44 protein-coding genes and 3 pseudogenes (2 of these 47 running past the window's edge) are annotated in these 57,671 nt (G+C 73.2%); 24 read left to right on the top strand and 23 right to left on the bottom strand.

Translation table 11 applies throughout. The features are described 5' to 3' along the window. Positions 1–465, bottom strand: the 5' portion of a protein-coding gene (locus tag C3V41_RS04880; protein ID WP_106109335.1) for an MFS transporter. The gene continues 855 nt to the left of window position 1, outside the view; 465 of the gene's 1,320 nt are visible here — the first part of the coding sequence; it begins with the start codon at positions 463–465; its stop codon lies beyond the left edge, outside the window. After that, positions 462–1,082 carry a TetR/AcrR family transcriptional regulator gene (locus C3V41_RS04875; RefSeq protein WP_106109334.1) on the bottom strand — a complete coding sequence of 207 codons (621 nt, stop codon included), beginning with the start codon at positions 1,080–1,082 and terminating at the stop codon, positions 462–464. Before C3V41_RS04875 ends, C3V41_RS04880 begins: the two co-directional genes overlap by 4 nt. Positions 1,083–1,351: 269 nt before the next feature. On the opposite strand from C3V41_RS04875, the gene C3V41_RS04870 reads away from it, so the two are divergent. The 5 genes from C3V41_RS04870 (at position 1,352) to dapB (ending at position 8,231) form a co-directional block, all read left to right on the top strand. Beyond that, complete coding sequence (locus C3V41_RS04870; protein ID WP_106109333.1) at positions 1,352–2,374, top strand: bifunctional riboflavin kinase/FAD synthetase; 1,023 nt, start codon at positions 1,352–1,354, stop codon at positions 2,372–2,374. 536 nt (positions 2,375–2,910) lie between these two features. Beyond that, a complete protein-coding gene (rpsO, locus tag C3V41_RS04865; protein WP_106109332.1) occupies positions 2,911–3,180 on the top strand; it encodes a 30S ribosomal protein S15 in 270 nt (89 codons plus the stop codon). A 282-nt stretch (positions 3,181–3,462) separates the two neighbouring features. Continuing rightward, the gene (locus C3V41_RS04860; RefSeq protein WP_106109331.1) at positions 3,463–5,829 is read left to right on the top strand and encodes a polyribonucleotide nucleotidyltransferase; all 2,367 of its coding nucleotides are present in this window, start codon (positions 3,463–3,465) and stop codon (positions 5,827–5,829) included. 123 nt (positions 5,830–5,952) lie between these two features. Further along, the gene (locus C3V41_RS04855; protein WP_106109330.1) at positions 5,953–7,308 is read left to right on the top strand and encodes a M16 family metallopeptidase; all 1,356 of its coding nucleotides are present in this window, start codon (positions 5,953–5,955) and stop codon (positions 7,306–7,308) included. 170 nt (positions 7,309–7,478) lie between these two features. Then, complete coding sequence (dapB, locus tag C3V41_RS04850) at positions 7,479–8,231, top strand: 4-hydroxy-tetrahydrodipicolinate reductase (protein WP_106109329.1); 753 nt, start codon at positions 7,479–7,481, stop codon at positions 8,229–8,231. Positions 8,232–8,625: 394 nt separating this feature from the next. On the opposite strand, the gene C3V41_RS04845 is transcribed toward dapB, so the two are convergent. Further along, complete coding sequence (locus C3V41_RS04845; protein WP_106109328.1) at positions 8,626–9,006, bottom strand: hypothetical protein; 381 nt, start codon at positions 9,004–9,006, stop codon at positions 8,626–8,628. Between the two features lie 68 nt (positions 9,007–9,074). Between C3V41_RS04845 and C3V41_RS13065 the strand changes: the two genes are divergently transcribed. The 3 genes from C3V41_RS13065 to C3V41_RS04835 all read left to right on the top strand — a co-directional run bounded on the left by C3V41_RS13065 (position 9,075) and on the right by C3V41_RS04835 (position 14,106). Beyond that, positions 9,075–9,230: a hypothetical protein gene (locus C3V41_RS13065; protein ID WP_165271579.1), complete on the top strand. Its 156-nt coding sequence runs from the start codon at positions 9,075–9,077 to the stop codon at positions 9,228–9,230. A gap of 1,104 nt (positions 9,231–10,334) precedes the next feature. Further along, the gene (hflX, locus tag C3V41_RS04840; protein ID WP_254423686.1) at positions 10,335–12,101 is read left to right on the top strand and encodes a GTPase HflX; all 1,767 of its coding nucleotides are present in this window, start codon (positions 10,335–10,337) and stop codon (positions 12,099–12,101) included. Between the two features lie 7 nt (positions 12,102–12,108). After that, a complete protein-coding gene (locus C3V41_RS04835; protein WP_254423685.1) occupies positions 12,109–14,106 on the top strand; it encodes an ATP-dependent DNA helicase in 1,998 nt (665 codons plus the stop codon). Between the two features lie 108 nt (positions 14,107–14,214). On the opposite strand, the gene C3V41_RS13365 is transcribed toward C3V41_RS04835, so the two are convergent. After that, on the bottom strand, positions 14,215–16,497 hold the full coding sequence (locus C3V41_RS13365; RefSeq protein ID WP_217350955.1) for a glycoside hydrolase family 3 protein: 2,283 nt from the start codon (positions 16,495–16,497) through the stop codon (positions 14,215–14,217). A 249-nt stretch (positions 16,498–16,746) separates the two neighbouring features. Here C3V41_RS13365 and C3V41_RS04825 point away from each other — a divergent pair, with 249 nt between their 5' ends. After that, complete coding sequence (locus C3V41_RS04825; RefSeq protein ID WP_106109327.1) at positions 16,747–17,745, top strand: L-lactate dehydrogenase; 999 nt, start codon at positions 16,747–16,749, stop codon at positions 17,743–17,745. Between the two features lie 317 nt (positions 17,746–18,062). Here the strand turns inward: C3V41_RS04825 and lexA are convergent, their stop codons facing one another. Then, positions 18,063–18,803, bottom strand: coding sequence for a transcriptional repressor LexA (gene lexA / locus C3V41_RS04820; RefSeq protein ID WP_254423684.1), 741 nt, complete (start codon positions 18,801–18,803; stop codon positions 18,063–18,065). A gap of 205 nt (positions 18,804–19,008) precedes the next feature. Here lexA and C3V41_RS13570 point away from each other — a divergent pair, with 205 nt between their 5' ends. Both C3V41_RS13570 and nrdR read left to right on the top strand, forming a co-directional pair. Further along, complete coding sequence (locus C3V41_RS13570; protein WP_254423683.1) at positions 19,009–19,797, top strand: LysM peptidoglycan-binding domain-containing protein; 789 nt, start codon at positions 19,009–19,011, stop codon at positions 19,795–19,797. Between the two features lie 251 nt (positions 19,798–20,048). Beyond that, on the top strand, positions 20,049–20,552 hold the full coding sequence (nrdR, locus tag C3V41_RS04810) for a transcriptional regulator NrdR (protein ID WP_106109325.1): 504 nt from the start codon (positions 20,049–20,051) through the stop codon (positions 20,550–20,552). Positions 20,553–20,856: 304 nt separating this feature from the next. Here the strand turns inward: nrdR and C3V41_RS04805 are convergent, their stop codons facing one another. Further along, complete coding sequence (locus C3V41_RS04805) at positions 20,857–21,762, bottom strand: GNAT family N-acetyltransferase (RefSeq protein ID WP_106109324.1); 906 nt, start codon at positions 21,760–21,762, stop codon at positions 20,857–20,859. Continuing rightward, a complete protein-coding gene (locus C3V41_RS04800) occupies positions 21,759–22,898 on the bottom strand; it encodes a glycosyltransferase family 4 protein (RefSeq protein WP_106109323.1) in 1,140 nt (379 codons plus the stop codon). Before C3V41_RS04800 ends, C3V41_RS04805 begins: the two co-directional genes overlap by 4 nt. Before the next feature lie 485 nt (positions 22,899–23,383). Here C3V41_RS04800 and C3V41_RS04795 point away from each other — a divergent pair, with 485 nt between their 5' ends. Continuing rightward, entirely contained in the window at positions 23,384–24,292 is a 909-nt protein-coding gene (locus C3V41_RS04795; RefSeq protein ID WP_106109322.1) for a restriction endonuclease, read from the top strand. 214 nt (positions 24,293–24,506) lie between these two features. On the opposite strand, the gene C3V41_RS13060 is transcribed toward C3V41_RS04795, so the two are convergent. From C3V41_RS13060 to C3V41_RS04780, 3 genes are all read right to left on the bottom strand, one after another. After that, positions 24,507–25,097, bottom strand: a complete 591-nt coding sequence (locus C3V41_RS13060) for a zinc transporter (protein ID WP_165271578.1) — start codon at positions 25,095–25,097, stop codon at positions 24,507–24,509. 230 nt (positions 25,098–25,327) lie between these two features. After that, positions 25,328–25,999 (bottom strand): DUF6318 family protein, encoded by a 672-nt coding sequence (locus C3V41_RS04785; RefSeq protein WP_129591481.1) that lies wholly within the window; start codon positions 25,997–25,999, stop codon positions 25,328–25,330. Positions 26,000–27,046: 1,047 nt separating this feature from the next. Beyond that, entirely contained in the window at positions 27,047–27,799 is a 753-nt protein-coding gene (locus C3V41_RS04780; protein WP_106109320.1) for an IclR family transcriptional regulator, read from the bottom strand. Positions 27,800–27,973: 174 nt separating this feature from the next. Between C3V41_RS04780 and leuC the strand changes: the two genes are divergently transcribed. The 3 genes from leuC (at position 27,974) to C3V41_RS04765 (ending at position 30,853) form a co-directional block, all read left to right on the top strand. Continuing rightward, positions 27,974–29,491 carry a 3-isopropylmalate dehydratase large subunit gene (gene leuC / locus C3V41_RS04775; protein WP_254423682.1) on the top strand — a complete coding sequence of 506 codons (1,518 nt, stop codon included), beginning with the start codon at positions 27,974–27,976 and terminating at the stop codon, positions 29,489–29,491. 23 nt (positions 29,492–29,514) lie between these two features. Beyond that, entirely contained in the window at positions 29,515–30,168 is a 654-nt protein-coding gene (leuD, locus tag C3V41_RS04770; RefSeq protein WP_106109319.1) for a 3-isopropylmalate dehydratase small subunit, read from the top strand. A gap of 340 nt (positions 30,169–30,508) precedes the next feature. After that, complete coding sequence (locus C3V41_RS04765; RefSeq protein ID WP_129591480.1) at positions 30,509–30,853, top strand: hypothetical protein; 345 nt, start codon at positions 30,509–30,511, stop codon at positions 30,851–30,853. A 29-nt stretch (positions 30,854–30,882) separates the two neighbouring features. On the opposite strand, the gene C3V41_RS04760 is transcribed toward C3V41_RS04765, so the two are convergent. The 10 genes and pseudogenes from C3V41_RS04760 to C3V41_RS04720 all read right to left on the bottom strand — a co-directional run bounded on the left by C3V41_RS04760 (position 30,883) and on the right by C3V41_RS04720 (position 42,455). Next, entirely contained in the window at positions 30,883–31,551 is a 669-nt protein-coding gene (locus C3V41_RS04760) for a response regulator transcription factor (protein ID WP_106109317.1), read from the bottom strand. Between the two features lie 23 nt (positions 31,552–31,574). Then, positions 31,575–33,008 carry a sensor histidine kinase gene (locus C3V41_RS04755; protein ID WP_106109316.1) on the bottom strand — a complete coding sequence of 478 codons (1,434 nt, stop codon included), beginning with the start codon at positions 33,006–33,008 and terminating at the stop codon, positions 31,575–31,577. A 38-nt stretch (positions 33,009–33,046) separates the two neighbouring features. After that, positions 33,047–34,366 carry a UDP-glucose dehydrogenase family protein gene (locus C3V41_RS04750; RefSeq protein ID WP_106109315.1) on the bottom strand — a complete coding sequence of 440 codons (1,320 nt, stop codon included), beginning with the start codon at positions 34,364–34,366 and terminating at the stop codon, positions 33,047–33,049. A 126-nt stretch (positions 34,367–34,492) separates the two neighbouring features. After that, positions 34,493–35,539 carry a serine kinase gene (locus tag C3V41_RS04745; protein ID WP_106109314.1) on the bottom strand — a complete coding sequence of 349 codons (1,047 nt, stop codon included), beginning with the start codon at positions 35,537–35,539 and terminating at the stop codon, positions 34,493–34,495. After that, positions 35,536–36,840 carry a phosphotransferase gene (locus C3V41_RS04740; RefSeq protein ID WP_106109313.1) on the bottom strand — a complete coding sequence of 435 codons (1,305 nt, stop codon included), beginning with the start codon at positions 36,838–36,840 and terminating at the stop codon, positions 35,536–35,538. Before C3V41_RS04740 ends, C3V41_RS04745 begins: the two co-directional genes overlap by 4 nt. Then, positions 36,837–38,555: an ABC transporter ATP-binding protein gene (locus C3V41_RS04735; protein WP_174714797.1), complete on the bottom strand. Its 1,719-nt coding sequence runs from the start codon at positions 38,553–38,555 to the stop codon at positions 36,837–36,839. The genes C3V41_RS04740 and C3V41_RS04735 overlap by 4 nt, the downstream gene beginning before the upstream one ends. 64 nt (positions 38,556–38,619) lie before the next feature. After that, complete coding sequence (locus tag C3V41_RS14500; protein ID WP_399503400.1) at positions 38,620–39,225, bottom strand: glycosyltransferase; 606 nt, start codon at positions 39,223–39,225, stop codon at positions 38,620–38,622. Further along, positions 39,205–39,681, bottom strand: a pseudogene (locus tag C3V41_RS14495) (glycosyltransferase family 4 protein); the annotation flags it as partial. The pseudogene C3V41_RS14495 and the gene C3V41_RS14500, both read right to left, overlap by 21 nt. Before the next feature lie 219 nt (positions 39,682–39,900). Continuing rightward, positions 39,901–41,133: pseudogene (locus tag C3V41_RS04725) on the bottom strand (glycosyltransferase); the annotation flags it as partial. Then, positions 41,130–42,455, bottom strand: a complete 1,326-nt coding sequence (locus C3V41_RS04720) for a glycosyltransferase family protein (RefSeq protein ID WP_129591479.1) — start codon at positions 42,453–42,455, stop codon at positions 41,130–41,132. The pseudogene C3V41_RS04725 and the gene C3V41_RS04720, both read right to left, overlap by 4 nt. Positions 42,456–42,702: 247 nt before the next feature. On the opposite strand from C3V41_RS04720, the gene murA reads away from it, so the two are divergent. The 3 genes and pseudogenes from murA to C3V41_RS04705 all read left to right on the top strand — a co-directional run bounded on the left by murA (position 42,703) and on the right by C3V41_RS04705 (position 46,182). Next, complete coding sequence (murA, locus tag C3V41_RS04715) at positions 42,703–44,025, top strand: UDP-N-acetylglucosamine 1-carboxyvinyltransferase (protein ID WP_106109311.1); 1,323 nt, start codon at positions 42,703–42,705, stop codon at positions 44,023–44,025. A 73-nt stretch (positions 44,026–44,098) separates the two neighbouring features. After that, positions 44,099–44,836: pseudogene (locus tag C3V41_RS04710) on the top strand (lysophospholipid acyltransferase family protein); the annotation flags it as partial. A gap of 302 nt (positions 44,837–45,138) precedes the next feature. Next, positions 45,139–46,182 carry an NAD(P)H-dependent glycerol-3-phosphate dehydrogenase gene (locus C3V41_RS04705; RefSeq protein WP_106109310.1) on the top strand — a complete coding sequence of 348 codons (1,044 nt, stop codon included), beginning with the start codon at positions 45,139–45,141 and terminating at the stop codon, positions 46,180–46,182. A gap of 119 nt (positions 46,183–46,301) precedes the next feature. Here C3V41_RS04705 and C3V41_RS04700 read toward each other — a convergent pair whose 3' ends face one another. Then, the gene (locus tag C3V41_RS04700; protein WP_106109309.1) at positions 46,302–46,997 is read right to left on the bottom strand and encodes an AMIN-like domain-containing (lipo)protein; all 696 of its coding nucleotides are present in this window, start codon (positions 46,995–46,997) and stop codon (positions 46,302–46,304) included. A gap of 69 nt (positions 46,998–47,066) precedes the next feature. Here C3V41_RS04700 and C3V41_RS04695 point away from each other — a divergent pair, with 69 nt between their 5' ends. The 5 genes from C3V41_RS04695 (at position 47,067) to C3V41_RS04675 (ending at position 53,941) form a co-directional block, all read left to right on the top strand. Continuing rightward, positions 47,067–48,248, top strand: coding sequence for a D-alanine--D-alanine ligase family protein (locus C3V41_RS04695; RefSeq protein ID WP_106109308.1), 1,182 nt, complete (start codon positions 47,067–47,069; stop codon positions 48,246–48,248). Continuing rightward, positions 48,235–49,356, top strand: coding sequence for a thiamine-phosphate kinase (gene thiL, locus C3V41_RS04690; protein WP_106109307.1), 1,122 nt, complete (start codon positions 48,235–48,237; stop codon positions 49,354–49,356). The genes C3V41_RS04695 and thiL overlap by 14 nt, the downstream gene beginning before the upstream one ends. 164 nt (positions 49,357–49,520) lie before the next feature. Next, complete coding sequence (locus C3V41_RS04685; protein WP_106109306.1) at positions 49,521–51,254, top strand: ABC transporter ATP-binding protein; 1,734 nt, start codon at positions 49,521–49,523, stop codon at positions 51,252–51,254. Next, positions 51,251–53,227: an ABC transporter ATP-binding protein gene (locus C3V41_RS04680; RefSeq protein WP_106109305.1), complete on the top strand. Its 1,977-nt coding sequence runs from the start codon at positions 51,251–51,253 to the stop codon at positions 53,225–53,227. Before C3V41_RS04685 ends, C3V41_RS04680 begins: the two co-directional genes overlap by 4 nt. Before the next feature lie 246 nt (positions 53,228–53,473). Then, a complete protein-coding gene (locus tag C3V41_RS04675) occupies positions 53,474–53,941 on the top strand; it encodes a GNAT family N-acetyltransferase (protein WP_106109304.1) in 468 nt (155 codons plus the stop codon). Between the two features lie 247 nt (positions 53,942–54,188). On the opposite strand, the gene C3V41_RS13560 is transcribed toward C3V41_RS04675, so the two are convergent. After that, entirely contained in the window at positions 54,189–54,827 is a 639-nt protein-coding gene (locus tag C3V41_RS13560) for a hypothetical protein (RefSeq protein WP_254423681.1), read from the bottom strand. A gap of 311 nt (positions 54,828–55,138) precedes the next feature. Then, positions 55,139–55,330 (bottom strand): 50S ribosomal protein L28, encoded by a 192-nt coding sequence (rpmB, locus tag C3V41_RS04665; protein WP_003785965.1) that lies wholly within the window; start codon positions 55,328–55,330, stop codon positions 55,139–55,141. Positions 55,331–55,952: 622 nt separating this feature from the next. Here rpmB and C3V41_RS04660 point away from each other — a divergent pair. Further along, positions 55,953–57,671, top strand: partial view of a DAK2 domain-containing protein gene (locus C3V41_RS04660; RefSeq protein WP_106110667.1) — the 5' portion only. The gene runs 192 nt beyond the window's last position; 1,719 of the gene's 1,911 nt are visible here — the first part of the coding sequence; it begins with the start codon at positions 55,953–55,955; its stop codon lies off the right edge, out of view.

Here is a 57,671-nt window from a genome sequence, read left to right as displayed (position 1 = left end):
CAGCAGGAGGCCCGCCAGCAGCGGGGACAGCAGGTAGCGGGCGGAGGAGGCGGCCTGGAGCATCCCGGCGCTGCGCACGTAGTCCTCCTCGCCCACCAGGTCGCTCACCGAGGCGCGCAGGGCGGGCTCGGTCAGGGCCGCGAGGCAGGAGGAGGCCGTCACGCCCGCCAGGACGTAGGCGAGCCGGGGCGTCGGCGAGCCCAGGGCCACCATGACCACGCCCAGGCCGATCACGGAGCAGCCGTCCCCCAGGAGCATCATGAGCCGGCGGTCGAAGCGGTCGGCCAGGGCGCCGGCGAGCGGGGCCAGCAGGACGATCGGGGCGAAGGCGCACAGCTGGACCAGGGCCACCGCCGAGGCCGTGCCGTAGGTGTTGTAGGCGAAGACGCCCAGGCCGAAGGCGGTCAGGCCGCTGCCCACGGAGTTGACCAGCGCGCCTACCAGCAGCAGGGAGAGGTACCTCATGACAGGCCCTCCAGGGCGGGTGCGAGCGTGCCGGGGCGGCAGCCCAGCAGGGTCTCGGCGGCGTAGGCGACCCCGGCGGCGCGGCGGGCCAGCTCGTCCTGCTCGCCGGTGAAGACGCCGTCGTCCAGGAGCATCCCGGCGCTCACGAGGAGGATCTCGACGACCTCGTGCGGGTGGTCGGTGTCAAAGACCCCCTCGGTCACGCCCTGCTCGACGATGCTGGTCAGGGCCGGGGTCAGGGCGCGGACCATCTCCACGATGGACAGGATGTGGAACTCGGCGTTGCCGCTGGCGTGGAGCTCCTGGGCCAGCTCCAGCTCGGGCTCCGCCACACGGCCGGCGGCCAGGACGGCCAGCAGCCTGGGCACGGCTGGCCCCGGCTCCTGGGCGGCGGCCCGGGCCTGCTGGGCGGCCCGGGTGGTGGTGCGGGAGATGAGGGAGCGCAGGATCTCCTCCTTGGAGGAGAAGTGGTAGTACAGGGTCCCCTTGGCGATACCCACCTCCTTGAGGATGTCCTCTACCGACGTCGCCTGGACCCCTTTGGTAATGAAGAGGTTCTGTGCGACGTCGAGGATCTCGTCCCGTCGTTGGGCTGCTGGTTTGGATGTGCGTGTCATGGTCCCTCGCGTGGGTCTCGTCCGGGTGGGGGCCGGTGGAACAATTACCGACCGACCGTCGGTCGAGAAACAGGGTAGGCCCTCCCGGCCCGGTGCGCAAGGGACGGGGTGTGGGGTTCGGCTCGCGCGGTACGGGGGTGCGTATGGTCGCGCCCTCGGTAATGCGGCGCAGCGCCGTTCGGCTCGCGCGGTACGGGGGGTGCGTGGCAGGGTTGACCCGCAGGACCGGCGGGAGCCCGCCGGGTGGATCGAGAACAGGATTGTCCGCGGTGGAGGTCTGGTACGGCGCCGAGCAGGTGCCCGCAAGTCTGGGGGCGGCCGGGGGGCCGGGCAGTGTGGTCACCATTGGTGTCTTCGACGGGGTGCACCGGGGGCACCAGGCGGTCCTGGCCCGGGTGGTGCGGCGTGCCCACCAGGCGGGGGACGGGGGCGTCCGCCCGCTGGCCGTCGCCGTGACCTTCGACCCCCACCCCCGTCAGGTCCACCAGCCCGACCGTGACCTGCCGCTGGTGACCTCCCTGACCGACCGCCTGGTCTCGCTGGGGGACGCCGGGCTGGACGCCGTCCTGGTCATCGCCTACGACCTGGGCTTTGCCGCACAGACCCCGCAGGAGTTCGTCCGCACGTGGCTGGTGGGGCTCCTGGGGGCACGGGCCGTCGTCGTGGGCGACGACGTGCGCTTCGGGCGCGGCAACACCGGGGACGCCGCCGCGCTCCGGCAGATCGGGCGGGCCGAGGGCATTGAGGTCGAGATCCTGCCCAAGGTCCGCTCCGGGCAGGGCCGCCGCTGGTCCTCCACCTGGATCCGCCGGTGCCTGGAGGACGGTGACGTGCGCCAGGCCGCCGAGATCCTGGGGCGGCCCCACCGCCTGCGCGGCACCGTGGTCCACGGCCTGGAGCGGGGGCGCCGCCTGGGCTTCCCCACGGCCAACCTGGAGGCTGCCACCGCCGGGGTGGTCCCGCCCGACGGCGTGTACGCGGGCTGGCTGGTGCGCGACGACGGGACCGGTCACCAGGAGCGCCTGCCGGCCGCCGTGTCCGTCGGCACCAACCCCACCTTCGACGACGTCCCGGTGCGCACGGTGGAGGCGCACGTCCTGGGGCGTGCCGACCTCAACCTCTACGGGGAGGAGATCGGTGTGGACCTGGTGGAGCGGCTGCGCCCCATGCGCGCCTTCGACGGCCTGGAGCCGCTGCTGGCCCAGATACGCGCCGACATTGAGCGTACCGCCGGGATCCTGGGCGTGCCCGTGCCCGAGCCGATCCGCCCCGAGGACGTCACCGCCCACTGAGCCCAGGACCCGCCCCCGCACCTCCCCGCGAGAACGGTACTTATTGCTCGCGAGAACGGTACTTGTTCGTCGTGAGAACGGTACTTGTTTGCCGTGAGAACAGGGGGCCTGGACGCCGTCGGCGGTGGGAGGCCGGGACGGTCGCAGTGTGGTGGGATCCACAAGGTAGGTGGTTTCCTGCTGTTCCGCGGCCGGGCGGGGCCGTGAGTTCACGCAGCGACCGGTGCGGCCGAGGCGCTCGACCCCGCCCGCCCGGGAGGGAGCCTGTACCTGACGCGAGCGGAGCGGCAGCCCCGCCCCGCCTGCTACTGGCCCGCCTCTAGACGCGGCCCTCTGGTTGGAGCTGCTACTTACCCCGCCCCGCCTACCGCCAGCCCGCCTGCTACTGGCCCCGGGCCAGCTGCGCCCGGCAGCCAGCAGGTGCGGCAGGGCGCGGGACGCTGGTAGGGTTGGCGCGCCGTCGATCGGCCGCGGACACGTCATGCCCGGGTGAACCAGCCCCGGCGCTCCGTGCAACGAGAAACGAGGAGCCACCCATGTCGGTTACCCCCGAGCGCAAGCAGCAGATTATCGCCGAGTTCGCCACCCACGAGGGTGACACGGGCTCCCCCGAGGTCCAGATCGCGGTCCTCACCGAGCGCATTGCCAACCTCACCGAGCACTTCAAGAGCCACACCCACGACCACCACTCCCGTCGTGGCCTCTACCTCCTGATCGGTAAGCGCCGTCGTCTCCTGGACTACCTCATGAAGGAGGACATCGAGCGCTACCGCAGCATTATCGCCCGCCTGGGCATCCGCCGCTGAGCGCGGGCCCCGGCCCCGCAAGGAGACGGGCCTCGGGTACGGCGACGGCCGGCGGGCCCGCCCTCGAAAGCAGGCGCGGGGCCGGGAGCCCGGTGCGAGGAGGACGGTCTGAGAACAGACCCGGCCCCGCAAGTGGCCCCCGGGGCGCCGCGACAGGAGGGCGGTCCGGCCCCGGTGGCGGGCGACGTCACGCCGCCGCCGGGGCACGCGGATCCCCTCACGGCGCCGTTCGCGATAGGATCGGGTGCGTCTACAGAGATCACAGAAAGAGACGCATCAACGATGTTCATTGATGACCCCGAGGTCACCGCCGCCGAGGCAGTGATCGACAACGGCTCCTTCGGTAGGCGCGTGGTCCGCTTCGAGACCGGGCGCCTGGCCAAGCAGGCCGCCGGAAGCGCCATGGCCTACCTCGACGGGGAGACGGCCATCCTGTCGGCCACCACGGTGGGCAGGCACCCCAAGGACCAGTTCGACTTCTTCCCGCTGACCGTCGACGTCGAGGAGCGCCAGTACGCCGCCGGGCGCATCCCCGGCTCCTTCTTCCGCCGCGAGGGCCGCGCCGGCACCTCCGCCGTCCTGGCCTGCCGGCTCATTGACCGCCCCCTGCGCCCCTCCTTCGTCAAGGGCCTGCGCAACGAGGTGCAGGTGGTCGAGACTGTCCTGGCCATCCACCCCGACGACGCCTACGACGCCCTGGCCATTAACGCCGCCTCCATGTCCACCCAGATCGCCGGCCTGCCCTTCGCCGGGCCGGTGGCCGGCACCCGCATCGCCCTCATTGACGGGCACTGGGTCGCCTTCCCCCGCTACTCCGAGCTCGAGCGCGCCACCTTCCAGATGGTCGTGGCCGGCCGGGTCCTGGAGAGCGGGGACGTGGCCATTATGATGGTGGAGGCCGGGGCCACCGAGAGGGCCTGGGGTCTTATCGCCGAGGGCGCCGTCGCCCCCACCGAGGCCGTTGTGGCCCAGGGCCTGGAGGCCGCCAAGCCGCACATTAAGGCCCTCGTCCAGGCCCAGACAGAGGTCGCCGCGCACACCTCCCGGCCCACCGCCGAGTTCCCGCTCTTCCTGGACTACTCCGACGAGCAGTACGACGCCGTCGAGCAGGCCGCCACCGCCCACGACCTGGCTGGCGCCATCGCCACCGAGGGCAAGCACGAGCGCGACGAGGCCATTGAGGCCGTGCGCGACGCCGTCCTGGCGGACCTGGCCGAGCGCTTCGGCACCGAGGAGGACGTCAAGGCCCTCAAGGCGGCCTTCAGGTCCGTGACCAAGAAGCTGGTGCGCCACCGCACCCTGACCCAGGGCGTGCGCATGGACGGGCGCGGCCTGAAGGACATCCGCACCCTGGGCGCGGAGGTCGAGGTCCTGCCCCGCGTGCACGGCTCAGCCATCTTCGAGCGCGGCGAGACCCAGATCCTGGGGGTCACCACCCTCAATATGCTGCGCATGGAGCAGCAGATCGACGACCTCTCGCCGATCACCCACAAGCGCTACATGCACCAGTACGTCTTCCCGCCCTTCTCCACCGGCGAGACCGGCCGCGTGGGCGCCCCTAAGCGCCGTGAGATCGGCCACGGGGCCCTGGCCGAGCGGGCCCTGGTGCCGGTGCTGCCCGGCCGCGAGGAGTTCCCCTACGCCATCCGCCAGGTCTCCGAGGCCCTGGGCTCCAACGGCTCGACCTCCATGGGCTCGGTGTGCGCCTCCACGCTGTCCCTGCTCAACGCGGGCGTGCCGCTGCGCGCCCCGGTGGCCGGCATCGCCATGGGCCTCATGCACGAGGAGATCGACGGCCAGACCCGCTGGGCCACCCTGACCGATATCCTGGGCTCCGAGGACGCCTTCGGCGACATGGACTTCAAGGTCGCCGGCACGCGCGACTTCATCACGGCCCTCCAGCTGGACACCAAGCTCGACGGCCTGCCCAGCGACATCCTGGCCGGGGCGCTGGGCCAGGCCCGTGACGCCCGCCTGTTCATCCTGGACGTCATGGCCCAGGCCATTGACACCCCCGACGAGATGGCCCCCACGGCCCCCCGGGTCCTGACGGTGCGCATCCCCGTGGACAAGATCGGCGAGGTCATCGGCCCCAAGGGCAAGATGATCAACCAGATCCAGGAGGACACCGGCGCGGACCTGACGGTGGAGGACGACGGCACCGTCTACATCGGCGCCACCGACGGCCCCAGCGCCGAGGCCGCCCGCGACGCCGTCAACGCCATTGCCAACCCGCAGATGCCCGAGATCGGCGAGCGCTTCGTGGGTACCGTGGTCAAGACCACGACCTTCGGCGCGTTCGTGTCCCTGACCCCCGGCAAGGACGGGCTGCTCCACATCTCCCAGATCCGCCGCCTGGTGGGCGGCAAGCGCGTGGAGAACGTCGAGGACGTCCTGAGCGTGGGGGACAAGGTCGAGGTCGAGCTGGCTGAGATCGACCAGCGCGGCAAGCTGAGCCTGCACGCCGTGCTGAACGAGGAGCAGCTGGCCGCCGAGGCCGAGAACGGGGCCCGGCGGGCCCGGGACGGGCGTGGTGACGAGGAGCGTCGCGAGCGCCGCCCCCGCCGTGATCGCGGTGAGGGTGAGGAGCGTCGTGAGCGCCGCCCCCGCCGCCGTCGCACCCGCACCCTGGAGGAGGAGACCGAGTGAGGCGCTGAGCGCCGCCTCCGCGACCGCTCGCGACCGCCCGCGTCCCCCTGGCCGCGCGGGCGGTCATGAGCGTCACGTCGACGGCGTTTCGCGCCCGGCGGCGTGCCGATCTAGGCTCGCGTGGTGACCATCCACAGCACGGACGAGACGAGCTACACCGAGGTCGAGTTGGCCGCCGGTGCCGCGGGCACCCCGGGTACCGACCTCACCCTGACCGACGACGGCGCGCTGACGCGACGCTGCGTCCTGCCCGGCGGGGTGCGGGTCATTACCGAGGCTGTGCCCGGGCTGCGCTCTGCCGCCCTGGGCGCCTGGTTCGGGGTGGGCAGCCGCGACGAGATCCCCGGCCAGGAGGGCTCCACCCACTTCCTGGAGCACCTGCTGTTCAAGGGCACCGCCACCCGTGACGCCCGGGGCATCGCCGAGGCCTTCGACATGATCGGCGGGGAGTCCAACGCCGCCACCTCCAAGGAGCACACCTCCTACTACGCCCGCGTCCAGGGCAAGGACGCCTCCACCGCCCTGGAGGTCCTGACGGACATGGTCACCTCCTCCCTCCTGGACCCGGCGGAGGTGGAGACCGAGCGCGGGGTCATCGTCTCCGAGCTCGCCGACGCCGCCGACGACCCCGCCGACGTGGCCCACGAGGCCTTCGCACGCGCCGCCTTCGGGGAGGGAACCCCGCTGGGCCGCCCCATCGGGGGCACCCCGGCCACCGTCACCGCCGTGCCCCGCGACGCCGTCTGGGACCACTACCGTCGCACCTACGCCGCGGACACCCTGGTCGTGGCGGCGGCCGGCGCGGTGGACCACGAGGAGATCTGCGAGCAGGTCAGGGCCGGACTGGAGCGGGCCAGCTGGGACACCACCGGCGCCGTCGCGCCCCGCCCGCGCCGGTTCGAGACCGAGCCCCTCACCTCGTTGACGGTCAGTGACGTCACCATTGAACGGGACTGTGAGCAGTCTCACCTCTACCTGACCTGTCAGGGCATTGCCGTGCGCGACGAGAGGCGCTGGGCCATGAGCGTGCTGACCACCATCCTGGGCGGGGGCATGTCCTCACGCCTGTTCCAGGAGGTGCGTGAGAGGCGGGGCCTTGCCTACACCACCTACGCCTTCGACGTCTCCTACGCGGGGGCCGGGGCCTTCGGCCTGTACGCCGGCTGCGCGCCGCGCGACGTGGACGAGGTCTGCTCCGTCATGGTGGGGGAGTTCGAGCGACTCGCCGCGGACGGGGTCAGCGAGCGCGAGATGGCCCGGGCCCGGGCCCAGCTGCGCGGCTCCATGGTCCTGGGCGGGGAGGACTCCCTGGCCCGTATGGGCAGGCTCGGGCGCTCCGAGGTCACCACCGGTCGGCTGCGCTCCATGGCGCAGAGCCTGCGTCTGCTCGACGCCGTCACCGCCCAGGAGGTGCAGGACCTCGCCGCCCACCTGGCGGGCCAGGAGCGGGCCCGGGTACTGGTGGGCCCCAGGCCCTGAGGAACCGCCTGCCGCCTGGCCACCAGCCGGTGCCCCCGGCGTCCCTGGCGGCCGGGGACCCGGCACGGTGAGCTAGAGGGAGGCGCCGGGCTCCCGACGGCCCCGCCCCGTCTGCCCCGACACGGGGCGGGCTCCCGGGGCACCCCGCCCCGGGCCGCTAGCCTGGGCCCATGACTACTCGTGTTGCTGTCGTGGGCGCCGCCGGGCGCATGGGATCCACCGTCTGCCAGGCCGTGGAGGCGGCCGGGGACCTGGAGCTCGTGGCCCGCCTGGACGTGGGCGACCCGCTCGACGCCGCGCACCTGGGCGGCGCGGACGTCGCCGTGGACTTCACCGTCCCCGCCACCGCCGAGGCCAACGTCCACGCCCTCATTGACGCCGGGGTCGACGTGGTGGTGGGCACCACCGGCTGGACCGATGCGTCCTACGGGCGCGTGCGTGAGCACCTGGGGCGCCCCGAGGCGGCGGGCCGGTGTGTGCTCATCGCCCCCAACTTCGCCCTCTCCGCGGTCCTGGCCATGGGCTTCGCCGCCAGGGCCGCCCGCTACTTCGAGTCCGCCGAGGTCATTGAGCTCCACCACCCCGCCAAGGTGGACGCCCCCTCGGGTACCGCCGTCGCCACCGCCCAGGGCATTGCCGCCGCCAGGGCCGCCGCTGGCCTGGGTGCCATGCCCGACGCCACGGCCGCGGACCCGCACGGTGCCCGGGGCGCGGTCATTGACGGGGTCCACGTCCACGCCGTGCGCCTGCGGGGCCTGACCGCCCACGAGGAGGTCGTGCTGGGCAACCCCGGTGAGCAGCTGACCATCCGCACCGACTCCTTCGACCGCTCCTCCTTTATGCCCGGGGTGCTCCTGGCCGTGCGCCAGGTCGGCTCCCGGCCCGGCCTGACCGTGGGCCTGGAGGCGCTCCTGGACCTGTAAGCCCCCCGTGGGGCACTACGCAAGCCTAAGCGGCTCGACCAGGACGCCACCGTGCCGCCCGTGGGAAGCGTTGCCCTCGCCCCTGGCGGTCGCCTTGCGTGGGCACGAGCCGCCCGTCGTAACAGGGTGCTACCCAGGGTGTTCCCGCTCCGACGGGGAGGTAAGGCCGCCCCGTGCGACCGGGGGTGCCACCCGCCTCTTGGCGCCCGACGAGACCGCCTGCAGCGCGAGCGGGACAGTACCTGGTCGCCAGAACCTGGGTCGGGGGCGGGGCCTCTTCTGGTCGGCCGGTGTACGGGAACGTTGTGTACAAAAGGGGAGGCCCGCAGGCCCTCTTGTAAGCCGGTCCGTGAACCGCGCCCCAGGGGGTGGGCTCAGGGCGGGCTGGGCGGTCTCAGGTGGTGCGGCGGGCGCGGACCAGGGCCAGAATGTCGCAGGCCCCGCGCCAGACCAGGGCCGGTACCCCGATGAGCAGGCCCAGCCACAGCTTGAGGGCGTAGTAGATGACGAAGGCGAGTGAGACGAAGCCGATGCTGCCGCCGAAGGAGAAGCCGGGTAGGTAACGCCACACCAGGCGGACCCCGAACGGCCAGCCCGCACCCACGACCCCCATAATGACGGCCTCGTCCAGTTTGAACGGGCCGCCGACCGAGACCAGGAAGGCCACCCCCGCGGCGAAGCCGGCGGCAGCCAGGAGCAGGTCGATGAGGATCCGGCTGGCCAGCCCCGTGCCCACCTGGATGGCCTGGACGTCAGTGTGCTGGTAGGTACTCATAGCAGTAACAATAGTGATTTGAAGGCAGCGGGGGAGGGTGCGCGTGTTATGTGAATCACATTTGGTGCGTGCCCGACGGGCCGGCCCGCGCCCGTCAGCACCGGGACCGGCGGGGCGGTCAGAGGCTGTTCACGCTCGCCGTGGAGACCCTGGGCGCCAGCGTGGAGCTGCGGGTCGGGCTGTCGCCCCGGCGACGTCGTCGGGGGCTAGGCGCTGACCGGTAAGGCCCGCGAGCTGCTGGGCCAGCGCGCCACCCTGCCGCTGGCGAGGGCCATCTCGGACTCCGCCCGGTGGGCCTTCGTCCTGCCCGACGTACTGGTGGCATCCGGCCGCGGCGAGGCGGCGCCGCGCGTGGTCTACGGTCCTGCTCGATGTGGGGGACAGTGGGCCGGGTGGGCGTCGGCGGCGACGCGGGTGCCGTCCCGCCTGACGTACTGGGGATAGCGGCCCAGACCACCGCACCGGTGAAGGCCAGCGCCGTCCTACTCGACGTACTGGGGGACGGCCCCCAGATCTGCGTCTCACGGCCGGACGCGCCCCGTTCCGCCTGGCGTACTGGGGGACAGTGACGGCGCCGCCGGTATCCGTACCGACGTCGGCGTCCTGCCTGACGTACTGGGGACAGCGCGCCGCCGGGGTGCTGGCGGGCCGGGTGGTCCAGTCCTTGCCTGGCGTACTGGGGACAGCGGCCACCTGTCCGATGGCAAGGGCGTTGTCCGCGGGACCTGCGCCAGTGAACGCTATGTAAAGGAGGTGAACGCCACCTCGGGGCTGAGAACGCCACTTCGGGGAGGTGAACGCCACTTTGGGAGGGTGAACGCTGTGTCAGGAAGATGAACGTCGTATAGGCGCGCGTTCACCTCCCCTATATGGCGTTCACTCCCTCCAGATAGCGTTCACCTCTCTAAAGTAGCGTTCATGGCGACAGCCCGCGCCCTTGCCTGCGGCTCCGGTGGCTCGTGGTGGCCTACAGTCTTGCCTGCGCTCACGGTCCTCAGCCCGTGTTCTTGCCCGCGGCCTGCGGCCAGCTGCTAGAGGCCAGCAGCCTCGCCCACCGTGCCCGGCACGTCGCCAGCGTCCGGTGGGAGAGCGTTCTACCTTGGCGCGGGGGCGGGCGGAGACCTCGACGTCGCCAGCGCCCGGTGGGCGAGCGTACTGGCCTGGAGCGCGCCGTGGCGCTACCATACTGCCCATGTGGCTCATTCGTATGCGCTGAGGCGACGACGCCCGGCGCCGTCCTCCGTCCCCACCCAAAGCCCCGGCCCCGCCGGGCCGGTCCGTCGAGCCGTGCTCCGGACCACCGCACGCATACGCAAAGGACCTTATCTATGACCTCCCATCACGACCACTCCGCCGCGCCTGCGCCCAGGACCGGCATCCCCAGGACCCCGGGCCGCACCCCCAGGTCCGGCGCCCCCACCGACGCCCCACAGGCCGCCGTTCCGCAGCCTGACGTCCTGCACCCGCAGCCCGACGCCGGAGACGCCGCCCCGCACGACGCTATCCCGCACCCACAGGCCGCCGCCCCGCGGCCCGGCACCGAGGACGTCGCCCCGGGCGTCCTGTCACGCTCCGCCGCCGCCCTGGCCTCCACCGCCGCCGACCACGAGGCCCACGAGGCCCACGACGCCGGCGCCCTGGAGCGCGAGGCTCGCGCCGCAACCCGCCGCACCGCCTCCCTGAGCACCGAGCTGGAGGACGTCAGCGAGGTCGAGTACCGCCAGATCCGCCTGGAGAGGGTGGTCCTGGTGGGACTGGACCTGCCCGCCGCACCCGCGGAGCCGGGCCCCACGGCCCAGGGTGCCACCGACGCCCAGACCTCCCTGCGTGAGCTGGCCGCCCTGGCCTCCACCGCCGGCAGCGAGGTCCTGGACGCCCTCACCCAGAGGCGCGACCACCCCGACGCCGCCACCTACCTGGGCTCGGGCAAGGCCAAGGAGCTTGCCGAGGTGGTCGCGGCCGTCGGGGCGGACACGGTCATTGTCGACGGCGAGCTCGCCCCCTCCCAGCGCCGCGCCCTGGAGGACGTGGTGGGCGTCAAGGTCGTGGACCGCACCGCCGTGATCCTGGACATCTTCGCCCAGCACGCCAAGTCCCGTGAGGGCAAGGCCCAGGTGGAGCTGGCCCAGCTGGAGTACCTCCTGCCCCGCCTGCGCGGCTGGGGGGAGTCCATGTCCCGCCAGGCCGGCGGGCGCGTGGCCGGGGGTCAGGGCATTGGCTCCCGCGGCCCGGGCGAGACCAAGATCGAGCTCGACCGGCGTCGCATCCGCCAGCGCATGGCCAAGCTCCGCCGCGAGATCAGGGCCATGGCCCCCTCCCGGGAGACCAGGCGCGGCTCACGGCGGCGCGGGGCCATCCCCTCGGTGGCCATCGCCGGCTACACCAACGCCGGCAAGTCCTCCCTCATGAACCGCCTCACCGGGGCGCAGACCATGGTCCAGGACGCCCTGTTCGCCACCCTGGACCCCACGGTCAGGCGTACCCAGACCGCCGACGGGCGCGTCTACACCCTGACCGACACCGTCGGATTCGTACGCAACCTGCCCCACGAGCTCATTGAGGCCTTCCGCTCCACCCTGGAGGAGGTCGCCAGCGCCGACCTGCTCCTCCACGTCGTGGACGCCGCCCACCCCGACCCCCTGGGCCAGGTCGCCGCCGTCCACACCGTCCTGGCCGGTATCCCCGGCGCCCTGGACGTCCCCGAGCTCGTGGTGCTCAACAAGGCCGACCTGGCCGACGCCGTCACCCTGGCGACCCTGCGCACCCGCCTGCCCGGGGCCCTGACGGTCTCCGCCCGCACCGGGCAGGGCCTGGACGCCCTCCGGCAGCGCGTGGAGGACCTCCTGCCGCGTCCGGGCGTGGCCGTGGACCTCGTGGTGCCCTACTCCCGCGGGGACCTGGTCTCCCGGGCCCACGCCGACGGGGAGGTCGACTCTGTCCAGTACGTGTCCCACGGCACCCGCCTGGTGGCCCGTGTGGACCCGGCCCTGGCTGCCGAGCTGCGGGCCGCCAGCGTCATCGACCAGGCTGACCCGGCGGACCCGACGCCCACCCAGGACGGTGCTACCGGCGGGCACGCCCCCGGACAGGCCTGAGGGCCCCATGGCCTCCACCGCCGACCTGGCTGGCCAGGCCCTGACCGAGGCCGTCTCACGCCTGTCCGGCTCACCACGCCAGGGCCAGACCACCATGGTCGAGCGCGTGGCCGCCACCATCGAGGACGGCGGGCACCTCCTGGTCCAGGCCGGCACCGGGACCGGCAAGTCCCTGGGCTACCTCCTGCCGGCCATGGTCCACGCCGTACAGGGCGGGGAACGCACGCTCGTCTCCACCGCCACCCTCGCCCTCCAGCGTCAGGTCATGACCAAGGACGCGCCCCTGGCGGCCGACGCCGTCGAGGCGGTCACCGGGACCCGGCCCAGCGTGGCCCTGCTCAAGGGCTGGCGGAACTACGTCTGCCGCCACCGCCTGGCCGGCGGCTACCCCCCGGAGGACGAGGACGCGCTCTTCGGCCCCGCCCACGCCGCCCGCTCCCACGTGGGCGGGGCCGGTAGCACCACCCTGGGCGAGCAGGTGGTCCGCCTGCGACAGTGGGCGGCGACCACCACCACCGGGGACCGCGACGACCTGGTCCCCGGCGTGTCCGACCAGGCCTGGGACCAGGTCAGCGTCTCACGGGACGAGTGCCTGGGCCCCTCCTGCCCCCTGCGGGACGAGTGCTTCCCGCAGGCCGCTCGCGCCGCCGCGGCCCAGGCCGACGTCGTGGTGACCAACCACGCCATGCTCGGCGTCGCCGTGGCCGGCAACAGCGGCCTCCTGCCCGACCACCAGGTCCTGGTGGTGGACGAGGCCCACGAGCTCGCCGACCGGGTCCGCTCCCAGGACACCGTCAGCCTGTCCGCCGCCGCCGTGGCCCGTGTGGCTGCCACGGTGCGCAGGCACGCCCACGCCGTGGTTACCGAGCTGGAGGCCGCCGGGCAGGGGCTCGCCCTGGCGCTCGCGGACCTGCCCGACGCCCGCCTGCCCGCCAGCCTGCCGCCGGCCCTGGGCGAGGCCCTGACCCTCCTGGAGGCCGCTGCCCGCCGCCTGGCCGCCGACGTGCGCGAGCAGGCCAAGGGGGCGGGCAGGGGGAGCGAGGACGCCGGGGGACTGGCCCTGGCCCGCACCGCGGTAGCCGACCTGGTTGAGGCCCTCGGGCGCATGACCGGCGACTCCGTGGCCCGGCACCGTGACGTGGCCTGGGTCGAGCGGCCCCGGATGGGCTCCGACCCGCCCCGCCTGGTCCTGGCGCCCATTGACGTGGCCGCCCCGGTGGCCGACACCCTCCTGAGCGGCACCGCCGCGGTCCTGACCTCCGCCACCCTGGCCCTGGGTGGCAGCTTCGACCCCATGGCCCGCACCCTGGGCCTGACCCTGTCCGAGGATCCCTGGGAGGGTCTGGACGTGGGCACCCCCTTTGACTACTCACGCCAGGGCATCCTCTACACGCCCACCCACCTGCCCCGGCCCGCGGCGGGTATCTCCGAGGCCGCCCTGGACGAGATCCTGGCCCTGACCGAGGCCTCGGGCGGGGGCGTGCTCGGCCTGTTCTCCTCACGTCGCGCCGCCCAGGAGGCCGCTGAGGTCCTGCGTGGCGCCACCGACCTGACCGTCTACGCCCAGGGGGAGGACCAGCTGCCCACCCTGGTGGAGGCCTTCACCCGTGAGGAGGACTCCTGCCTGGTGGGCAGCCTGAGCCTGTGGCAGGGGGTGGACGTGCCCGGGCACACCTGCAGGCTGGTCATTATCGACCGTATCCCCTTCCCCCGGCCCGACGACCCGGTGGCCCAGGCGCGCATTGAGGCGGTCACCGCCGCGGGCGGCAACGGCTTTATGAGCGTGGCCGCCACCCACGCCGCCCTCCTCCTGGCCCAGGGGGCTGGCCGCCTCGTACGCCGGGCCGGTGACCGCGGCGTCGTGGCCGTCCTCGACCCGCGCCTGAGGACCGCCCGCTACGGGGCCTTCCTGGCCCGGTCCATGCCGCCCCTGTGGCCCACCAGGGACCGCGCCACCGTCCTGGGGGCCCTGGAGCGCCTGGCCGCCAGCCGCAGGAACCCATAGCCGCCAGGCCCCGGGACCACTGGCTGCCAGGAGCCGGGACGCCAGCTGATAGGCCCCGGGGCACTGGCAGTGCGGTGGTACTGGCCGGGCGGGTGGCTGCCTCAGCCGTCAGGCGCGCCGACGTCGTCGTGCGCGGACCAGCATGATCCCGCCCACCAGCAGGACCGCGGCGGCCAGGCCTGGCCACACCACGGCCCCGGTGCGCGACAGGCCGTGCCGGGAGCCGGTGCCCTGCGGCTCGGAGACCACCGGGGCGGTGCTCCCCGTGGGCAGCGTCCCCGTTCCGGGTGAGCCGGGGTCGGGCACGGTGGGGATACCCGGCTGGACGCCGGGCACCAGCTGGCCCCCGCCCGGGTTCTGCCCCTGGCTGGGGTAGGTCAGTCCGAAGCCCCGGGCCTGGAGGGTGCCGCCGCCCTGCGCCGTCGGCACGTTCACCGGCAGGACCCCTACCGGGGCCTGGCCGGCGATGACTTTCGCGGCGGCGGTCAGGGAGACCTGCCGGTTGGAGTAGAGGTTGAGGACCGCCACGCCGTTGGTGGGGGAGGGGGTGGTGGTGACCGAGCAGCCCGCGGGCAGCAGGCACTGGCCGGTGCTGCCCGAGGCCGGGGCCACCGTACCCGCCACCGCGACGTCGTAGGGGTTGCGGGTGGACAGGATGGTCACCGGCTTGCCGGTGGCGACCATGCGCGCCACCAGGTCGGCCTGGGTGGAGCCTGCGGCCATGGAGTAGGTCGTCAGGACGATGGCGTCGGCGTTCTCGGCCTGGGCCAGGGCCTCGTCCACCTCGGCGGCCGTGGGGTCGGGGGAGTCGCCCGAGGTCTCCACCCGGTTGACGGTGAACCCCAGGTCGGTCAGCGGCTGCGTCAGCAGCTCCGGGTTCCCCCAGGAGGAGCCGGTGAGCAGGAGCCGGGGGGTGCGCGTGGGGGACAGGGGCAGCACGGAGTCGGCGTCGTTGCGGACCATGGTCACCGACTGCTGGGCGATCCTGGCAGCCGTCTCCTGGTGCGCGGCCGAGCCCACCACGGAGGCGATGGTCTGGGCGGAGGTGGGGGAGGCGTCCAGGACCCCGCGCCGCGCCTTCCACTCCAGGATGCGCGTCACGGAGGCGTCCAGCCGCTCGGCGGTGATCGTCCCGTCGGCCAGGGCCGCCTTCATGGCCGAGGTCACGGCGGGCACGTCGTAGGTGTTGAGCAGCACGTCGCTGCCCGCCAGGAAGGACTGCACGGCCACCCGACCGCGCACCGGGGCGAGGAAGGCCTTGAGGGCGGCCGAGGCGGCCGTGTACTGGTCGGCGGCGGTGGGGTCCTTGGCGGCGGCGTCCTTCTTGGCGTCCTGGTCGGCCTTGAGCCTGGCGTACTCCTCCTTCTCCTGGTCCGACATGACCGAGAGCTGGACGCCCTCCATGTCCATGGCGTCGGTGGTGATCAGGCCGGTGAAGCCCATCTCCTCGCGCAGCAGGTCGGTGAGGACCGCCTTGGACGTGGTGGCCGGGTGGGCGGGGTCAATGGCCTCCACCACAATGTGGGCGGTCATGATCATGTCCACCCCGCCCTTGACCGCGGTCCGGAAGGGGGCCAGGTGGGTGTCCAGGGTGGCCCGGTCGTAGCTGACCGTGGGCAGGCCCAGGTGGGAGTCGGTCTGGGTGTCACCGTGCCCCGGGAAGTACTTGGCGGTGGCGGAGACCCCCTCGGACTGGAGCCCCTCGATCTGGGCGGCGCCCAGGGAGGCGACCGCCTCGGGGTCGTCCCCCAGTGAGCGGACCCCGATGACCGGGTTGGCGGCGTTGGTGTTGACGTTCAGGACCGGGGCGAAGTCGACGTTGATCCCCATGGCGGCGAGTTCGGACCCCAGGGCCTGGCCCTGGGCGCGGGCGAGCTCGGTGGACCCGGTGGCCCCCAGGGCCATGTTCCCGGGCACGTCGGTGCCCGAGGTCCGTACCCGGGCCACCAGCCCGCCCTCCTGGTCGATGGTGATGGCCAGGGGGATCTTGGGCCCGCTGGTACGTGCCGCCTCCTGGAGGCCGTCGGACAGGGCGGCCACCTGCCCGGGGTCGGTGGGGGTGGTGACGTTGTGCGCCCAGTTGAAGTACAGGACCCCGCCGAGGTGGAAGGTGCTCACGGCCTGGGCGGGGGTACGCACGCCGGGCCCAAACACGTCCTCGTTCTTGTCGGCGTAGGTCTCGTCCTGCGCCGAGGAGCCGTAGACGTGGGTCCACAGGACCTGGCCGATCTTCTCGTCCTGGCTCATGGTGGCCAGCAGGGCCTGGGCCCGGGCCGCTGGGTCGGTCTCGACCCCCGGTGCCGGGGCGGCGGTAACCGGCGCGCCCGTGAGCACGCCCAGCAGGAGGGCGATAATACTCAGTCGCGCCAGGACAGGGGGGAGACGGCGCATGGTGACTCCTGTGTCATGGGGTGGTAGGTGGTGGTGGCCTCTCGGCGCGGGGCCGGGTAGCCGCCAGGAGCTGACAGGTACCAGGGTAGTCGTTCAAACAGCCGATGGTCAGGGCAACTACCTGGTAGAAGGCTAGTACGACGCGCCCAGTAGCCGGAAAGTCCCCCATATAGGGGTACCTCACCGACTAGTCTGGGAGGTGGACCGGCCAGCGTCCGCTCATCCCCACCCGTATGTGAAGGAGAACCCGTGTCCAACACCAACACCGCCCAAGGCTCCTACCCCACCGCCAAGGCCTCCGGCCGCCCCTCCAAGGTCGCCATTATCGGCGCCGGAGCGGTGGGTTCCACCCTGGCCTACGCCTGCGTCACCAAGGGTGTCGCCCGCGAGGTCGTCCTCCAGGACATCGCCAAGGAGAAGGTCGAGGCCGAGGCCCTCGACATCGCCCAGGGCATCCAGTTCACCTCCGCCGGCTCCGTGTCCGGCTCCACCGACCCCGAGATCTGCCGCGACGCCGACGTCATCGCCATTACCGCCGGGGCCAGGCAGAAGCCGGGCCAGTCCCGTCTGGAGCTGGCCGGGGCCACCGTGGGCATTATGGAGAAGATCCTGCCCAAGCTGGTCGAGGTCGCCCCCAACGCGATCTTCGTGCCGGTGGCCAACCCGGTGGACGTGGTGACCTACTGCGCCAAGAAGATCACCGGCCTGCCCGAGAACCAGATCTTCGGCTCCGGCACCGTCCTGGACACCGCCCGCATGCGCTACCTCATCTCCCTGGAGACCGGTACGGCCGTGCAGAACATCCACGGCTACATCACCGGTGAGCACGGCGACTCCGAGGTCCCGCTGTGGTCCTCCACCGAGATCGGCGGCGTGCCGATCACCCAGTGGGGCAAGACCCTCGACGGCGGTGAGTTCGACGAGGCCAAGCGCGAGCGCATCGCCCGCGACGTCGTGCGCTCCGCCTACCGCATTATCGAGGGCAAGGGCGTGACCAACTACGCCGTCGGCCTGGCGGTCCAGCGGATCATCGGCGCCGTCCTCAACGACGAGCAGCGGGTCCTGACCGTCTCCCCGCTGCTGGATGACTGGCACGGCATCTCCGACGTGTGCATGGCCGTCCCGACCATTATCGGCCGTAAGGGCGCCGGCCGCCGCCTGGAGCTGCCGCTGACCGACGACGAGCGCGCCCGCCTGACCGCCTCGGCCGAGCGTCTGCGCGAGGTCGCCCGCGGCCTGGGCTACTGAGGCCAGGCCGGCACGCCGCCTGCCGGGTGCGCAGGCGCTGCCGCGCGGGTGCACCGCGACGCACCGGGGTGGGGCCGGGGTCCTTGAACGCGAGGTCCCCGGCCCCACCCGTGTCTCCTGGGCAGCCCGGCCCGGGACGGTCCCTCGTGCCACCGGCCCCGCTGTGCTTGTCCCGGGACCCGCCGCTCCCGGCCCCGAGCACGATCCGCCAGGGGCGGTCCGGTGCCGTGGCACCCGCGGGCCAGCTGCCAGGCCCGTCAGGAGCCCACGGCAGCCGCCCGGCCCGGCGTCAGGGCACCGGACCGGGCGCCCGGGGGCTACAGGGCCCGCAGGACCGTGACGACCTTGCCCATGATCGTGGCCTCGTCGCCCGGGATGGGGGCGTAGTCGGGGTTACGGGGCAGGAGCCACTGGTGGCCGTCATGCCGGGAGAGGACCTTGACCGTGGCGCTGTGGCCGTCCACGTCCTGGAGCAGGGCGGCCACGACCTCCCCGCTGGCGGCGTCGGGCTGGGAGCGGACCACCACCCAGTCCCCGTCGCAGATGGCGGCCTCGATCATGGAGTCCCCGTGCACCTGGAGCATGAACAGCTCCCCGTCCCCCGTCAGGCGGCGGGGGAGGGCCACGACGTCCTCCACCTCCTGCATGGCCAGGATGGGGCTGCCCGCGGCGATCCGCCCCACCAGGGGGACCGCCACGGCCTCGTCCTGCCCGACGCCGGGCAGGGAGGGCAGGGGCACGACCGGGGCGGGCGGGCGCCGGGTGGTGGGCGGGGGGGCCTGGCGGGCGTCCGGCTCAGGGACCACGACCTCCAGGGCGCGAGGACGCTTGGGGTCACGGTGGACCAGGCCCAGCCGCTCGAGCTTGTCCAGCTGGTGCTTGACCGAGGAGGGGCTGGTCAGCCCCACCTCCGCGCCGATCTCACGCAGCGAGGGCGGGTAGCCGCGGGCGACGACGGCGTCGCGCACGCACTCGTAGACGGCACAGGCGCGGGCGTCGAGGTCGTCCACGACCCGCGCCACGCGGGGATCCGTGGGGTCCAGGGTGCTGCTGGTCATCGCCGTGCCCTCCATGCTCCGCTCCCGGGGTGGGTCCCTGAGGGCTGCTGGTCGTCTCGGTGGTTCGTGGTGGCCTGTACCCCTCCAGCCTACGGCTCCGCACCGCGACCTTCAAACACGTGTTCGAGTGCTGCTGGACGTGTCGTCCGTCAGGCGCTATGGTGTCGAACAAGTGTTCGTCGAACATGTGTTCTAGGAGGTTCTCGTGAGCGCCCTCGCCCTTCCCCCGGCCCCTACGCTGCGGCTGGTCCCCGCGCCCGACGCCGGCCGGGGCCCAGGCCCGGGGCGGGCCTGCCTGCGCGTGGTCACCTCCGAGCCGCTGCCCTGGGAGCTGCCTGCCATCCGGGGGACCGGGGCCGGGCGCCGTCCCGTGACGCCCCGGACCCCGGGCGCCCCGCGACGGGGCTCCCGGGGCGGACGAGGGCCCATCGCCCCGACGCCCACCCGGCTGGCCGAGCTCGCTGAGCTGTCACCTACCCACCCCGCGGTACGGGCCCGTCGGCGCAGGGGTGCACCGGGTGCCGGGCACCAGGGGGCTGACGGGGACGGTGCGGGTCGTCCCCTGCCCGGCGGGGAGGGGCCTGTCATCGACCTGGCGAAGAGTTCCGGGCCCGGCTGCCCCCTACCCGGCGGGGATGCCGTGGCCCACCCCGCGGCTGGCGGGGCGGGCGCACCGGGAGCGGGCGGTACCCGCTGCGCGGCGGCCGGGCTCCTGCGTCGCCTCAGGGGGCGTCTCAGGGGGTTCGTGGTGGCCGGGGTGGTGCTGGCCCTGCTGGTGGCGGGGGCCGTACTCGCCTCCGGTCCGTCCAGGGGCGGGCAGGAGACGGGGACGACGACCACTGTGACCGTGTCCGCAGGACAGACCCTGTGGGACATTGCGGCAGCCACCGGACGCGGCGACGTCATGGAGACGGCAGCGCTCATTGTGGAGCTCAACCACCTCTCCGGTACCACGCTGCGGCCCGGGCAGCGCCTTATTGTCCCCCGGGGCTGAGCCCGGGGCCGGGTCCTGGGCGGCTGACCAGGGGCCGGGCACTGCGGGTGACCATCGGTACCGGGCGCCGCGGGTGACCACCGCGGCCGGGTGACCGGGTAGCTGGGTCCGTGCCTCCGGGACGGCATTCAGGTACCTTGAGAGCTCTTACTCGACGTCTTCCGGCGTTTCACCCTTGCTCTTCGGGCGCACCCCGCATAGGCTTGCCTCACATTTTTCTCTCAGGTATGTGATCTACTCGGAGGGACCCTGTGCACTGCCCCTTCTGCCGCTATGACGGCTCCCGTGTGGTGGACTCCCGTACCTCGGAGGACGGACTGTCCATCCGGCGTCGGCGTGAGTGCCCCCGCTGCGGGCGCCGGTTCACCACCACCGAGACCGCCAGCCTCTCGGTGCGCAAGCGCTCGGGCGTGGTCGAGCCCTTTAGTCGGGACAAGGTCATTGTGGGGGTGCGCCGGGCCTGCCAGGGCCGCCCGGTCACCGACGACCAGCTCGCGGTCCTGGCCCACAAGGTGGAGGAGACGGTTCGCGCCAACGGCCAGGCCCTGGTTGACTCCCACGACATCGGCCTGGCCATCCTGGGGCCCCTGCGGGACCTGGACGAGGTCGCCTACCTGCGGTTCGCCTCCGTCTACTCCAACTTCAACACCCTGGAGGACTTTGAACGGGCGATTGCCGAGCTGCGCGACGTCCACACCTCCCCGCACACCGCCCCCGCCCCCAGGCCCCGGTCCACACCCTCCCGCGGACGGTAGGCGCTTGGCCCCCGGATGCGGGACCCGGGGGTTCGTCCGCCACGGTACCCCCACGCAGGACGGGGGCTGGTCCCCGGCTGCAGCGCCCGGGGCCGCCGGGGAGCGCTGGCTCCCTGCGGGACCCGGGGCCGGTGCGGGATCCAGGCCCTGGTGGTGCGGTACACCGAGAGGAGGTGCTCGGGGCTGGGTGGTGGCCCAGGCCGTGGCGGCGTGGTGTGCCAGCCCGGTCCGCGGGCTCAGAGACCGTGACCGCGGACCGGGCTCGCGGTCTTGGCAGGCGCCACCCGGCCCGCGGAGTCAGAGGTCAGGTGCCCCAGGAGGCCAGGGGCGTGTAGCGGTGTGCGTGGTGGAGCCCCATGCCGAGCCGCTCATAGCACGCTACGGCGCCCAGGTTGTCGGCCTCCACCTCCAGCGCCAGGTGCCGGGCCCCCAGACGTCGCGCCTGGTGGGCCAGGTGTCGGATCATGTGTGAGGCGGTGCCACGACGTCGACTATGAGGGGCGACCCACACCCCGTCGAGGACCGCGACGTCATTGACACCGGTCATGGCCAGCCGGGCCACACCCACGACCTCGCCGCCCTGGCTCACCGTGGCGAAGACCTGCCCCAGGGCGCACAGCAGCAGGGCCCGGGCGCGGGCGACGTCCTCAGGCCCCCCGGTGCCGCGGGCGGCCGTCCGCTCCAGCAGCACCCGGGGGAGCCGGGAGCCCAGGTGCAGCACCCCGGTCCCCGCTGGCCCGCTCCCCTGGGGCTCGCTTCCCAGGGGCCGGGACCCCGGGCGGGGGAAGCCAGGGGGCGGCGTCTCCTGGGGCGGGCCAGGGCGCGGTGCTCCGGTAGCCTTACCCGCGGCCGGGAACTGGGCCAGGTCGCAGGTCATAATGAGCACGGCGCCTCTGTCCGGGCCCTGCGGCAGGGGACAGCGCGTCATGGCCAGCGGGGCCTGGGCGGGGGCGTGACGCGCGTACCACGAGGCGGCCAGGGTGGTGCTGCGGGGCCGGGTCGGGCCCAGGACCAGCAGCGAGTTGGCCCGCTTGGTCATCTGGTGGTGCCAGCGCAGGACGCAGCCTGGGAGGTCGGCGTGGGCCAGGAGGGTGGTAGGCCGCCACGCGGCCAGCAGCGCCACCTCCAGACGGGCGACGTCGTCACCAGCCCGGTCCAGCAGCGTCTGCACGGTGGTGGGCAGCCACCCGTCAGGCGTCGGGGTGCTCATCGGGCGTCAATGGCCTCGACGAGGCTGTCCACCAGGCTCGGCCAGGTCCACTGCCGGAGCATGAGGTCACGTCCCGCCCGGCCCATGCGCTGGCGCAGGTCGGCGTCACGCAGCTGGGTGACCAGGGCGTCCACGAGCGCGTCCGGGTCGCGTCCGTCCACCACGGTACCCGTCTGCCCCTCGACGACGGTCTCCGGGGCGCCGCCGCTGTCCCCGGCGACCACGGGCAGGCCGGTGGCGGAGGCCTCCAGGAAGACGATCCCCAGGCCCTCCACGTCCATGCCCAGGTTGCGGGTGCGGCAGGGCATGGCAAACACGTCCCCCAGGGCCACGTGCCCCGGCAGCTCCTCGCCGGGTACCGCGCCCGTCAGCACAATGGAGTCGCGTACGGGGCAGCGGCGTCTCATGAGCGCCAGCTCCCGGGCGTAGGGGCCCCAGCCGACAATGACGAGCCGGGCGCCGGGCACCGCCTCGACCACCCGGGGCCAGGCAGCGATGAGAGCGTCCTGCCCCTTGCGGGCCACCAGGCGTGAGACGCACACCACTGTGGGGGCGTCCCCTATGTGGTAACGACGGCGCAGGCGGGCCCGGGCGTGCGGGTCGGGGTGGAAGCGGTCGGTGTCGATGCCGCTGGGCAGGCGCAGGGTCGTGGTGCCCGGGGGGATGTGGGGGGCCAGCCGCTCCAGGGTGTACTGGGAGATGTAGGTCACGACGTCGGCGTCGGCGAAGATCCGGCGCAGCGCCTGGCGGGGGCCCGGCCACAGCCCCCAGCCCACCTCGTGGCCGTGGGTCGTGGCGATGACGCGGGTGGCCCCGGCCCTCCTGGCGGCGCCGCCCAGCAGGCCCAGGGGGGCGGCGGCCCCGAACCACACCGTCTCCACGCCCCGTTCCCTGATGGTCCGGCGCATCCTGTCGCGTACGTCCGGGGTGGGCAGGAGCATGTGCGTGGGCATGCGCACCACCTCGAAGGGCAGGGTGGCGTCGTGCTCCGCGGCGGCCTGGGGGCCCTGCGGCGGGGTGGAGGCCAGGACCACGAGATCCTGACTGGGGAGGCGGCGCGTGTAGTCGTCCAGGTAGGACTGGATGCCGCCCACGACCGGGGGGAAGTCATTGGTGACGAGCAGGGTGGTGCGCATGGTCCGAGTCTACGGAGGAGCGCGCACCGGTGGACTGGGCGGTGGGCTCTCCGCGGCGCATGGTCTGAGTCTACGGAGGGGCGCGGCCGCGGTAGTGCCCGGTGTGCCCGAGCGCCTGTACCCCGGTGGGGTGCGGTGGGTCGGTACCCGAGCCCGCGCCTGAGTGCGGGCAGCGGGTGCACCCCGGATGCGGTGCGTCGGTGGGTGCGGGTGTGGCGGGGTTGGCCGCTGGTGTGCTGCCTCGTTCCTCTCGCGAGAACGGTACTTATTCGTCGTGAGAACGGTACTTATTGCCTGCGGGGGCGGCCGCCGGTCCCGGACCCAGCTGTCTCCCGGGCGCGGCTGGGTCCCAGCAGGCCTTCGGTGCCGCGCTGGTCAACTGGCTGGGACGAGCTGTCCCGCGTGCGTGTCAGACGAGGTGGGGCCTAGGTCTAGGTGCCGTCTAGAATCATGGGGTCTGATAGCCGTTATCCCTGGGAGTCTCAATGAGCAACGTCGTCCCCACGTGGGAGGGGTTTCTGGTCCCGGCCTTGCGGGTCCTGTCTGACGGCGGAGTCTGGCCGGTTCGTGAGCTACGCCAGCGCGCCCGGCAGGACATGGGGCTTACCGAGGACCAGTGCGCCGTGCGGATTCCCTCCGGTGAGCCTATGTGGACCAACCGCCTGGGGTGGGCGCTGTCCTACCTGTCCCACGCCGGTGCGGTCGAGCACCCTGCCCGGGGCAGATACGTCATGACACAGACCGGGCAGGCACTGCTCCGGCACCACCCCGAGGCCTTGACCACGTCCGACCTGGAGGCCCTGCCCGGATACAGCTGGCCGGATCCGGGCAGGAAGGGCTCTTCGACGCAGCAGCGTGCGACTCTGGGAGACACCCTGGTCGATCCCACCGAGCAGGTCTACGACGGCGTCAGGCGTCTGAATGATTCCGTGGCCCAGGATCTGCTGGAGCGTCTTCATACGCAGGGTCCTGTCTTCTTTGAGCAGGCGGTGCTCGACCTGCTCGTGGCCATGGGCTACGGCGGTACCCAGGGGGCCGTAACCCGTACCCGTCTATCCGGCGACGATGGCATTGACGGGATCATTGACCAGGACGCGCTGGGCCTCAGTCGCATATACGTCCAGGCCAAATGCTATGACCCGCGGGGCACAGTCAGCCGACCCGATGTCCAGGGATTTGCAGGGGCCCTCCAGGGCGCACAGGCCAGCCAGGGGGTCTTTATCACCACAGCCTCTTTTAGCGCTCGCGCCCGGGAGTACGCCGAGCGGGTCGCCAGCCGGATTGTCCTGATCGACGGCGCCCGGCTCGCCTCCCTTATGATCCGTTACGGCGTGGGGGTCCAGGTCCGGGACACAATCCGAATTGTCGAGGTTGACGAAGGCTTCTTTGAGTAAGGGGTACGGGGATGCTGGGACCAGGTTCGTGCGGCTCGTCAGGCTCTGCGGTCGTGGTGGGCGGCGCATCGGTGAGTGCGGGTGGTGCGGTGGGGCTGGCTGCTGGTGTGCTGCCTCGTCCCTCTCGTGAGAACGGTACTTGTTCGTCGTGAGAACGGTATTTGTTGCGTGTGGGGCCGGTGCTCGTTGTACGGGGCGTGGGTGCGGGGGTTGTCTAGTGTCCTTGTGTGTGTTCTGCGTGGTCGGTGAGGTGTGTTGTGGTGTCTACTAGGTTGAAGGTGTCAGACTGTTGGGTGGTTGTGACGGTGCCTTGGACGTCGTGCCAGGTTCCGTCCTGGGGGCGGTAGCGGGCGGTCCAGGTGGTGGTCAGGGTGAGGTGGACGCCGGTCTGGGGGTGGTGGTAGCGGTGGGTCACGGTCTGGTGGGGCCAGGGGGCGCCGGGGCTGGTGGTGGTCGTGGTGGTGGCGTCCCCCCAGTCCCAGTGGTAGGAGACGGGCGTGGCCTCCACCTCCACCGGGGTGCCGGCCACGGTGGTGGACAGGGACCGTGTGGTGGGGTCGGTGTAGGCGATGAGGTCCACGTCCACCCGGGCCGTGCCACCAGGGGGCTGGCGGGTGATACCCGACCCCTCCACCATCAGGGACGCCACGTCCCTGGCCGAGACCACCACCGGCACCGCAGCCGGCGCAGGCTCCTCGGGGTCGGGTTCGTAGGGCATGCAGAACAGGTGGCCGGGGTCCGGCGCGTAGGCCACGCACACCAGCGGGACCTTGCCCGGCTTCGACACCGAGAACGACACCACCACGTCAGACGACCCACCAGACGAACCCGACCCAGAACCACCAGACCCACCCGAGCCCGGACCCGGATCCAGACGCTCATACTGATCACCGTACAAGGTGATCGTGCTGTCGCCCGGGGACGTTTCGGCATGGAAGTCTGATGACCTCTCGTCCGCATAAGTCGCAGGAGAGCAGATAAGAGTCAGAGGCAGACTCGTTAGCAGTAGATTGGTGCTGAGAAAACGTCTTGTCGTCATGGCTTAACAACCTCCACTCCTCCGACGGTCCACGTACCGTCATGATAACGCAGCGCCACGTGGAGCTTCTCCGTCTCCGCTGGCGTAGTCTTGGTGTCGGGACTGTTTCCCTCGCACGTCGTAATGTCCCCCATAAAGAGGGTGACGTCTACCTGGTGGTATTCGTATCCGGGGTTGAGGGGGTAGGCCTCGACCTTCTCGGCGGTCTGCTCCCAGGGGTCGGCCCAGCCCCCCTCCTGGTGCAGCCTGGTGGTCTTGTCAACAAGGTCGGCGCAGAACTTGCACCGCTGCTCGCTCATGGCCTCAAAGTCCTTGGTGTCACCGGTGACCGCCGCGTACCGGTAGAGACTGAAGAAGTACACGGCCGCGGCAGCTGCGGCCTCCAGGCTGTCCTCGCCCAGGTTCTCAGGCTTGTCCGGCGGTGGTGTGGCCAGGGCCGCATCACGCCTGGCCACCAGGTCCGGCCCCAGGGCCGCGTCACGACTGGCCCGCGCACTGGCCGACGCCGAGGCCGCCGCCGCCATCGCACTGGCACCCACCTCATAGGGATCCACACTCGGCGACGCACCAGAGACGCCACCACCGGAGCACCCCGCCAGGACGGACACCATGACCACCGCCAGGGCAGGCACCCACGACCCGGACCGCACCATCGCGACCCCCCTCACACACCCAGGAACAAGAGCAGGACAAGGGGGCGGGCCCGGCGGCACCAGCGCCACCACGACCAACCCCACCGCCAACCAGACGACACACACCACCATAACACCACCACCCAACCCATGCACACACACCACAACCACCCAGCAACCCGACACCCAGGCAGCCCAGCACCCACACCCCCAAACCAGGACCCACGTCCCACACCCACCCAACCGACCCGGGAGCAGGGGGAGGACGGTGACGGCCACACCCTGGCCGAACCACCCACCCAGCCAGACCCCTCAGGACACACCCAGACAAGCACGCCACCAGCCACACCCCAGGCAGCAACCCGGCACCCGTTCTCACGACAAACAAGTACCGTTCTCACGACAAACAAGTACCGTTCTCGCGGAAGGACGGAGGGGACAGACGGGAGGACGCGGGCACCCCGCCCGCAGCACCACCCCCGTTTCCTTGCGCAAATCTGAGTGGGTTATGTGGATCTCTGAGTAATTTCTCGGTTGCTCGTCGTCCCGGCTCTGGCGCGTGTCCAAATCTGAGGATCAGAACGAGGAGCACCCTCAACTGCAGCAGGATCCGGGTCTCTGACCTGCGTGGACATTAAGTGCACAAAGGTGAGAGAGGGGTGGGTCCGGTTCTGATCCTCAGATTGTGACAAGTCGGGCGCCCGGTACGGTCTTGGTCGCGCATAATCCCTCCGGCACCCGTCCGCCACCAGGGGCGGTGGTCCCGTATTGGGCCCAACGGGCCCAGCCTGTACGGCGTGCCCGCCACGAGTCGTACCGGCTCCTGCAGATCTCATGAGTCCCTGCAGGAGGCGCCTGCGGGATCCGTGGGATTATTCCGATCCCCCGGGGACCGCTGGAGGAGGGACACGGCAACCAGTGCGACCTGCGGACCACGCCAACCGCCCGTCCCCACAAGCACTCCGTTCTCACGACGAACAAGTACCGTTCTCACGGCCAACAAGTACCGTTCTCGCGACGAATAAGTACCGTTCTCGCGGAAGGGCGGGAGTGGGGCGGGGGAGGGGAGGGGGCGGGGCGGGGTCAGTCCTCGTCGGAGCTGCGCAGGACCTCGGACAGGCGGCGGGCCGCGGCCATGACCACGGCGCCGTGGACCCGGCCGGGCTGGCGTCCCATCCGCTCAATGGGCCCGGAGATGGACACGGCGGCAATGACCTTGCCCCCCGTGGCCCGCACAGGTGCTGAGACGGAGGCCACCCCCGGCTCGCGCTCGCCCACGGACTGGGCCCAGCCGCGACGTCGGACGGTGGAGAGCATGGTGGCGTTGAAGCGCGCCCCCACCAGCCCCCGGTGCAGGCGGTCGGGCTCCTCCCAGGCCAGCAGGACCTGGGCGCCCGAGCCGCCGAGCATGGACATGGTGGCCCCCACCGGGATGGAGTCGCGCAGGCCGATGGGCCGCTCGGCGTTGGCCACGCAGACCCGCACGTCCCCCTGGCGCCGGTAGAGCTGGGCCGACTCGTGGGTCTTGTCCCGCAGGGCGGCCAGCACCGGGCCCGCGGCGGCCAGGAGGTGGTCCTCCCCGGCGGCGGAGGCGAGCTCGCTCAGGCGCGGCCCCAGGACGAACCGTCCCTGGGAGTCGCGTGCCACCAGGCGGTGGAACTCCAGTGCCACCGCGATGCGGTGGGCGGTGGGGCGGGCCAGGTGGGTAGCCGTGACGAGCTGGGCCAGGGTGGCCGGGCCCGCCTCCAGGGCGTTCATGACCAGGGCGGCCTTGTCGATGACGCCGACGCCGCTGCCGTTTTCCGAGTCGTTCATGGCCTCACTCCGTGCGTCCATAATCTGATACTGGCATCCCAAGGGATGAGATTTCAACTAGACTCCGCGTCAGATTCCAGGATCTGCGCGAATGCTGAGACGGGATGCCCCATGGTCTCATGGTGCGACTGCCTGCGGTGTCGCTACGCAGGTCCTCCTGGGAAGTATGTAACAGACCACTGAGAGGACATTACGATGGGTATGACCCTGGCTGAGAAGGTCTGGCGCGACCACGTCGTGACCCAGGGTGCCGACGGCGCCCCTGACCTGCTCTACATCGACCTCCACCTCGTCCACGAGGTCACCAGCCCCCAGGCCTTCGAGGGCCTGCGCCTGGCCGGCCGCCAGGTCCGCCGCCCCGACCTGACCCTGGCCACCGAGGACCACAACACCCCCACCCTGGACATCGACCTGCCCATCGCCGACCCCACGTCCCGCACCCAGATCGAGACCCTGCGACGCAACTGCGCCGAGTTCGGGGTGCGCCTGCACTCCCTGGGCGACGCCGACCAGGGCATCGTCCACGCCGTCGGCCCCCAGCTGGGCCTGACCCAGCCCGGCATGACGGTGGTGTGCGGGGACTCCCACACCTCCACCCACGGCGCCTTCGGGGCCCTGGCCTTCGGCATCGGCACCTCCCAGGTGGAGCACGTCCTGGCCACCCAGACCCTGCCCATTGCCCCCTTCAGGACCATGAGCGTGACCATTGACGGCGACCTGCCCGCGGGCAGCGGGGCCAAGGACATTATCCTGGCCATTATCGCCAAGATCGGCACCAACGGCGCCCAGGGCCACGTCATCGAGTACCGCGGCCGCGCCATCGAGCAGCTCTCGATGGAGGCCCGCATGACCATCTGCAACATGAGCATCGAGGGCGGGGCCCGCGCCGGCATGATCGCCCCCGACGCCGTCACCTACGACTACCTCGCCGGGCGGCCCCACGCCCCCGTCGGCGCGGACTGGGACGCCGCCGTGGCCTACTGGGACTCCCTGCGCACCGACGCCGACGCCGTCTTCGACACCGAGGTGGTCCTGGAGGCCGCCGACATCGAGCCCTTCGTCACCTGGGGCACCAACCCCGGCCAGGGCCTGCCCATCTCGGCGGCCGTCCCCGACCCCGAGGACATCGCCGACGCCACCGAGCGCCTCGCCGCCCAGCGCGCCATCGAGTACATGGACCTGACCCCCGGCACGCCCCTGCGCCAGATCCCGGTCGACGCCGTCTTCGTGGGGAGCTGCACCAACGGGCGCATCGAGGACCTGCGCACCGCCGCCGAGGTGGTCCGGGGCCGCACCAAGGCCCCCGGCCTGCGCATGCTGGTGGTTCCCGCCTCGGCCCGCATCCGCCTCCAGGCCGAGGCCGAGGGCCTGGACCAGGTCTTCAAGGACTTCGGCGCCGAGTGGCGCAACGCCGGGTGCTCCATGTGCCTGGCCATGAACCCCGACAAGCTCGCCCCCGGGGAGCGCGCCGCCTCCACCTCCAACCGCAACTTCGAGGGGCGTCAGGGCAAGGGCGGGCGCACCCACCTGGTCTCCCCGGCGGTGGCCGCGGCCACCGCGGTGCGCGGCACCCTGTCCAGCCCCGCCGACCTGCCGCCCCTGCCCGCCCGCCCGGCCACCACCACGGCACCTGGGGTCCCTGCACCCGGGCCCGCCCCGGCACCCGGGCCCGTCCCGGCCGCCGTCACCCTGCCCGTCCCCGCCGCGGCCTGAGACGTAACGGAGGATCCAGACCCATGGAGAAGTTCATCCGCCACACCGGTATCGGCGCCCCCCTGCGCCGCAGCGCCGTGGACACCGACCAGATCATCCCGGCCGTCTACCTCAAGCGGATCACCCGCACCGGTTTCGAGGACGCCCTGTTCGCCTCCTGGAGGGCGGGCGACCCCGGTTTCGTCCTCAACCAGGAGGCCTACCGACGGGCCTCCGTGCTGGTGGCCGGGCCCGACTTCGGTACCGGCTCCTCACGCGAGCACGCCGTGTGGGCCCTGAAGGACTACGGCTTCAAGGTGGTCCTGGCCCCCCGGTTCGCCGACATCTTCCGCGGCAACGCCGGCAAGCAGGGGCTGGTGGCCGGGGTGGTGAGCCAGGAGGACTGCGAGCAGCTGTGGAAGATCCTGGAGACCGCCCCGGGGACCGAGGTGACCGTGGACCTGGAGGCCCGCACCGTGGAGGCGGGCGCCTTCCGGTGCACCTTCTCCATCGACGACTACGTGCGCTGGACCCTCATGGAGGGCCTGGACGACATCTCGCTGACCCTCCAGCACGAGGAGGAGATCGTCGCCTACGAGCGGGCGCGGCCGGCCTTCAAACCGGCCACGCTGCCGGCCCGCCACCTGCCCCCGGTCCCGGTGGTGCCCGCGCGGGCCGCCGACATGCCGCGCCCCTGAGCGCGGTGCGGCGCCCGGGGCAGGGACGGTACCCGGCCCGCGCGGCCCGCTGCCCGACGGCCTCCGCCTCGCGGCGCCCGGGGGCTGGGGCCGCACGGCCCGGTTCACGGCCTCGGGCACCAAGGGCCGGTGCCCGGCGAGCCCGGCCGCCGACCTGCCCGCCTGCCGGGTGGCGCAACAGTCCACGGACGGCGCCCAGGCGCAGGCCTGCCCGCCTGCCGGGTCGACCCCGCGCGGCCCCGGACACGTCACCCGCTCCATGAGAGGACTCTCATCCTGGCCTGGCCCACGTCTCAGGGGCGTGTGGTGCCATGGTGGCGGAGGTAGAACCGTGAAGCTCATGCACCGATCCCGACTCGTCGTCCTCATCCTCAGCATCCTCGTGGCCGCAGGAGGGCTCCTCCTGGGCCTGGTGGCCCTGGCCTCCTACACCGACGGCCCGGCGAGCAAGCCGGGGATCACCATCCCCAGCCGCAGCCCCGCCCCCTCCGCCACCGCCGGGCCCGGGGACGCGGCGCCCACCACCGACCCCGCTGGCAGCCCCCTGCCACCGGCCGAGCCGCCGTCGGAGGGCACCGTCCCCGCTCCCCGTCCCGTGGCCCCCGCGCCCCCGGTGGTCGTCGACGACGACCACGACGACGATGACGACAAGGACCACGACGACCACGACCGTGACGACGACTGAGCCCCAGCGCCGGGCCGGTGCCGGGGTGCTCACACCAGGCGGTAGCCCATGCCCCGCACCGTCTCCAGGCGCTCCCGCCCGATCTTGGAGCGCAGGTAGGACACGTAGACGTCCACCACGTTGGAGCCGGGGTCGAAGTCGATGCCCCACACGGCGCCCAGCAGCTGCTCACGGCTGAGCACCATCCCGGCGTTGCGCATAAAGGTCTCCGCCAGGGCGAACTCGCGGGCCGACAGGTCGCGCCAGGATCCGTCCGCCAGGATCCGGCGGGTGCGCAGATCCAGCACCAGGTCCCGGTGGGTCAGCCGGGTCGCCGAGCCACCCCCGGGCTCACGCCCCTGGGGGCGCATACGCAGGCGCACCCGTGCCAGCAGCTCCTCGAAGGCGAAGGGCTTGGCCACGTAGTCGTCCGCCCCGCCGCTCAGGCCGGCGACCCGGTCCTCCACCGAGGAGCGGGCGGTGAGCATAATGACCGGGGTGCTCACCCCCTGGCCGCGGATCCGCTCCAGCACCTCGAAGCCGTCCACGTCGGGCAGGCCCACGTCCAGCAGGATGAGGTCGATCCCCTCCTGGCAGGCGCGTGCCACGGCCTGCCTGCCGGACCCGGTGACCTCCACGCTCAGGCCGGCGGCCCGCAGCCCCTTGGAGACGAAGGAGGCGATGCGCGCCTCGTCCTCGACGACCAGTACCGTGCTCATACCTTCTCCCTCGTGCTTGCCTGCTACCGTCCGGTGGGCCCCGCCGCCTCGTCGGGGCTCCACGGCAGGACCATGGTGAACACCGAGCCTGTACCGGGCTCGGAGGCGATGTCCAGCCGGCCCCCGTGGGCGGCCACAATGTTCTCCACAATGGGCAGCCCCAGCCCCGACCCGCTGGAGCGCGCCCGCGCCTGGGCGGTGCGTACAAAGCGCTGCCGGATGCGCTCCAGGTCCTGCGGGGCGATCCCCGTGCCCTCGTCACGCACCCACAGGCGCAGCTCGGATCCGGTGGCGGCCGAGCCCAGGGCCACGGTGGATCCGGGGTCGGAGTAGCGCACCGCGTTGGCGGCCAGCTGGAGCCAGGCCTGGGTCAGGCGCTGCTGGTCCACCCGGGCGGTGACCTGCGCCGTCCCCTCCAGCAGCCACCGGCGCTCCCCCAGGGCACGCGCCTTGTCCAGGACCGTGCGCGTCAGGGCGGCGACGTCGTAGTCCTGGGGCCGGACGTGCTGGGAGTCCAGGGATCTGGCCAGGGTGAGCATGTCGTTGACGAGCACCCCCATGCGGTCCAGCTCCTCCAGCGCCAGGTGGGTGGTGGAGGTCACGTCCTCGGGGTCGTGGGGGTCCACCAGCTCCAGGTGGCCGCGCACAATGGTGATGGGGGTGCGCAGCTCGTGGCCGACGTCGTCGGTCAGGCTCCGCTGCGCCTCCACCGACCGCTCCACCCGGCCCACCATCCGGTTGAAGGCGGAGGCCAGCGCCGCCAGGTCGTCCCGGCCGCGCACGGGTACTCGCTGGGAGAGGTTGCGCTCGTCAATGGCCTCCGCGGCCTGGCGCAGCTCACCAATGGGGCGCAGCAGGCGTCCGACGGCGACCCTGGCCAGCACCGCCACCGCGGCCAGGCTCACGGTAGCGGACAGGGCGTACAGGGCCATGGACTGGCGTAGCGAGGAGGTGGGGGCGCGCAGGTCGATGACGTACACCAGGGCCCCCTGCTCCCCGTGGGTGGTAATGGGTGAGACCAGCACCCGGTAGGTGCCCCTGGCGGTGCGCAGGGTGTCCACCACCGCGTCCGCCCCGGTGGCGTGCGCCGTCGCGTAGGACATGAGCTCGGGGTCCTCCTCGGGGCGCAGGGTGACCCCCCGGGGCGCCAGCAGGTAGACCCGGGAGCCCAGGAGGGCCACCGCCCCCTGGGTGGGGCCCAGCACCGTGGCCGACAGGTAGGCGTGGAGCACCCGGGAGGGGGAGGTGAAGGGCGCGCCGGTGCCCGGGTCGGTCCCGGTGACCGCCAGGTCGGTCAGCAGGGTGTGGACGCGATCCAGCTGACGGTCGGCGTCGTGGTGGATGCTGCGCTCCTCCAGGACCCACAGCAGGGTCCCGGAGACGCTCAGGGCCACGGTGGCGACCAGGACCATGGTCCCCACGATGCGGGACCTCAGTGTGGTGCGGGCAACCTCCATGACCCTATTGTGACGCCTGCCCCCCTCCGCGGCGGCCCTCACCTCCCCAGTCCGGCGTAGGTCCACCCGGCCTCGCGCCACTGCTCGGGATCCAGGGCGTTGCGCCCGTCGATCATGACCGGGCGGGACACCCAGGTGGCGGCCTCATGCGGGTCGAGCCCGGTGAACTCGTCCCACTCGGTGAGCAGCAGGACGGCCTCCGCCCCGCTCATGGCGGCGGCGGGGTCCTCCTCGGTACGCAGCCCGGGGTGCTGGCAGCGCACCACCGGCAGGGCCCGCGGGTCGCAGACGGTCACCAGCGCCCCCGCCTCCTGGAGACGGCGGGCCACGTCCAGGGCGGGGGAGTCGCGCACGTCGTCGCTGTCAGGCTTGAAGGCGGCCCCCAGGAAGGTCACGCGGCGTCCCCGCAGGTCCCCGCCCAGGTGCCTGCGGGCCAGGGAGACCACCCGGTCCCGGCGGCGCTGGTTAATGAGGTCCACCTCGTGCAGGAAGGCCACCGCGTCCTGGACCCCCAGCTCGCGGGCCCGGGTGGTGAAGGCGCGGATGTCCTTGGGCAGGCAGCCACCGCCGAAGCCGACCCCGGCGCCCAGGAACCTGCGGCCGATGCGCTCGTCCCTGCCGATCGCCTCGGCCAGGACGGTCACGTCCCCGCCGGTGGCCTCGCACATCTCGGCCATGGCGTTAATGAAGGAGATCTTGGTGGCCAGGAAGGAGTTCGCGGCGACCTTGACCAGCTCGGCGGTGGCGTAGTTGGCGGTGATCCGCTCCACGCCCTCGGCCAGGACGGGGGCGTAGACCTCGTCCAGGACCCCCTGGGCGTGCTCGGCGGCCCGGGGGTCATCCGGCAGCCCGTAGACGATCCTGTCGGGGTGGAGGGTGTCGTGGACGGCGTGCCCCTCCCGCAGGAACTCGGGGTTCCACACCAGCGTGGCCCCTACCTGGCCCAGGCGCCGCGCGACCTCGGCGGCGGTCCCCACCGGGACGGTGGACTTGCCGACCACCACGGCCTGGGTGGGGGCGGGCAGGCAGTCCAGGAGACGGTCCACCGCCGACCACAGGAACCGCAGATCGGCGGCGCCGCTGTGGGCCGACTGGGGGGTGCCCACGCACAGGAAGTGCACCTGGGCCCGGGCCACCTCGCCGGGGTCCGGGCAGGAGGTGAAGCGCAGTCTGCCCGACCCCAGGGCGGATCCCAGGGCCTGGTCCATCCCGGGCTCGTAGAAGGGCGTCCGGCCCTCCTGGAGGGAGCGTGCCCTGTCCGCGTCGGCCTCGATGCCCAGGACCTCGTGGCCGAGCTCGGCCATGGAGACGGCGTGGACGGCTCCGAGGTAGCCGCACCCTGTGACGGTGATCTTCATGGTGGCTCCTATCACTCTCTGGCGCCCTTGGGCGCCGTGGTCGGGTGTCCTGCCGCGCCGGGGCGCGGATCTGGCGGTCGGTGGGTGGTCGGTTGTCGGTGGGTGGGTCGTGGGGTGTCCGGGCCCTCAGGTGCCCAGGACGTGGTCCAGCCAGGCGTCCAGCCAGGGGCCGGCCGCGGGGCGGAAGGCGTACACGCAGGCCAGCCGGAGGCGGGCGGAGCGCGTGTAGACCTCGGTGCGCTCAGGGGTGGTCGGCAGGTGCTCGACGGCGTCGCGCAGGTACCCCGCCGCGGCCCGGGCCGCCTCGGCGGGCAGGGAGCCGGCCAGGGCGCGCAGCTCAAGGTGGGCCAGCAGGTTGCCCACGTCCAGGGCGGCCTCCGCGCGGGCGGCCGTGTCCAGGTCCAGCAGGCCCGGGGTGCGGCCGTCCCACAGGACCTGCTTGTCGTGCAGGTCACGGTGACTGGGGACCTCGGTCACCGGCCTGCCCCGGGACCCGGCACCCGTTTGGGGCGTGGTCCGCACCGGCGCGTCCTGCCGGACCAGGGCGGTGCAGGCCGCCTCCACGGCGCGCTCCAGCGCCTTCAGGGGGCCCACGGCCCGGTGCCGCCGGACCTGGGTGAGCCAGCCGCGCAGCACCCGGGCCTCGTCCCAGGCGGTGTGCCGGGGCAGCGAGAGCGCCTGGGGGGAGTCGGCCAGGGAGGCCAGGGCGGGCCAGGTGCCTGCCAGGGCCTGCCAGGCGGGCAGCGCCCCCGCACCCAGGTCATGCAGGCTCCGCCCCTCCAGCAGCGGCTGGGTGGTGGCGCCCCCGCCGGCCGGGCGTGCCACCGCGGCCCGCGCCCCGGCCCGGGTGCACAGGCCGGCCATGGCGGCCCCCACCTCCAGGGTCCTGTCCACCCGAGCGGGCCTGAGGATCCTCACGGCCCGGGTGGGGGACAGCACGACCGCGCGGCGGGAGAGCCGGTGGACCACCAGGCGGCCCTGCGGGCGGGGCCCCAGGGCGGGCAGGTCCGGGTCGGTGGCGTAGGGGACCAGGTGGACCTGCCCCCGGGGTGTGACCCGTCCGGCCCGCAGGCGGCCCCGGGCGTCGGTGGTCTCAAAGGTCAGCCCGCCGTCGGACGCGGGCCAGGCCCGGCGGACGCCCTCGGTGCGGCGCAGCACGTTCAGGGGTCTCATGGGCAGCGCTCCTCCAGGTCCTCCAGCGTGGCGGACAGCGCCTGGCGCCAGGCGGGATCGGCGGCGCGCAGGGGCTCGGCCGCCCGCAGGACGAGGCTGCGGGTCAGGGCCGCCTCGCGCTCGGCGGGACTGGGCGGGAGCCCTCCGCCGGCGCGGTATCCGTCCAGCAGCGCCTGCCCCAGCTCCGGGTCCACCTGCGAGAGGTAGGAGCCCAGGTCCGTGGCCGGCTCAGCCAGGCAGAGACGGTCGAAGTCGGTCAGCCACACCAGGCCCGAGGCGCGCTCCAGGAGCACCTGGTCGGGGGAGGCGTCACCGTGGCTGAGGACACCTGGTCCCACCGGGGAGCGGGGAAGACGCCCGACCAGGGCCCGGGCGCGCCCGGCCAGGGTCCGGTCCAGGTGGTCCAGGACGCCTGCGTGGGCCCGCAGGGCGCGCCCGGCGTCGGGTGCCGGCCCCAGGGCGGCCTCCAGGGCCCCACCGGGGACGGGGCGGGCGCGGTGCAGCCGGGCCAGCAGCGTCCCGGCCCGGTAGGTGGCCTCCGGGTCGGGGCAGCGCCCCAGGTCGGTGTCACCGGTGAGGGCCTGGGCCGCTACGTGGACCCCGCCCTCACCCCTGACCTGGGCGGGCAGCCCGGGGGCGGGGCTGGTGGGCAGCTCCACCGGGGGCGGGGTGGGCACCAGGGCGGCGAGCTCGGACAGCGGGGCCGGCCCCCAGGGCGTGGGACGGGCGCTCAGGCGCACCACGTAGGAACCTGCTCGTATCACCAGACGCCGCAAGGGGTTGTGACGCATGACCTGGAAGGTCCCCTCGGCCCCGGGGGCTCCCCGGCGGCCCGGTAGGTCCCCCGGCGCCGGTGGGTCCCCCTGTGCCGGGGGGTCGCACGGCGCCTCAGCGACCGCCCCGCCCGGTCCCGTGCCACCGGGCCCCTCCAGGCCGGGCAGGGCCGCGGCCCAGGGGCCCAGGCTGGAGGCGACCACCCGTCCCAGAGCCGGGTCGCTGGCCAGGCCGCCCCACTGGAGGACCAGCCCGGACCAGTCCCGCTGGTGGACCGCGAGCCCCTGGGCCCCCGCCCAGGCGGCCAGTGACCTGGCCCGGCTGCGGGCCCGGGGCCACAGGAACCGGGCCCAGCCCACGGGCGTGCCCCGGCAGGCGTCCACCAGGGACAGGGCCAGTGACACCCCCGGCTTGAGACGCAGGCGGGAGGCCCGCACCGGGCGGCCGCAGCGCTTTGTCAGCCAGGCGGGATCCAGGGCGGCCTCCAGCACGGCGACCTCGCTGGGGGGTGAGGCGGACGCGCTCATGACACGCCTCCGCCGGCCAGGCTGGTGGCGCGACGGCTGTCCAGCCAGGTACGGAAACGAGGGGAGGTCGCGGCCAGCTCCTGCGGGGTCCCGTCCATGAGGATCCGGCCCTCCTCCAGCCACACCACCCTGGTGGCGCGCACGGCGACCTCGGCGTCGTGGGTCACGGCGATCGTGGTCCGTCCCCGTACCAGGCGGTCCACGGCGTCCAGGACCAGGGACGCGGAGTGGGGGTCCAGCCCGGTGGTGGCCTCGTCCAGGACCACCACGGGCGCCGAGCGCAGCAGGGCGCGGGCGATGCCGACCCGCTGGCGCTGCCCCCCGGACAAGGTGCCCCCGCGCTCGCCGACCACCGTGTCATAGCCCTGGGGCAGGTCCGTGATAAAGCCGTGGGCGCCAGCGGCCCGGGCCGCCGCCTCCACCTGCGCGTCGGTGGCGTCCTGACGTCCCATACGGATGTTCTCCGCCACCGTGCCGGTCAGGAGCAGGGCCTCCTGGTGCAGGACCGAGACGCTGGCCCGCAGCAGCCCCAGGTCCAGGGCCTGGAGCGGGTAGCCGTCCAGGGACACGGTGCCGCCCACGGGGTCCTGGGCCCGGGTCAGCAGGGAGACCAGGGTGGACTTGCCCGCCCCGGAGGGGCCCACCACGGCCACGTACTCGCCGGGGGAGACGCTCAGGCTCACCCCGTGGAGGACCTCCACGCCGTCGTACTCGGTGCGCACGTCCTCCAGGCGGACGTGTCCGTGCAGCCGGGCCGGGACCAGGGCGGCGGCGGGGCTGGTCACCTGGGGCGTGCGGCCCATCAGGTCGGCCACCCGCTCCCCGCAGGCCCCGGCCCGGGCCAGGCGCCCGGTGTACTTGGCCATGTCGCGCAGGGGCTTCATGGTGGTGCGCAGGTAGGTGGTGAACAGCACCAGGTCCCCGGGGGACATGGCGCCCTGGAGGACCCGCACGCCCCCGCCCACCATGACCGCGGCGGTGGCCAGGCCCACGATGACGTCGGTGCCGCGCTCCAGGCGGGCCGACAGGCACAGCGCCCGCACCCCCTGGCGCAGGGAGACCTGGTTGGCGCTGGCGAAGCGTCGGGCGATGAGGTCCTCCAGCCCGTAGGACTGGACCACGGCGATGGAGCTGAGCGACTCCTGGGCGGTGTCGGCCAGGCGCCCCTCGCCCTGGCGGGTACGGCGCGATGCCTGGGTGATACGGGCCCCGGCGCCCCGGGAGGTGAGCCAGAAGGCGCCGACGGCGGCCACCACGACCACCGCGAGCACCGGGTCGAGGAGGACCATGACCCCCAGCATGACCGCCAGGGTGGACACGTTGGCCAGCAGCGGCAGCCCCGCCTGGATGGCCACGTCCTGGAGGCGGGCGACGTCGGAGACGATCCGCTGGACGGTGTCGGCGCTGCGGTTGCGGGCGTGGAACTGCTGGGACAGCCCCTGGACGTGGCAGAAGACACGTTCACGCAGACGAGCGGCGGCCCGTGAGCTAATGAGGGCGAAGCACATGGTGGCCACGTAGTTGCACAGGGCCCGCAGGGCGGTGACTGCCACCAGGACCAGTCCGCACAGCAGCAGGAAGGGGACCGTCGCCCCCGGGGAGCCGGACCCCTTCAGGGAGGAGACCAGGGCGTCAATGACGATCTTCAGGGGCCAGGGCTCCATGACCCGGAAGCCCACCTCCAGCATGAGGGCGAGGACCCCGGCCAGGACCATGCCCCACTGGGGGCGCAGGTCGGGGGCGACCAGGTGCAGGCTCCTGCGCAGGGCGCCGCGGTTCTCAGGCACTGTCCACCCCCGCCAGCTCCAGGGCCCGGGTGACCACCCGGGACCACGAGTGGTGCTCCACCGCCTCCTGCCGGGCCCGCTGTCCCAGCTCGCGCCGGCGCCGCGGGTCGGAGGCCAGGGCGTCCAGGGCGTCGGCCAGGGCCTGGGGGTCCGAGGGCGGGACCAGCAGGCCGCAGCCCTCCAGCGCACCGGGGAGCTGGCCCACCGCGGAGGCCACCACCGGCAGGCCCGCCGCCATGTACTCGTAGACCTTCAGCGGGGAGAAGTAGTGCCCCTGCCCGGTAGTCGGCTCGGGGTAGGGGGCGACCGCGACGGCCGACCCCGCCAGGTGGTCGGGCACCTGCTCGGGGGCGACGGCGCCCCGGAAGTCCACCTCCAGGCCGTCCTCGCGCGCCTGGGAGCGAAGGGCCGGGCCCTGGGGCCCGTCGCCCACCACCCGCAGGCTCCAGGGCTCCCTGGCCAGGGCGGCCGCCCGCAGCAGGTCCTCCACCCCGTGCCAGGGCTTGAGGGTGCCCACGAAGGTGACCACCACCTGGTCGGGGTCCTCCGGCCGGGGGGTGATCCGGACGGTATTGACCCCGTTGGGCAGGGTACGCACCCTGCCCGTGGGGCAGCGGCCGCGGACCCAGGCCTCCACCGGGCCCGAGACGCACAGGGTGAGGCCAGCCGCCCCCACCTGGGCGCGCAGGGCCTCCAGGGCCCCCTCGGCGTCGCACAGCCCCCGGTGCGTGCGCTGCTCGTCCACCAGGGGGGAGTTGACCTCCAGGACGCTGGCGGCCCCCGTGGTGGCGGTGACCTGGCTCAGGGCCCGGGAGAACAGGGAGTAGCGCTCGTAGACCAGGTCGGGGTGGTCGGCCTCGGCCCGGGCGGCCAGCTCCCGGGAGGCCCGGGCCTGGGCCGCCTCCCGGGCGGCGGTACCGGGGTGGGGGCCCAGGGGCACCTCGACCACGCGCAGGTCCTCCAGGTCGGCCGGGACGCGGCTACCGGCCCGGGTGGTGTACACGCTCACCTCGTGCCCGCGTCCGCGTAGCTCACGCACCACCTCCTGGACGTGGACCGAGGCCCCCTTGGTACCGAACACGGGGACCCCCGGGTCCACGCTGAGGTAGGCGACCCTCAGGGCCCTGGGGGCCGTGTGGCAGGGCGCGGCGGGACCAGCGGGGTCCGTGCGGCTGGCCTCGGGCCGTGTGGGGGCGTCCGGCCTGGTGGGGGCGTCCGAGTGGGTGGGGGCCTCGGGCCGGGCCGGGGAGCCCGAGCCGGGGCGCGCGGGCCCCGGGTCGGGCTGGGGCGTCCGGCCGGTGCCGCCCTCCCAGCGTGAGAGGCGCCGGGCCTGCCGGCGGGAGTCGAAGCGCTCCTCCACGAGGGCGCGAGCGCGCCTGGCCAGGGCGGCGGTGTCCCGCCTCCCGGCGGCCAGGTCGGCCAGGGTGTCGGCCAGGGCGCCCACGTCCCCGGGCTCCAGCAGGATCCCCGTGACACCGTCCTGGACCACCTCGGGCAGGCCGGACACGGAGGTGGCCACCACCGGGGTGCCGCAGGCCATCGCCTCCAGCACCACGGTGGGCAGGCCGTCGATATTGCCGTCCTCGGCCTCCACGCAGGGGGCCACGAGGACGTCGGCCCGCTCCAGCAGGTCGCGGACCTCGGCCTGGGTGCGGGCGCCCAGGAAGGTCACGGCCCCCTCCAGGCCCGCCTCGCGCACCCTCTCCTGGAGGGGGGTGCGCAGCTCGCCCTCGCCCGCTACCGTGACCTGGGCCTCTACGCCGCGGCGGCGCAGGCTGGCAGCGGCGTCAACGAGGTCCCCGAACCCCTTCTTGGGCACGAGCCGGCCCACCCCCAGGACCTGCAGCGGCCGGTCGGGGCCCGGGGCGGGGCGGGCGCGGAAGGGGAAGCGGTCCAGCTCCAGGGCGTTGTACTGCAGGCTCACGCGGGCGCCGCTGCCCTCCAGGACCCGCTCCAGGAAGTCCCGGTTGAAGCGGCTGATGGCAATGACCCGCTCGGCGTCCCCGCACACCCGGCGCAGCCAGGTGCGGTCCACGTCGCGGTGGTAGATGTCCTTGGCGTGGGTGGTCACCGTGTAGGGCACGCCGGTCAGTCGGGAGGCGATCCAGGCGGTGCGTCCCGCCAGGGAGGCGAAGTGCGCGTGCAGGTGGGTGACGCCGTCGGCGCGCACCTGCTGGGCCAGGGCCACGCCCTGGGCCACGTCCTCACCCGGCAGGCCGGCCAGCACCGGCAGGATCTCGCAGAAGGCCTGCCGCACCGGCTCCTGGTCCAGGCCCGCGCCCAGGCAGGTCCACAGGCTCTCCAGCAGGTGGGGGCGGGGCACCCGGCGCACGGGGGCCCTGACCCGGGAGATCTCGGGGTGGAAGCGCGAGTCGGTGGTGGGGCGCAGGGCGTAGACGCTCAGGCGGTCTCCCAGGGCCTCACGGGCCAGGATCTCGGTGACGACGAAGGTCTCGGAGAACCGGGGGTAGACCTTCAGGACGTAGCCGACGTGGGGTGTGGTCATGACGTGCTCCTGGGGCTGGTGGTGGCCGGGGCGGCCGGCCGCTGGTGGGAAGGGCGCCCCCGGGCGGGGGCCTGACGGGTACGGGGGGCCGGGACGGGGCGCACCCCGGGGCCAGTGGGCCCTGCGGGACCAGGGCCCCTGGCCCCGGCCGAGGGGGCCAGGAGGTCTGCGGCCAGGCGGGCGACCCGGGCCAGGCCGTCGCGCCTGAGGTGGGAGCGGTCCCGGTGCCGGCCCACGGCCCGGTGGACCCACTCCGACAGGGCCTGGGGGCTCAGATCGGCCACCCGCATGAGGTCGACGGCGCCGCTGGCCGCCAGCGCCCGGGCGCGGATGAGCTGCTCGGCGCGGGGGGCCTCCCGGGGGACGATGAGCGCGGGCGTGGTGGAGGCCAGGACCTCGTTGACCGTGTTGTAGCCGCCCATGGCGATGACCGCGCTGGCCTGGGCGATGTGCAGGCTCAGGCCGGGCAGGCAGCGCAGCAGGCGCGTCCCCGCCCGGGGCGTCAGGTCGGCCAGGTCACGGGCCCGGGCCTGGGGGCCGGCCACGACGACGTGGGCGTGGCCGGGCGGGATCCTCGCCCCCAGGGCGGCACGCACCAGGACCGCCCCGTCCTGGCCGCCGCCGGTGGTGGTCAGCACGTAGGGGCGGGTGGTGAGCAGGGCCTCGGGCCGGTCGGTGCGGGCGCGGCCGGCGGCCAGGTAGCCGGTGTAGGTAATCCGGTCGGCCAGCGCCGTCGGCGCCTCACCGCTGCGGCGCAGGTCGTGGACCGCGGGGTCGCCGTAGACCCAGACGTGGTCAATGAGGTGGCGTAGCTCACCGGTGTCGCCCAGGCGGTGCCACTCGGCCTGCACGCACCCCGGTGAGTCGAGGACCTCCCGCAGCCCCAGGACCACCTGGCAGGAGGGACGGGCCCGCCTCAGGCGGCGCAGCGGGGCCAGCAGCTCGCGGTGCACCCCGTAGGGGTGGCGGTCGATGACGACCAGGTCAGGGCCGAAACAGGTCAGGGCGGTCTCCAGCAGGGCCGAGCGCAGGGCCAGCAGGTCAGCGGTACCGGTCCCTAGGTGACGGGGCTCATACCCTCCGGGGCCCTTGGCCACGCCCGGCAGGGTGAGCCAGTCAAAGCCCGGCGGCAGGGGCAGGTCCACCCCCGGGGTGAGACCGCGCACCAGCAGCCCGGCCACGTCCCGGCCGCTGAGGGCGGGCAGGTCCTGGGCCAGGGCGTGGGCCAGGGCGAGGTTGCGCCTCAGGTGCCCCAGCCCCAGGGAGTCGTGGGAGTAGAGCACGACGCGCAGGGGCGCGGGTGAGGGTGCTGTCTGGCTCATACCCCGAGTCTGGGAGGCGGAGGCTACAGGCCTGTGAGGCCTGTGTGAGAACTTCCTTAGGTTCCTGCGGCCCCTGTGCCCGTCGGCGTGTCCCGGTGGCCGGTGACGGGCGGAACGCCCTGACCAGCTGGTTTTCGCCGTCGGCAGGTCCTTGTCACCGGCGGGGGACGGACGACGGGGTGCGCGGGCACCTATGCTGGGGCGACCCCGCCCACCCCGCGGGGCCTACCCACCCCCGGAGGAAACAATGGCTGACGGTCTGCTTCAGGTTGAGGGCGGACACCCGCTCACCGGCGAGATCACCGTACGTGGGGCCAAGAACCTCGTGCCCAAGGCCATGGTCGCGGCCCTGCTGGGGGCCACCCCCTCGGTGCTGCGCAACGTGCCCCTCATCCGCGACGTCGACGTGGTCTCCGGCCTGCTGGCCCTGCACGGGGTGAGCATCGACTACGACCAGACCGAGGGCGTCCTGCGCCTGGACCCCTCCAAGGTCGAGTCCGCCCACATGGCCGACATCGACGCCCACGCCGGGTCCTCACGCATCCCCATCCTCTTCTGCGGGCCCCTGCTGCACCGCCTGGGGGAGGCCTTTATCCCCGACCTGGGCGGCTGCCGCATCGGGGACCGCCCCATCGACTTCCACCTGCAGATCCTGCGCCAGTTCGGGGCGACCGTGGACAAGCAGGCCCAGGGCATCCGCCTGACCGCCCCCGACAGGCTGCACGGGACCGTCATCGACCTGCCCTACCCGTCCGTGGGCGCCACCGAGCAGACCCTGCTGACCGCCGTGCGCGCCGAGGGCCTGACCGAGCTGCGCGGCGCCGCCGTCGAGCCAGAGATCCTGGACCTGGTGGACGTGCTCCAGAAGATGGGCGCCATTATCTCGGTGGACACCGACCGCACCATCCACGTCGAGGGGGTCGACGGGCTCGTGGGCTACAACCACCACGCCCTGCCCGACCGCATCGAGACCGCCTCCTGGGCCTCCGCCGCCCTGGCCACCGGCGGCGACATCCTGGTGCACGGCGCCCACCAGGGGGACATGACCACCTTCCTCAACATCTTCCGCAAGGTCGGGGGCGCCTTTGACGTGCGCGACGACGGCATCCGCTTCTACCACCCCGGCGGGGACCTGCGCAGCATCGTGGTGGAGACCAACGTCCACCCCGGTTTCATGACCGACTGGCAGCAGCCCCTGGTGGTGGCCCTGACCCAGGCCGAGGGCCTGTCGATCGTCCACGAGACCGTCTACGAGAACCGCTTCGGCTTCACCGCCGCCCTGTGCAAGATGGGGGCCACCATCCAGGTCTACCGCGAGTGCCTGGGGGGCAGCGCCTGCCGGTTCGGGCAGCGCAACTTCTACCACTCGGCCGTCGTCTCCGGCCCCACCCCCCTGACGGGCGCCGACATCGTGGTCCCCGACCTGCGCGGCGGCTTCTCCCACCTCATTGCCGCCCTGGCCGCCCAGGGCACCAGCCGGGTGGAGGGCATTAACCTCATTGACCGCGGCTACGAGCACTTTATGCACAAGCTCGGCTGCCTGGAGGCCAATGTCACCCGCCTGGCCTGAGACCGGCTTGTACGGTTCCTCAAAGGGGCCACGGCGGCCGAGCGGCTAGGCTCAGCGCGTGACCCAGCGCCCTATGACCCCGTTCTACCGCCTCGCCGCGCGCGGGGCGATCATCCCCTTCCTCAAGGCCGTCTCCCGCCAGCACGTGGAGGGCACCGAGAACATCCCCTCCGAGGGCGGCTTTATCGCGGTGGCCAACCACCTCACCGACCTGGACTCCCTGACCGCCATGCGGGCCTTCGTCGACGCCGACGTGCCCGTCTACTCCCTGACCAAGGCGACCCTGTTCAAGGTCCCCGTCCTGGGCGCCATCCTGCGGGCCGGGGGGCAGATCCCGGTCCAGCGCGGCACCCGGGACGCGGCCAGGTCCCTGGAGGCCGCCAGGAAGGTCCTGGCCGAGGGCGGGGCCATTATGATCTTCCCCGAGGGCACCCTGTCACGCGACCCCCTCCAGTGGCCCATGGTCGCCAAGACCGGGGCCGCCCGCCTGGCCATGGTCTCGGGGGCCCCCGTGGTCCCTGTGGGGCAGTGGGGCGCCCAGGACGTCCTCCACACCTACGGCAAGATCTTCCACCCCTTCCCGCGCAAGGAGGTGCGCGTCAAGATCGGCACCCCCCTGGACCTGTCCCGGTTCGGCTCCGACACCCAGGACCACGAGGCCGTACGCCAGTGCACCGCCGCCATGATGGAGGCCATTACCCACCTGGTGGAGGACCTGCGCGGCGAGAAGGCGCCCCGCCCCTACGACATGCACTACGACGGCGACCCCGGCAAGGGCAGGATCGGGGTACGCAGGCCCGACCCGCTGCCGGGGCAGGCTCAGGATCCGGGTGCCCTTGGGCCGGCTGAGGCCCCGCAGACAGCTGCCCCGGAGCCGGCTGAGGTGCCCGAGCAGGCCGAGGCCCCCGCAGCCCCGGCTGTGGCACCAGCTGGTCCCAAGCCGGCCGGGGCCCCGGAGCCGGCCGTCTCCGACCCGGCCGTGGCACCTGAGCCGGTTAAGGCCCCGGGAGCCCCGCAGGCAGCTGCCCCGGAGCCGGCTGAGGCGCCCGAGCAGGCCGAGGCCCCCGCAGCCCCGGGAGCCGCGCAGAACGACGTCGCCCAGGAGGACCCGCAGTGAACCCCACCCACACCGCGCACCAGCTCCCCTCCCGCGCCGCCGTCGTAGGCGCGGGGGCCTGGGGGACCACCTTCGCCAGCCTCCTGGCCGAGGCCGGTGCCCCCACCACCGTCTGGGCCCGCCGCCAGGAGGTCGCCGCCGAGATTAACTCGGGGACCAACAGCCGCTACGCCCCCAGCCTGAGCCTGCCCCCGGAGGTGAGGGCCACCACCGACATGCGTGCGGCCGTGGCGGGCGCGGGGATCGTGGTGGTGGCCCTGCCCTCCCAGCTGGCCCGCGGCGCCATCGAGCCCCTGGCAGGCGCCGTCGAGCCCGGTGCGCTGGTGGTCTCCCTCATGAAGGGCATTGAGCTGGGCACCCGGATGCGCATGAGCGAGGTCCTGGCCCAGGTGCTCGGGGTCCCGGGGGAGCGGGTCGCCGTCGTCTCCGGCCCCAACCTCGCCGACGAGATCGCCGTTAGGCAGCCCACCGCCACGGTGGTGGCCTCCTCCAGCCAGGACACCGCCGCCGCCGTGGCCGCCGCCTGCGCCACCGCCACCTTCCGCCCCTACACCAACAACGACGTCCTGGGCGTGGAGCTGTGCGGCGCGGTTAAGAACGTCATTGCGCTCGCGGTGGGCATGGCGGCCGGGCGCGGGCTGGGGGACAACTCCAAGGCCACGCTCATTACCCGCGGCCTGGTGGAGATCACCCGCCTGGGCCTGGCGCTGGGGGCGCGGCCGGAGACCTTCTCCGGCCTGGCCGGCATGGGGGACCTGGTGGCTACCTGCTCCTCCCCGCTGAGCCGTAACCAGTCCTTCGGCCGCCGCCTGGGGGAGGGGATGAGCGTGGCCCGGGCCACCGCCGTCTCCCGGGGCGTGGCCGAGGGGGCCAAGTCGGCCCGGGCCGTGCTGGACCTGGCCGACACCCACGGGGTGGAGATGCCCATCACCGCCGGGGTCGTGGCCGTGGTGGAGGGCCGGGCCTCCGTCAGGGAGGTTTCTGACGCGCTGCTGTCGCGCCCGCGCAAGGCCGAGGGCGTCAACGCCGCCCCGCTCTGAGCGGTGCCGCCTGCCCGCCCCGTCCTGCCCGTCCCCGGGGTGGGCAGGGGGCCGACGCCGCGGTCTGCGCCCAGGCGTCCGTCCCCGGGGTCACGACGGCTGGCGCCGCGGGGCCGCGGTCAGTCGTCGGCGACGTCAATGACCAGGCGCGTGGGGCCGGACAGGGTGAAGATCCGGTAGGTCCTGGAGTCGGTGCCCAGCACCAGCTGGAACTCGCCCTCAAAGGGCATGTCCAGGTGGACCCCCTCGATCTCGTCGCCCTGGGGGCTGTCGTCCAGGTTGAGCTCCCGCGGGCCCTTGTAGCTGTGGGCCTGCTGGTCGGCGTCGGGGACGCCGGCCATGCCGGTGCCCTTGACGACCAGGAGGTGGTCCCCCTTGATATTGATCGGGTCGCCCTTGCCGGTGGTGGAGGCCTGGGTGACCCACTGCGGCGGGAGCCAGCCTGGGGTCCCCTCCCCGGCGAACTCCAGGACGATGCGGTCGTACTCCCGGCCGTCCTCGTCGTGGGAGCCCACGCGCATGTCGGTGATCACGAGCTGGGAGCCCGCGGAGGCCTCCTGACCCTGCTCGCCGGTGCCCCAGGCGGGCTCGTTGGAGGCGGTCCTCTCGTCGGGGGACAGCGGGGGTGCCGAGGTGGCGGGTGCGAGCGGCGCGTTGCCGCCCGTGGCGGTGGAGGTGCTGGTAGCGGTCCCGGTGGCGGGTGTCTCGGGTACCGGGTCCGACGGGCTCGCGGCGGGGTGGGTGTCGCAGGCGCCCAGGGCCAGGGCACCGGCCAGCAGCATGACCAGGGCGGGGGCGAGCGCGTGGCGTGTCATGGGTTCTCCTCACGTCAGGAACCGGATGCGTTATCCAGGATAGGTGTCACGGCGCGGTAGCGTGGGACTATGCCTGACACACCCCAGACCCTCCCCGTCACCTCCCCCTCGAACTCGAACCCTGCTGGCGGGCGCAGGACGCGCGTCGCCGTCGTCTTCGGGGGCCGCAGCGGGGAGCACACCATCTCCTGCGCCACCGCCGCCGGGGTCCTGTCCGCCATTGACCGCCGGCGCTACGACGTCCTGCCCATTGGCGTGACCCGGCAGGGCCAGTGGGTCCTGGTGGACGACGACCCCGCAGCCCTGGAGCTGCGCGGGGACGAGCCGCCGGTGGAGGTCACGGCCACGGGCCTGGGACGCGGCGAGCTGACCATGCGCCCGGGCGGCGGGGCGCTGAGCGCCGTCACCCCCGCCGGCACGCACCTGCTGGGGGCCGTCGACGTCGTCCTGCCCCTGCTGCACGGCCCCTACGGGGAGGACGGCACCATCCAGGGCCTGCTGGAGATGATGGGCCTGCCCTACGTGGGCTGCGGGGTGCTGGCCAGCGCCGCCGGCATGGACAAGCAGGTCACCAAGGTGCTCCTGAACGCCGCGGGCATCCCCACCGCCCCGCACGTGGTGGTCACCCCCCGCGCATGGCACCACGACCCGGCCGCCGTCCTTAAGGCGTGCGCCGCCCTGGCCTACCCCCTGTTCGTCAAGCCCGCCCGCGCCGGCTCCTCCCTGGGTATCAGCAAGGTCGACCGCCCCGAGGACCTGTCCGCCGCCATTGGGACCGCCCGTGAGGTGGATCCCAAGGTCCTGGTCGAGTCCGGGGTCTTCGGCCGCGAGATCGAGGTCGCGGTCCTGGGCGGTCACGGCGACGCCGCCCCGCGCGTGGCCGAGCCCGGGGAGATCAGGATGGACGTCTCCCACGGTGCCGGGGAGTTCTACGACTACCGCACCAAGTACCTGGCGCACGACGCGGTGGACATGGTCTGCCCCGCCCCGCTGCGTCCCCAGGAGCGGGACCAGCTCATGACCACGGCCGCCCGGGCCTTCGAGGCCCTGGGGGGCGAGGGCCTGGCGCGCGTGGACTTCTTCCTCACCCCCCAGGGGACGGCCGTCGTCAACGAGGTCAACACCATGCCCGGCTTCACCCCCTTCTCCATGTACCCCTACATGTGGCAGGTCTCCGGCCTGGACTACCAGGACCTGATCACCGAGCTCATTGAGCTGGCCCTGGAGCGCCCTGCGGATGTCAACCGCTGAGGCGCCCGCCGCCAGGGGGACCGTCTCGGACCTGGGTGAGACCGGGCTCCTGGCCGCCCTGGCCCCGCTGCTGCCCCCCAGCCCGGCGGCACTGGTGGGTGTCGGGGACGACTGCGCGGTCCTGGCCGCCCCTGACGGGCGCTACTGCGTGAGCACCGACGTACTGGTCGAGGGCCGCCACTTCCGTACCGGCTGGATGAGCGCCCAGCAGGTGGGGCGACGGGCCGCCGCCCAGAACCTCGCCGACGTCGCCGCCATGGGGGCGGTCCCCGTGGCCCTGGTGGTCGGCCTGGTGCTGCCCGGGGACACCCCGGTGTCCTGGGTGACCGACCTGGCCCGGGGCCTGGGGCGGGCCTGCGCCCCCCTGGGCGTCGGGGTGGTGGGCGGGGACCTGTCCAGCGGGGAGTCCATTATGGTGTCGGTCACTGTCATGGGGGATCTCCGGGGACGTCCCCCGGTGCTGCGCGGTGGGGCGCACGACGGCGACCTGCTGGTCCACGTGGGCAACCTGGGGTGCGGCGCGGCGGGCCTGGCCCTGCTGGAGGCCGGGTACGGGGACGCCGACCTGACCGGTACGGCGGCCCGCTGCCGGGAGCTGTTCCGGGTCCCCTGCCCGCCGCTGGAGGCTGGCCCCGCGCTCGCGCTGGCCGGGGCCACGGCCATGATGGACGTCTCGGACTCCCTGGTGCGTGACGCGGACCGCCTGGCACGGGCCAGCGGCGTCGTCGCCCAGATCGACGAGCCGGACGCACCAGGCGCCCTGGACGCCGACCTCGCCCTCCTGGAGCCGGTGGCCCTGCTCCTGGCAGGGCGGGGCGGGGCCGCCCCGGGCTCCCGTGCCGGGGCGCGCGCCCTGGCCCGCACCTGGGTCCTGACCGGGGGAGAGGACCACGGCATGCTGTCCACGCTGCCGCGCTCGTCCCTGGGGCACCTGCCCCGGGGGGCCCGCGTCATCGGGTCCGTCCACGCCCCGCGCCCCGGGCAGGCCCCGGGGGTCCTGGTCGCGGGGAGGGCCCGCTACGTTGGCGGGATTCCAGGGTTTACGACGGCGGGGGTCCTGGTCGCGGGGAGGGCCCCCGCCTCCATGGGCTGGGACCACTTCCACTGAGCCGGACGCAGCCCGAGCCGGGTGCGGCAGACCGCGCTGGGCCACTGAGCCGGGCCACGCGGGCCGGACGCGGCAGCCCGGGCCGCCACGCCCCGGGCAGGTCCGTGGGTCCGGCCGGACCCGCGCTTTACCCTCACGTGGCGTGAGGCTGCTATGTTCCGTGCGTGCTCACTCGACTGCTGCGCAGGCACCTGCGCCCCTACACGGGCCTGCTCGTGGGCGTCCTGGTCCTCCAGTTCGTCCAGACCATGGCCGCCCTCTACCTGCCCACCCTCAACGCCGACGTCATTGACAAGGGCGTGGCCACCGGTGACACCGGCTACATCTGGCGCACCGGCGGCCTCATGCTCGTCGTCTCCGTGCTCGAGGGGGCCGCCACCATCGCCGCCACCTGGTGCGCCGCCCGCGCCGCCATGGGCATGGGCCGCGACCTGCGCGCAGCCGTCTTCGAGCGCGTGGGGGACTTCTCGGAGCGGGAGGTCTCCGGCTTCGGCTCGGGCTCCCTCATTACGCGCAACACCAATGACGTCCAGCAGGTCCAGACGTTCGTCATGATGTCGTGCACCATGCTGGTGACCGCCCCCATGATGGCCGTCGGCGGCATTGTCATGGCCCTGCGCCGGGCCCCCAGCCTGTCCTGGCTCATTGCCGTCTCCGTGCCCGTCCTGCTCCTGGCGGTGGTCCTGGTGGTCTCGCGCATGGTCCCGCTCTTCCGCTCCTACCAGGACCGGCTGGACACCATTAACCGCGTCCTGCGCGAGCAGCTCACCGGTATCCGCGTCGTGCGCGCCTTCGTGCGCGAGGACGCCGAGAGGGAGCGCTTCCGGGCGGCCAACCAGGGCATTACCGACGTCGGGGAGCGCGTGGGCCAGCTCTTCGTCCTCCTGTTCCCCCTGGTCATGCTCCTGCTGGACCTCACGATCGTGGGCGTCGTCTGGTTCGGGGGCCACCAGGTGGGCAACGGCAGCACCGAGGTGGGCACCCTCATCGCCTTTATGGCCTACCTCATGCAGATCCTCATCGGTATTGTCATGGCCTCCTTCATGACCATTATGATCCCGCGCGCCGCCGTGTGCGCCGAGCGCATTAGCGAGGTCCTGGCCACCGAGCCCACCCTGACCACCCGGCCCGACGCCGTCACCACCTTCCCGACCCCCGGCTCCGTGGAGCTGGACAAGGTCTGCTTCGCCTACCCCGGCGCCCAGGAGAACGTCCTGACCGACCTGAGCCTGAGCGTGGCACCCGGGACCACCACCGCCGTCGTGGGGTCCACCGGCTCGGGCAAGTCCACCGTCATGTCCCTCATCGCCCGCCTCATTGACGCCACCAGCGGACGGGTGGTCGTGGGCGGGGTGGACGTACGCGACGCCGACCCCGAGGCCCTGTGGTCCCAGCTCGGCTACGTGCCCCAGCAGTCCTTCCTGTTCGCCGGCACGGTGGCCACCAACCTGCGCCTGGGGCGCCAGGACGCCACCGACGAGGAGCTGTGGGAGGCGCTGAGGGTGGCCCAGGCCGCCGACTTCGTGGCCGACATGGACGGCGCCCTCCAGGCCACCATCGCCCAGGGCGGTACCAACGTCTCCGGCGGCCAGCGCCAGCGCCTGTCCATTGCCCGGGCCCTGGTGCGTCGTCCCGCCGTCCTGCTCTTTGACGACTCCTTCTCCGCCCTGGACGTGGCCACCGACGCGCGCCTGCGCCGGGCCCTGGGGCCGGCCACCCCGGGCATTACCAAGATCATCGTGGCCCAGCGCGTGTCCACCGTCGTCAACGCCGACCAGATCCTCGTCCTGGACGCCGGGCGCCTGGTGGGCGTGGGCACCCACGCCGAGCTCCTGGACACCAGCGAGACCTACCGCGAGATCGTCACCTCCCAGCTCGGAACGGAGGCCACCGCATGAGCGAGCCCACCACCACCGACGTCCTCGCCGAGGACGACCTGACCCTGGCCCAGGAGGCCCTGGCCGCCTCCGGAGGCCCCGAGGCCGGTCCGCCCCCGGGCAGGGCGAAGGCCTTCTGGCCCTCCTTCACCCGCATGATCGGGATCCTGACCCGTTTCAAGGTCGAGCTGGTGGTGTGCGTGGCGGCTGCCGTGGCCGGCGTCGTGGCCGCCGTGGCGGCGCCCAAGATCCTGGGGCGGGCCACCAACGTCATCTTCGAGGGCGTCATCTCCGCCAGTATGACCGCGGGGACCACCAAGGAGCAGGCCGTGGCCGCGCTGCGGGCCCAGGGCCAGGACGACCTCGCCAGCATGATCTCGGCCATGGACCTGGTCCCCGGTGCCGGTATCGACTTCCCGCGCCTGGGGCGGATCCTGGTGCTGGTCACCCTGCTGTACCTGGGCTCGGCGGTCCTGACCTGGCTGCAGGGCTACCTGCTCAACCGGGTCACCGTCAGGGCCCTGTACTCCCTGCGCCAGGACGTGGAGGACAAGATCCACCGCCTGCCGCTGAGCTACTTCGACCGCATGCAGCGCGGCGAGATGCTCTCACGGGTTACCAACGATATTGACAACGTTGCCAACACCCTCCAGCAGTCTCTGTCCACTGCGCTGACCAGTATCATGACGATCGTCGGGGTGCTGGCCATGATGTTCTCCATCTCCTGGAAGCTGGCCCTGGTGGCCCTGGGGATGATCCCGCTCATGGGCGTCGTCACGGGTGTGGTCGGCACCCGCTCGCAGCGGGCCTTCACCCACCAGTGGGCCCGTACCGGCAAGCTCAACGTGCGTGTGGAGGAGTCCTTCTCCGGCCACTCCCTGGTGCGTACCTACGGGCGCACCCAGGCCGTGCGCCAGGCCTTCGCCGAGCAGAACGAGGAACTGTACCGCTCCAGCCTGCGCGCCCAGTTCCTCTCGGGGATCATGATGCCGGTCATGCTGGTCATCGGGAACCTGTCCTACGTGGCCATCGCCGTGGTCGGCGGGCTCATGGTGGCCTCCGGGTCCATGCGCCTGGGCGACGTGCAGGCCTTTATCCAGTACTCCCAGCAGTTCTCCCAGCCCCTGGGCGAGCTGGGGGGCATGGTCACCGCCGTGCAGTCCGGTACCGCCAGCGCCGAGCGGGTCTTCGAGCTGCTGGACGCCGAGGAGGAGAGCCCGCAGGAGGCGGCCACCACCGACGTGGACCCGGACGGGCCCGGGGTGATCGAGATGCGTCACGTGCGCTTCTCCTACAGCCCGGGCACCGAGCTCATTACCGACCTGTCCCTGCACGTGGAGCCCGGGCACACCGTGGCCATTGTGGGCCCCACCGGCGCGGGCAAGACCACCCTGGTCAACCTCCTCATGCGCTTCTACGAGGTCGACGGCGGGGTGGTGCTCCTGGACGGCCGCGACATCGCCACCATGAGCCGTCACGACGTCAGGGCCCGCACCGGCATGGTCCTCCAGGACCCCTGGCTCTTCGGGGGGACGATCCGGGAGAACATCCGCTACGGGCGCCCCGGGGCCAGCGACGAGGAGGTGGAGGCGGCCGCACGGGCCTGCTTCGTGGACCACATTGTCCGGGCCCTGCCCGAGGGCTACGAGACGGTCCTGGAGGAGGACGCCGCCAATATCTCCGCCGGGGAGCGTCAGCTGCTCACCATCGCCCGGGCCTTCGTGGCCGACCCCAGCGTGCTCATCCTGGACGAGGCCACCAGCTCGGTGGACACCCGCACCGAGCTGCTGGTCCAGCAGGCCATGAACGCCCTGCGCCAGGGCCGGACGAGCTTCGTGATCGCCCACCGCCTGTCCACCGTCCGTGACGCCGACACCATCCTGGTCATGGAGCACGGGGACATTGTGGAGCAGGGGGACCACGAGACCCTCCTGGCTGCGGGCGGGGCCTACGCCCGTCTGCACGCCTCCCAGTTCGCGGGCGAGACCGGCTGACCCGCCGCCCGCCCCGTCCCGCCCCCGCCCGCCCTGCCCCGCCTCCTCCCGTGAGAACGGTACTTATTCGTCGTGAGAACGGTACTTGTTCGCCGTGAGAACGGTACTTATTCCTCGTGAGAACGGGTGCTCACAGCGGCTCACGGGTCCTGGACCGGGCGGGTGCCCCGGCCGGGCGAGCTCGTCGCGGCCCAGTGAGCTCGTCGCGGCCCGGCCCGATACCCTCACCCTGTAGGATCCTCGGCCATGGCCCCTGACACCTGCCCCGACGCCGCGACCGCAAGTACCACCGACGGCGCAGGCCGGACCTACGGTGACGGCCCCCCGCGCCGTGAGGAGCTCGTGGCCCTGTACGACGCCGTCGGGTGGGGGGTGTACACCCGCGACCCCGACAACCTGGAGCGCGCGGTACGTCAGAGCCTGTGGGTGAGCACCGCCCGGGACGCGCGCGGGCAGCTGGTGGGCCTGGTCCGGGTGGTGGGGGACGACGCCACCATCGCCTGGGTCCAGGACCTCCTGGTCCACCCTGACCACCAGCGTCAGGGGGTGGGTACGGCGCTCCTGCGCGCTGCCCTGGAGCGCTTTGCCCACGTGCGTCAGCTCGCGCTGCTCACCGACAGCCAGGAGGCCACCCTCGCCTTCTACCGCTCACTGGGCCTGCTGCCCGCCCAGGCCCTGGGGACGTGCTGCTACGTGCGCGATACGGCCAGCTGAGGACGACCGCGCCCCCGGCCTGCCGCGGTGCGCCCCGCGTGCTGCGCGCGGGCCGGGGCGCTACGGACCCCGCAAGGGTCCCCGGCCACCTGCCGCGGCCAAGGGGTGATGAGCTCGTCCTCGGGCTCCAGGACATCCCGGCCACCTGGCAGGGCGTCCCGGCCACCTACCGCGGGCCGGGGGCGGCGTGCGGCGTCGGGCAGGTGGTGCCGGGCGGGCGACGTCGGGCAGGCGTCCCGGCGCGGGCCTACCGCCGGTCCAGCTCGGCGGCTCGGGCCAGGAGGTGGGTCAGGGCGCGCAGGACCGTGTCACGGTTGTGGCCGCTGGTGATCCAGGCAGGCAGGAAGTGCCCCAGCTCCAGCCTGCCGTCCTGGTGGCGGCGGGGGCGGATCCGGGCCCCCACGTAGCGCTCCAGGTAGCGGGCGTGCTCGGCGTTGGCCACCCAGAGCACGTGCCCGGCGCACGGCGTGCTCAGGTAGAACGGCAGCCCGTAGAGGGCGTCCACCCCCTGGGCCACGGGCATCAGGGGACGGCGGCCGGTGAGTGTCTGGGCGGTGCCGCAGGCGCACCGGCGGGTGGGACGGGCCCGGGCGGTCAAAGGCGCCGAGGTGGACTCACGGCGGCCGCAGGCCGGGCACCGCCAGGTCAGGCGGGTGGGTACCGGGCTCGCGGGGGAGGGCCGGTCCCCCTCCCACTTCTGGCAGCAGCCGCACCAGTACCCCGGGCTCGCCCCGCGGGCCAGCCAGGTGCAGCGGGTGCACAGGACGTCGTGGACGCTCACGTACGCGGGGCCGGCGCACCGGGGGCACACCACCCACACGTCGTAGCGGGGCACGGCCTCCAGCGGCACCGCGGGGACGTCGAGGACCGGGACCGCAGGGCTCATGTCGGTAGCCTAGCGTGCCCGACGTCGTCCGGGCGGCTGGCGTGGCGCCGTCACAGTCGAGGTGAACGTGCAGCTCGGGTGCCGCTGGTGGTGCGCGGCCCGATGTGGGGGAGACTGTGGACAGCGCCCGTTCTCGCGAGCAATAAGTACCGTTCTCGCGACGAACAAGTACCGTTCTCACGAGGAACAAGTACCGTTCTCGCGACGAATAAGTACCGTTCTCGCGAGGAGGGGGGAGGTGGTGGGGGCGTCAAGAGGCCGCCAGCCACGGTGGCTGACGGCCCTGGGAGGTGAGGTCGGGGAGGCGCGCCTCAGATATTGCGCGTCACCTTGCCGGCCTTGAGGCAGGACGTGCACACGTTGAGGCGCTTGGGGGCGCCGTTGACGAGGGCACGCACGCGCTGGATGTTCGGGTTCCACCGGCGGTTGGTCCGCACGTGGGAGTGCGAGACGCTCTTGCCGAAGATGGGTCCCTTGCCGCAGACGTCGCACACAGCAGCCACGGTCTCACTCCTGAATCTTCTTGCGTGAACGCTCGAGCCGAACGGCCCGGCGAAAGGTCTACCGCCCCAGGGCGCGCCTAGGGCAACCCGGACACCATAGCCGACGCCCGGGGCCGCCCCCAAGCGAAGACGGCGTGGAATGAGGCACATGCCGCTGGTCCCGGGCCTGCGCGCCCCCGGGGCCGTCCGGCACGGGCTGGCCCACCGGAGGAGCGGGACCCGGACCTGGGCGCCCGGGGCCGCCCGTACCACCTGCGACCGGCTGCCACCTGCCCGCCCGGCTCCGGCCTCGGCGTCGCCCGGCTGGCCCTGCGCCCGGGGCAGGCGACCACACCGCCCACCTGCCTGATCCGAGGGGTGCCCGGAGTCGCTCGTGCCACCCGCCCGGCCCCGGGGGCGCCCTGGGCGCACCAACCCCAGCCCACCCGCCCGCCCCGGGGCGCACCCCCGACCCCGCCCCCGGCCCCGCGCCCGCTCACCCGCCTGATCCCGGTGCTTACGCCGCCGTCCTCCACCAGGCCGGTTGTCACTCGAAGTGAGGGATGGTCCCCCGACGGGTAGGCTTGATACGTCCGCACTATCGGCCGTCGAGCGCGACGGCGCCTGGAGGAGGGAGGCGGTGATGGAGTCAGTCAGTGCGTCCTGCGAAGCCTCCGCCCCGTTAGAGATCATGGGTGCCCGGGTCGTGGCACACTGGCTGGGACTGGCCGTGCACCTGGCGGAACGGACCCGGGCCCTGGTGGACTCCCTCAACGTCTTCCCCGTCCCGGACTCAGACACAGGGACCAACGTCCTACTCACCTTGCGTGCGGCCTCCGACGCCCTGCGGCTGCTGCCCGCGGGGGCCGACGTCGCCCAGACCGCGCGGGCGGCAGCCGACGGCGCCCTGCGGGGGGCGCGCGGCAACTCCGGGCTGCTCATCTCCCAGGCCCTGGCCGCCCTGGCGGACGTCAGCGCCGAGACGCCCCACCCCGCGGGCCTGCGCCCCGTGGAGCTCGTGACGGCCTACGAGCGCATGGCCACCACCACCTGGGCGGCCGTCTCCCACCCGGTGACCGGCACCCTGCTCACCGTCGCCCAGGACGCCGCCGCCGCCGCCCGGGACGCCCTGGCCGAGTCCTCCGCCGACTGCCCCGCCACCCTGTCCGCCGTCGCCGCCTCCGCCGCCTTCGGGGCCCAGGAGTCCGTGGTGGAGACCGGTGGGCTGGGACACGGCCCGGTGGACGCCGGGGGGGCGGCCCTCATGCTGCTCCTGACCGCCCTGTCGGACACCATTGACGCCGGGGTCGCCGGTGCCACCCCCTACCTCGCCTCCCGTGGCGCGGTGCGCTCGCCCTACTCCGACGTGGCCTGCCAGATGCTCAACGACCTCGCCGCCGGCGGCCTCCACCAGGCCTCGGGGCCGGAGGTGGACGGGGTCTCCACCGGCGAGTTCGAGGTCATGTACCTCCTGGAGGCCACCAGCGCCCAGGCCGCCTCCCTGCGCCGCCACCTGGAGGAGGTCGGCGACTCCGTGGGCGTGGTCGGCACCCCGGACGCCCTGGGGGTGGGCCTGTTCCAGGTCCACGTCCACACCGACGTCCCCCGGGCCGCCCTGCCCCGGGCCGGCCGCGCCCGCCAGATCTGCGTCCACCACCTCCACCCCACGGCCCTGGTCCACGTCCCCGACGAGCCGCCCCTGCCCTGGGGCGCCGGGGAGGGGGATGGCAGCGCGCGCGTGGTCTCCTTCGAGCGCCTGGCCGCGCGCAGGGCCGGGCGCAGGGCCGGGCGCCGGGCCCACTCCGTGCGCACCCACCCCTCCCAGTACCCGCCGGGCCGCTCCCTGCCCGCGCCGCCCCCGCGCCGTATCGGCGTCATCGCCTGCACCCGCGCCCCGGGGCTCGTGGAGCAGCTGGCCCGCACCGGCGCCGTCGTCGTCCTGGACCCCGAGCGCGAGGGGGTGATGCGGGCCGCCGGGGACATCGGCCTCAACGAGGCCGTGGTCCTGCCCTGCGACGCCGCCTGCGTGACCGCGGCCCACGAGGCCGCCCGCCTCCTGGCGGCCCGCGCCGTCTCCTCCACCGCCAGCACCCAGGGCGCGCCCTCCTGGGGGTCCCGGTCGGCTGAGTGCGAGGTCGCCCGGGAGGGCATCCAGCTCCTGGTGTGCGACACCGACGACGAGGCCCGCGTCCTGGCGGCCGCCGTGGCCGTGGCCGAGGAGCACCAGGGGGAGCAGGCCGTCGAGGTGGTGCGCCGCGCCTCCCGCGCCGCCGCGCGCATGCGCACCATCGCCCTGTCCGGCGCCGACGCCGAGCCGGAGGCCGTGGCCCGCACCATCGCCTCCGCCCTGCGCGCCGACGAC

This window comes from Actinomyces sp. oral taxon 897, from assembly GCF_002999235.1.
Lineage (GTDB): Bacteria > Actinomycetota > Actinomycetes > Actinomycetales > Actinomycetaceae > Actinomyces.
The sequence above is the reverse complement of the archived record's forward strand: the minus strand, read 5'-3'. Positions and strand labels throughout refer to the sequence as shown.

Excerpts from the sequence above, each read along its gene's own strand:
- C3V41_RS04765 (WP_129591480.1), top strand. The coding sequence starts at position 30,509 with ATGCACCGATCCCGACTCGTCGTCCTCATCCTCAGCATCCTCGTGGCC.
- C3V41_RS04720 (WP_129591479.1), bottom strand. The coding sequence starts at position 42,455 with ATGAGCCAGACAGCACCCTCACCCGCGCCCCTGCGCGTCGTGCTCTAC.
- C3V41_RS04755 (WP_106109316.1), bottom strand. The coding sequence starts at position 33,008 with ATGGAGGTTGCCCGCACCACACTGAGGTCCCGCATCGTGGGGACCATG.
- C3V41_RS04700 (WP_106109309.1), bottom strand. The coding sequence starts at position 46,997 with ATGACACGCCACGCGCTCGCCCCCGCCCTGGTCATGCTGCTGGCCGGT.
- C3V41_RS04680 (WP_106109305.1), top strand. The coding sequence starts at position 51,251 with ATGAGCGAGCCCACCACCACCGACGTCCTCGCCGAGGACGACCTGACC.
- C3V41_RS04750 (WP_106109315.1), bottom strand. The coding sequence starts at position 34,366 with ATGAAGATCACCGTCACAGGGTGCGGCTACCTCGGAGCCGTCCACGCC.
- C3V41_RS04860 (WP_106109331.1), top strand. The coding sequence starts at position 3,463 with ATGTTCATTGATGACCCCGAGGTCACCGCCGCCGAGGCAGTGATCGAC.
- C3V41_RS04675 (WP_106109304.1), top strand. The coding sequence starts at position 53,474 with ATGGCCCCTGACACCTGCCCCGACGCCGCGACCGCAAGTACCACCGAC.
- hflX (WP_254423686.1), top strand. The coding sequence starts at position 10,335 with ATGACCTCCCATCACGACCACTCCGCCGCGCCTGCGCCCAGGACCGGC.
- C3V41_RS04745 (WP_106109314.1), bottom strand. The coding sequence starts at position 35,539 with ATGAGACCCCTGAACGTGCTGCGCCGCACCGAGGGCGTCCGCCGGGCC.
- murA (WP_106109311.1), top strand. The coding sequence starts at position 42,703 with ATGGCTGACGGTCTGCTTCAGGTTGAGGGCGGACACCCGCTCACCGGC.
- C3V41_RS04695 (WP_106109308.1), top strand. The coding sequence starts at position 47,067 with ATGCCTGACACACCCCAGACCCTCCCCGTCACCTCCCCCTCGAACTCG.
- C3V41_RS04740 (WP_106109313.1), bottom strand. The coding sequence starts at position 36,840 with ATGAGCGCGTCCGCCTCACCCCCCAGCGAGGTCGCCGTGCTGGAGGCC.
- lexA (WP_254423684.1), bottom strand. The coding sequence starts at position 18,803 with ATGACCAGCAGCACCCTGGACCCCACGGATCCCCGCGTGGCGCGGGTC.
- C3V41_RS04875 (WP_106109334.1), bottom strand. The coding sequence starts at position 1,082 with ATGACACGCACATCCAAACCAGCAGCCCAACGACGGGACGAGATCCTC.
- C3V41_RS04735 (WP_174714797.1), bottom strand. The coding sequence starts at position 38,555 with ATGGTCCTGGCCGGGGTCCTCGCCCTCATGCTGGAGGTGGGCTTCCGG.
- C3V41_RS04805 (WP_106109324.1), bottom strand. The coding sequence starts at position 21,762 with ATGAGCACCCCGACGCCTGACGGGTGGCTGCCCACCACCGTGCAGACG.
- rpsO (WP_106109332.1), top strand. The coding sequence starts at position 2,911 with ATGTCGGTTACCCCCGAGCGCAAGCAGCAGATTATCGCCGAGTTCGCC.
- C3V41_RS04800 (WP_106109323.1), bottom strand. The coding sequence starts at position 22,898 with ATGCGCACCACCCTGCTCGTCACCAATGACTTCCCCCCGGTCGTGGGC.
- C3V41_RS13560 (WP_254423681.1), bottom strand. The coding sequence starts at position 54,827 with ATGAGCCCTGCGGTCCCGGTCCTCGACGTCCCCGCGGTGCCGCTGGAG.
- C3V41_RS04760 (WP_106109317.1), bottom strand. The coding sequence starts at position 31,551 with ATGAGCACGGTACTGGTCGTCGAGGACGAGGCGCGCATCGCCTCCTTC.
- dapB (WP_106109329.1), top strand. The coding sequence starts at position 7,479 with ATGACTACTCGTGTTGCTGTCGTGGGCGCCGCCGGGCGCATGGGATCC.
- leuC (WP_254423682.1), top strand. The coding sequence starts at position 27,974 with ATGGGTATGACCCTGGCTGAGAAGGTCTGGCGCGACCACGTCGTGACC.
- C3V41_RS04835 (WP_254423685.1), top strand. The coding sequence starts at position 12,109 with ATGGCCTCCACCGCCGACCTGGCTGGCCAGGCCCTGACCGAGGCCGTC.
- C3V41_RS04780 (WP_106109320.1), bottom strand. The coding sequence starts at position 27,799 with ATGGACGCACGGAGTGAGGCCATGAACGACTCGGAAAACGGCAGCGGC.
- leuD (WP_106109319.1), top strand. The coding sequence starts at position 29,515 with ATGGAGAAGTTCATCCGCCACACCGGTATCGGCGCCCCCCTGCGCCGC.
- C3V41_RS13365 (WP_217350955.1), bottom strand. The coding sequence starts at position 16,497 with ATGCGCCGTCTCCCCCCTGTCCTGGCGCGACTGAGTATTATCGCCCTC.
- thiL (WP_106109307.1), top strand. The coding sequence starts at position 48,235 with ATGTCAACCGCTGAGGCGCCCGCCGCCAGGGGGACCGTCTCGGACCTG.
- C3V41_RS04795 (WP_106109322.1), top strand. The coding sequence starts at position 23,384 with ATGAGCAACGTCGTCCCCACGTGGGAGGGGTTTCTGGTCCCGGCCTTG.
- C3V41_RS04845 (WP_106109328.1), bottom strand. The coding sequence starts at position 9,006 with ATGAGTACCTACCAGCACACTGACGTCCAGGCCATCCAGGTGGGCACG.